This window comes from Marinobacter pelagius (genome assembly GCF_003315345.1).
GTDB lineage: Bacteria > Pseudomonadota > Gammaproteobacteria > Pseudomonadales > Oleiphilaceae > Marinobacter > Marinobacter pelagius_A.
The window spans coordinates 56,982-113,468 of record NZ_QNRO01000002.1; the positions used below are offsets into that span (position 1 = coordinate 56,982).

Annotated in this window: 53 protein-coding genes (2 of these 53 running past the window's edge); 25 read left to right on the forward strand and 28 right to left on the reverse strand. The window is 62.0% G+C overall.

All coding sequences use genetic code 11. From position 1 onward, the window contains the following. The 7 genes from coaBC to argA all read left to right on the forward strand — a co-directional run. Positions 1–871, forward strand: the 3' portion of a protein-coding gene (gene coaBC / locus DET50_RS02445; protein ID WP_113861305.1) for a bifunctional phosphopantothenoylcysteine decarboxylase/phosphopantothenate--cysteine ligase CoaBC. 326 nt of this gene lie to the left of the window's left edge; only the last 871 of its 1,197 coding nucleotides appear in the window; the start codon falls outside the window, past its left edge; its stop codon occupies positions 869–871. Then, on the forward strand, positions 868–1,329 hold the full coding sequence (dut, locus tag DET50_RS02450; RefSeq protein ID WP_113861306.1) for a dUTP diphosphatase: 462 nt from the start codon (positions 868–870) through the stop codon (positions 1,327–1,329). The genes coaBC and dut overlap by 4 nt, the downstream gene beginning before the upstream one ends. A gap of 92 nt (positions 1,330–1,421) precedes the next feature. Next, complete coding sequence (locus DET50_RS19700; RefSeq protein ID WP_113861307.1) at positions 1,422–4,052, forward strand: phosphomannomutase/phosphoglucomutase; 2,631 nt, start codon at positions 1,422–1,424, stop codon at positions 4,050–4,052. 61 nt (positions 4,053–4,113) lie between these two features. After that, positions 4,114–5,010, forward strand: a complete 897-nt coding sequence (gene argB / locus DET50_RS02460) for an acetylglutamate kinase (protein ID WP_113861308.1) — start codon at positions 4,114–4,116, stop codon at positions 5,008–5,010. 20 nt (positions 5,011–5,030) lie between these two features. After that, positions 5,031–6,281: an acetylornithine deacetylase gene (locus tag DET50_RS02465; RefSeq protein WP_113861309.1), complete on the forward strand. Its 1,251-nt coding sequence runs from the start codon at positions 5,031–5,033 to the stop codon at positions 6,279–6,281. 55 nt (positions 6,282–6,336) lie between these two features. Then, positions 6,337–7,506 carry an acetylornithine deacetylase gene (gene argE / locus DET50_RS02470; RefSeq protein WP_113861310.1) on the forward strand — a complete coding sequence of 390 codons (1,170 nt, stop codon included), beginning with the start codon at positions 6,337–6,339 and terminating at the stop codon, positions 7,504–7,506. Between the two features lie 13 nt (positions 7,507–7,519). Continuing rightward, positions 7,520–8,827, forward strand: coding sequence for an amino-acid N-acetyltransferase (gene argA, locus DET50_RS02475; RefSeq protein ID WP_113861311.1), 1,308 nt, complete (start codon positions 7,520–7,522; stop codon positions 8,825–8,827). Here the strand turns inward: argA and DET50_RS02480 are convergent. Then, complete coding sequence (locus DET50_RS02480) at positions 8,801–9,871, reverse strand: aminopeptidase (RefSeq protein WP_113861312.1); 1,071 nt, start codon at positions 9,869–9,871, stop codon at positions 8,801–8,803. The two genes, argA and DET50_RS02480, sit on opposite strands and share 27 nt — an antisense overlap. Positions 9,872–10,034: 163 nt before the next feature. Between DET50_RS02480 and DET50_RS02485 the strand changes: the two genes are divergently transcribed. Further along, complete coding sequence (locus DET50_RS02485; protein WP_113861568.1) at positions 10,035–13,790, forward strand: DUF1631 family protein; 3,756 nt, start codon at positions 10,035–10,037, stop codon at positions 13,788–13,790. 19 nt (positions 13,791–13,809) lie between these two features. Continuing rightward, complete coding sequence (locus tag DET50_RS02490) at positions 13,810–14,676, forward strand: phosphoribulokinase (RefSeq protein ID WP_113861313.1); 867 nt, start codon at positions 13,810–13,812, stop codon at positions 14,674–14,676. Between the two features lie 4 nt (positions 14,677–14,680). Here the strand turns inward: DET50_RS02490 and DET50_RS02495 are convergent, their stop codons facing one another. The 3 genes from DET50_RS02495 to DET50_RS02505 form a co-directional block, all read right to left on the reverse strand. Then, complete coding sequence (locus tag DET50_RS02495; protein WP_113861314.1) at positions 14,681–15,526, reverse strand: pirin family protein; 846 nt, start codon at positions 15,524–15,526, stop codon at positions 14,681–14,683. A gap of 134 nt (positions 15,527–15,660) precedes the next feature. Beyond that, positions 15,661–16,452 carry an adenosylmethionine decarboxylase gene (gene speD, locus DET50_RS02500; RefSeq protein ID WP_092003430.1) on the reverse strand — a complete coding sequence of 264 codons (792 nt, stop codon included), beginning with the start codon at positions 16,450–16,452 and terminating at the stop codon, positions 15,661–15,663. A 227-nt stretch (positions 16,453–16,679) separates the two neighbouring features. Beyond that, a complete protein-coding gene (locus DET50_RS02505; RefSeq protein WP_092003434.1) occupies positions 16,680–17,102 on the reverse strand; it encodes an OsmC family protein in 423 nt (140 codons plus the stop codon). 246 nt (positions 17,103–17,348) lie between these two features. On the opposite strand from DET50_RS02505, the gene crp reads away from it, so the two are divergent. Next, complete coding sequence (crp, locus tag DET50_RS02510; protein ID WP_007153756.1) at positions 17,349–17,990, forward strand: cAMP-activated global transcriptional regulator CRP; 642 nt, start codon at positions 17,349–17,351, stop codon at positions 17,988–17,990. Here the strand turns inward: crp and DET50_RS02515 are convergent. The 6 genes from DET50_RS02515 to DET50_RS02540 all read right to left on the reverse strand — a co-directional run bounded on the left by DET50_RS02515 (position 17,987) and on the right by DET50_RS02540 (position 23,524). Next, complete coding sequence (locus DET50_RS02515; protein WP_113861315.1) at positions 17,987–18,868, reverse strand: alpha/beta fold hydrolase; 882 nt, start codon at positions 18,866–18,868, stop codon at positions 17,987–17,989. The two genes, crp and DET50_RS02515, sit on opposite strands and share 4 nt — an antisense overlap. 104 nt (positions 18,869–18,972) lie before the next feature. After that, complete coding sequence (gene modC / locus DET50_RS02520; protein ID WP_113861316.1) at positions 18,973–20,055, reverse strand: molybdenum ABC transporter ATP-binding protein; 1,083 nt, start codon at positions 20,053–20,055, stop codon at positions 18,973–18,975. Next, the gene (gene modB / locus DET50_RS02525) at positions 20,052–20,729 is read right to left on the reverse strand and encodes a molybdate ABC transporter permease subunit (protein WP_113861317.1); all 678 of its coding nucleotides are present in this window, start codon (positions 20,727–20,729) and stop codon (positions 20,052–20,054) included. The genes modC and modB overlap by 4 nt, the downstream gene beginning before the upstream one ends. 29 nt (positions 20,730–20,758) lie before the next feature. Further along, positions 20,759–21,568: a molybdate ABC transporter substrate-binding protein gene (gene modA, locus DET50_RS02530; RefSeq protein WP_181799910.1), complete on the reverse strand. Its 810-nt coding sequence runs from the start codon at positions 21,566–21,568 to the stop codon at positions 20,759–20,761. Between the two features lie 115 nt (positions 21,569–21,683). After that, positions 21,684–22,634, reverse strand: coding sequence for a sterol desaturase family protein (locus tag DET50_RS02535; RefSeq protein ID WP_113861318.1), 951 nt, complete (start codon positions 22,632–22,634; stop codon positions 21,684–21,686). Between the two features lie 107 nt (positions 22,635–22,741). Continuing rightward, positions 22,742–23,524: a glutathione S-transferase family protein gene (locus DET50_RS02540; protein WP_258546033.1), complete on the reverse strand. Its 783-nt coding sequence runs from the start codon at positions 23,522–23,524 to the stop codon at positions 22,742–22,744. Between the two features lie 100 nt (positions 23,525–23,624). On the opposite strand from DET50_RS02540, the gene DET50_RS02545 reads away from it, so the two are divergent. Beyond that, positions 23,625–24,602 carry an META domain-containing protein gene (locus tag DET50_RS02545; RefSeq protein WP_113861571.1) on the forward strand — a complete coding sequence of 326 codons (978 nt, stop codon included), beginning with the start codon at positions 23,625–23,627 and terminating at the stop codon, positions 24,600–24,602. Here DET50_RS02545 and DET50_RS02550 read toward each other — a convergent pair. The 4 genes from DET50_RS02550 to DET50_RS02565 form a co-directional block, all read right to left on the reverse strand. Beyond that, complete coding sequence (locus DET50_RS02550) at positions 24,578–25,411, reverse strand: substrate-binding periplasmic protein (RefSeq protein WP_113861319.1); 834 nt, start codon at positions 25,409–25,411, stop codon at positions 24,578–24,580. The genes DET50_RS02545 and DET50_RS02550 overlap by 25 nt on opposite strands. Positions 25,412–25,492: 81 nt before the next feature. Continuing rightward, positions 25,493–26,548, reverse strand: coding sequence for a quaternary amine ABC transporter ATP-binding protein (locus DET50_RS02555; protein ID WP_113861320.1), 1,056 nt, complete (start codon positions 26,546–26,548; stop codon positions 25,493–25,495). A gap of 10 nt (positions 26,549–26,558) precedes the next feature. Then, positions 26,559–27,530 (reverse strand): ABC transporter permease, encoded by a 972-nt coding sequence (locus DET50_RS02560; protein ID WP_113861321.1) that lies wholly within the window; start codon positions 27,528–27,530, stop codon positions 26,559–26,561. 94 nt (positions 27,531–27,624) lie between these two features. Further along, positions 27,625–28,596, reverse strand: a complete 972-nt coding sequence (locus tag DET50_RS02565; RefSeq protein ID WP_113861322.1) for an ABC transporter substrate-binding protein — start codon at positions 28,594–28,596, stop codon at positions 27,625–27,627. A 282-nt stretch (positions 28,597–28,878) separates the two neighbouring features. Between DET50_RS02565 and DET50_RS02570 the strand changes: the two genes are divergently transcribed. The 3 genes from DET50_RS02570 to DET50_RS02580 all read left to right on the forward strand — a co-directional run bounded on the left by DET50_RS02570 (position 28,879) and on the right by DET50_RS02580 (position 31,446). After that, positions 28,879–29,979, forward strand: a complete 1,101-nt coding sequence (locus tag DET50_RS02570) for a M14 family zinc carboxypeptidase (protein ID WP_113861323.1) — start codon at positions 28,879–28,881, stop codon at positions 29,977–29,979. 1 nt (position 29,980) lies between these two features. Beyond that, a complete protein-coding gene (locus DET50_RS02575) occupies positions 29,981–30,718 on the forward strand; it encodes an alpha/beta fold hydrolase (RefSeq protein WP_113861324.1) in 738 nt (245 codons plus the stop codon). 110 nt (positions 30,719–30,828) lie between these two features. Beyond that, positions 30,829–31,446 (forward strand): glutathione S-transferase family protein, encoded by a 618-nt coding sequence (locus DET50_RS02580; RefSeq protein ID WP_113861325.1) that lies wholly within the window; start codon positions 30,829–30,831, stop codon positions 31,444–31,446. Here DET50_RS02580 and DET50_RS02585 read toward each other — a convergent pair. Then, on the reverse strand, positions 31,432–32,586 hold the full coding sequence (locus DET50_RS02585; protein ID WP_113861326.1) for a GGDEF domain-containing protein: 1,155 nt from the start codon (positions 32,584–32,586) through the stop codon (positions 31,432–31,434). The two genes, DET50_RS02580 and DET50_RS02585, sit on opposite strands and share 15 nt — an antisense overlap. A 143-nt stretch (positions 32,587–32,729) precedes the next feature. On the opposite strand from DET50_RS02585, the gene DET50_RS02590 reads away from it, so the two are divergent. Then, a complete protein-coding gene (locus tag DET50_RS02590) occupies positions 32,730–33,344 on the forward strand; it encodes a DUF4202 domain-containing protein (protein WP_113861327.1) in 615 nt (204 codons plus the stop codon). A 142-nt stretch (positions 33,345–33,486) separates the two neighbouring features. On the opposite strand, the gene trpC is transcribed toward DET50_RS02590, so the two are convergent. The 9 genes from trpC to DET50_RS02635 all read right to left on the reverse strand — a co-directional run bounded on the left by trpC (position 33,487) and on the right by DET50_RS02635 (position 41,877). Beyond that, the gene (trpC, locus tag DET50_RS02595; protein ID WP_113861328.1) at positions 33,487–34,299 is read right to left on the reverse strand and encodes an indole-3-glycerol phosphate synthase TrpC; all 813 of its coding nucleotides are present in this window, start codon (positions 34,297–34,299) and stop codon (positions 33,487–33,489) included. 164 nt (positions 34,300–34,463) lie between these two features. After that, positions 34,464–35,492 (reverse strand): anthranilate phosphoribosyltransferase, encoded by a 1,029-nt coding sequence (trpD, locus tag DET50_RS02600; RefSeq protein WP_113861329.1) that lies wholly within the window; start codon positions 35,490–35,492, stop codon positions 34,464–34,466. Between the two features lie 14 nt (positions 35,493–35,506). Then, positions 35,507–36,091 carry an anthranilate synthase component II gene (locus DET50_RS02605; RefSeq protein WP_113861330.1) on the reverse strand — a complete coding sequence of 195 codons (585 nt, stop codon included), beginning with the start codon at positions 36,089–36,091 and terminating at the stop codon, positions 35,507–35,509. 16 nt (positions 36,092–36,107) lie between these two features. Then, the gene (gene trpE / locus DET50_RS02610) at positions 36,108–37,595 is read right to left on the reverse strand and encodes an anthranilate synthase component I (RefSeq protein ID WP_113861331.1); all 1,488 of its coding nucleotides are present in this window, start codon (positions 37,593–37,595) and stop codon (positions 36,108–36,110) included. A 236-nt stretch (positions 37,596–37,831) separates the two neighbouring features. Continuing rightward, the gene (locus DET50_RS02615; protein ID WP_113861332.1) at positions 37,832–38,521 is read right to left on the reverse strand and encodes a phosphoglycolate phosphatase; all 690 of its coding nucleotides are present in this window, start codon (positions 38,519–38,521) and stop codon (positions 37,832–37,834) included. Continuing rightward, entirely contained in the window at positions 38,518–39,204 is a 687-nt protein-coding gene (gene rpe, locus DET50_RS02620) for a ribulose-phosphate 3-epimerase (RefSeq protein ID WP_113861333.1), read from the reverse strand. The genes DET50_RS02615 and rpe overlap by 4 nt, the downstream gene beginning before the upstream one ends. Positions 39,205–39,388: 184 nt before the next feature. Next, positions 39,389–40,147, reverse strand: a complete 759-nt coding sequence (locus DET50_RS02625; protein WP_113861334.1) for a co-chaperone DjlA — start codon at positions 40,145–40,147, stop codon at positions 39,389–39,391. Between the two features lie 6 nt (positions 40,148–40,153). Further along, complete coding sequence (murU, locus tag DET50_RS02630) at positions 40,154–40,834, reverse strand: N-acetylmuramate alpha-1-phosphate uridylyltransferase MurU (RefSeq protein ID WP_113861335.1); 681 nt, start codon at positions 40,832–40,834, stop codon at positions 40,154–40,156. Beyond that, complete coding sequence (locus DET50_RS02635; protein WP_113861336.1) at positions 40,831–41,877, reverse strand: aminoglycoside phosphotransferase family protein; 1,047 nt, start codon at positions 41,875–41,877, stop codon at positions 40,831–40,833. Before DET50_RS02635 ends, murU begins: the two co-directional genes overlap by 4 nt. A gap of 285 nt (positions 41,878–42,162) precedes the next feature. Between DET50_RS02635 and DET50_RS02640 the strand changes: the two genes are divergently transcribed. From DET50_RS02640 to slmA, 9 genes are all read left to right on the forward strand, one after another. Further along, positions 42,163–44,463 carry an LPS-assembly protein LptD gene (locus DET50_RS02640; RefSeq protein WP_181799923.1) on the forward strand — a complete coding sequence of 767 codons (2,301 nt, stop codon included), beginning with the start codon at positions 42,163–42,165 and terminating at the stop codon, positions 44,461–44,463. Between the two features lie 60 nt (positions 44,464–44,523). After that, on the forward strand, positions 44,524–45,870 hold the full coding sequence (locus DET50_RS02645) for a peptidylprolyl isomerase (protein WP_113861337.1): 1,347 nt from the start codon (positions 44,524–44,526) through the stop codon (positions 45,868–45,870). Beyond that, positions 45,867–46,877, forward strand: a complete 1,011-nt coding sequence (gene pdxA / locus DET50_RS02650; protein ID WP_113861338.1) for a 4-hydroxythreonine-4-phosphate dehydrogenase PdxA — start codon at positions 45,867–45,869, stop codon at positions 46,875–46,877. The genes DET50_RS02645 and pdxA overlap by 4 nt, the downstream gene beginning before the upstream one ends. Further along, complete coding sequence (rsmA, locus tag DET50_RS02655; RefSeq protein WP_113861339.1) at positions 46,874–47,698, forward strand: 16S rRNA (adenine(1518)-N(6)/adenine(1519)-N(6))-dimethyltransferase RsmA; 825 nt, start codon at positions 46,874–46,876, stop codon at positions 47,696–47,698. The genes pdxA and rsmA overlap by 4 nt, the downstream gene beginning before the upstream one ends. Beyond that, positions 47,691–48,491, forward strand: a complete 801-nt coding sequence (locus DET50_RS02660) for a symmetrical bis(5'-nucleosyl)-tetraphosphatase (RefSeq protein ID WP_113861340.1) — start codon at positions 47,691–47,693, stop codon at positions 48,489–48,491. Before rsmA ends, DET50_RS02660 begins: the two co-directional genes overlap by 8 nt. Positions 48,492–48,564: 73 nt before the next feature. Next, the gene (locus DET50_RS02665) at positions 48,565–48,891 is read left to right on the forward strand and encodes a DUF423 domain-containing protein (RefSeq protein ID WP_113861573.1); all 327 of its coding nucleotides are present in this window, start codon (positions 48,565–48,567) and stop codon (positions 48,889–48,891) included. 24 nt (positions 48,892–48,915) lie between these two features. After that, entirely contained in the window at positions 48,916–49,116 is a 201-nt protein-coding gene (gene thiS, locus DET50_RS02670; protein ID WP_113861341.1) for a sulfur carrier protein ThiS, read from the forward strand. Positions 49,117–49,189: 73 nt separating this feature from the next. Next, on the forward strand, positions 49,190–49,999 hold the full coding sequence (locus tag DET50_RS02675; protein ID WP_113861342.1) for a thiazole synthase: 810 nt from the start codon (positions 49,190–49,192) through the stop codon (positions 49,997–49,999). A gap of 170 nt (positions 50,000–50,169) precedes the next feature. Beyond that, positions 50,170–50,757, forward strand: a complete 588-nt coding sequence (slmA, locus tag DET50_RS02680; protein ID WP_113861343.1) for a nucleoid occlusion factor SlmA — start codon at positions 50,170–50,172, stop codon at positions 50,755–50,757. A gap of 404 nt (positions 50,758–51,161) precedes the next feature. Here slmA and DET50_RS02685 read toward each other — a convergent pair whose 3' ends face one another. From DET50_RS02685 to DET50_RS02700, 4 genes are all read right to left on the reverse strand, one after another. Next, entirely contained in the window at positions 51,162–51,986 is an 825-nt protein-coding gene (locus tag DET50_RS02685; protein WP_113861344.1) for an inositol monophosphatase family protein, read from the reverse strand. Between the two features lie 51 nt (positions 51,987–52,037). Next, positions 52,038–53,333, reverse strand: a complete 1,296-nt coding sequence (locus DET50_RS02690) for a pyridoxal phosphate-dependent aminotransferase (RefSeq protein WP_113861345.1) — start codon at positions 53,331–53,333, stop codon at positions 52,038–52,040. A 122-nt stretch (positions 53,334–53,455) separates the two neighbouring features. Further along, a complete protein-coding gene (locus DET50_RS02695; protein WP_113861346.1) occupies positions 53,456–54,775 on the reverse strand; it encodes a substrate-binding domain-containing protein in 1,320 nt (439 codons plus the stop codon). Positions 54,776–54,886: 111 nt separating this feature from the next. Next, complete coding sequence (locus DET50_RS02700) at positions 54,887–55,198, reverse strand: DUF3301 domain-containing protein (RefSeq protein ID WP_113861347.1); 312 nt, start codon at positions 55,196–55,198, stop codon at positions 54,887–54,889. 208 nt (positions 55,199–55,406) lie between these two features. Between DET50_RS02700 and DET50_RS02705 the strand changes: the two genes are divergently transcribed. Beyond that, positions 55,407–56,487 carry the 5' portion of a putative bifunctional diguanylate cyclase/phosphodiesterase gene (locus DET50_RS02705; RefSeq protein WP_113861348.1) on the forward strand. The gene runs 623 nt beyond the window's last position, so 1,081 of the gene's 1,704 nt are visible here — the first part of the coding sequence; it begins with the start codon at positions 55,407–55,409; its stop codon lies beyond the right edge, outside the window.

Below are 56,487 nucleotides of genomic sequence, written 5' to 3' on the forward strand. Positions count from 1 at the left end.
TTGTGCCACCGATGCGCCTATTGCCCTGGCACCGGCAATGAACCAGGCCATGTGGCGCAATTTCCGGACCCAACGCAACCTGGCGATGCTGAACGAAGATCCTCAGGTTACGGTCTGGGGCCCCGATCAGGGCGATCAGGCCTGTGGCGACACCGGTCCCGGCCGGATGCTGGAGCCGGAGGCGCTGGCGTCCCTGATTCTGGATGAGCGCCAGGGACCGCTGAGCGGCAAGCGGGTGGTGATTACCGCGGGCCCGACCCGGGAGCCGCTGGACCCGGTCCGGTACATCAGCAACCATAGCTCCGGCAAGATGGGCTATGCATTGGCCGGTGCCGCCCGGGCCGCTGGCGCCACGGTCACTCTGGTCAGTGGCCCGGTGACCATCGCGCCGCCGGTGGGCGTGGACGTGCGGCCGGTGATGACCGCCCAGGACATGCTCACCGAATCCATGGCCGCGGTGGATGAGGGCTGTGACGTTTTCATCGCGACCGCGGCGGTGGCCGACTATCGTCCGGAGACCTGTGCCGGTGACAAGATCAAGAAAGCCACCGAAGCCATGTCCCTGGCGCTGGTGCGGAACCCGGATACCCTGGCCACGGTGGCCGGGCGTGCCGACGCTCCGTTTACCGTGGGCTTCGCGGCAGAAACCACCGACGTGGCGCGCTACGCCACCGACAAGATGGCCCGCAAGAAGCTGGACATGATCGTTGCCAACGACGTTTCCGCGCCGGGGCTTGGTTTCAACAGCGACAACAATGCGGTCACCGTGTTCTGGCCCGGTGGGCAGGAGCAGATCGGGCCGGACAGCAAACAGACCATCGCCACCCGTCTGGTGGCCCTGATTGGCGAACACTTGGAAGCAACTTCATGACCAAAAAGACCCTGCAGGTCCGGATTCTCGATGACCGGATCGGTACCAGTATTCCTTTCCCCGAGTATGCCACCGAAGGTTCCGCCGGACTGGATCTCAGAGCCTGCCTGAAAGAGCCGCTGGTGCTGGAGCCCGGTCAGACCCAGCTGATTCCCACTGGGTTGTCGATCCATATTGCCGATCCCTCCCTGGCGGCAATGATTCTTCCCCGCAGCGGGCTGGGGCACAAGCACGGTATCGTGCTGGGCAACCTGGTCGGCCTGATCGATTCCGATTACCAGGGCGAACTGATGGTGTCCTGCTGGAACCGCGGCAATACCACTTTCACCGTCAAGGTGGGTGAGCGGATCGCACAGCTGGTCCTGGTGCCTGTGGTGCAGGCCGACTTTGAAGTGGTGGATGAATTTGATGCCAGTGCACGGGGCGAGGGTGGCTTCGGCTCCACCGGGAGCCATTGATTAATCCGGGTTCATGCCGGTCTATTCCCGGCCGGCTATACTTGGCGGGTAACTGCCTGTTCAGGACGAAAAATAACATCGCGGGATAGACTATGAAGTTCGGCTGGAAGAAGGCTTCAGAAGACACGTCAGATGACAAACCGGCGAAAAGCGGGAAGGCAAGCAAAGGCAGGGCCAAGGCTTCCGGGCCCCGTCTCAGGCGCCTGACTTCAGTCGCTGCCAGCCAGGCGCTGATTGTGGTGCTGGCGGGAATTGCCTCTGTCGTTTTGCTGCACTTCATGGTGGTTCAGCCATCGGGCAGCGAGCGCCTGTTGGTGCAGCAGAGCCATGAGGTGGAAGCGGCCGCCCAGCGACTGAACCGGTATCTCGAGCTGTTGCAGCAGAGTGTCGAGGGGCTGGCGACCCAGGCTTACGTCCGGCAGGCGCTCCAAAGCGGTGAATCCCTTGCGGCGGCCGAACAGCAGCTCGCCGGAGCCCTGCCCGGTATCCAGGCCGTGTACCTTTTTCCTTACGGAGCGATTCCCCGTTCGGCCGATGACGATGCCCTGCTCGGGTTCGCCGGCCTGGAACTGGCGCGGGCGGCGGAAGCCGGAGACAAACTCTACCCGGATGCCTTCCCGCGGGAGAACCGCTGGTTTGTGCAGATCGCCACTCCGGTCCGCAACCCCGGCGCCGACACCATCGCCGGCAGTCTGCTGATGGTGTTCGAAGCCTCGCGGCTGCAGCCGCTGCTGTCCGTGGTCAATCCGCAGTTGGGCGGACAGCTCGCCCTGGTACAGACCGTGTCCGGGACCGCCCGGACTGTTGTCAGCCAGGGCTCCGGTAACGGCGAGGCGGTCAGCCGTCCCCTGATCAATCCTGACTGGTCGGTGTCCTATCGGCCAGCAAGGGTGCCGGCACCCCCGGTGGACATGGTGGTCATCGCCCTGATGGTGGTTGTGCCGGTGCTGATCGCGGCCATTGCGGTGTGGCTCCTGCTCGGCAGCGCCCAGCGCAGTCTGCGGCAGGATGTTGCTGCCCTGGTCCAGTGGGCACAGAAGGTGTTCGGGGGCGAACGCTCGAGGCCTCCCGGTTTCCGATGGGACATGATTGCCTCCACCGGAGAGGTGCTTTACCGGTTATCCCAGGCTGTCGACAAGCGCCTTGCCCGCGCCTCCGCCCCGTCGCCCGCCGGGAAAGGGAGCGCTCAGGCCAGGACCGCAACGGAGGAGGAGCCACTGTTCCAGGACAAGGACGTGCTCGACATCGACATGATGGACGGGGATGAGGATGTACTGGGTTTCAGCGGTGATACCGGCCCCCTGCAGGATGAGCCGGCTCCGGACGCTGCGCCGGCTGCAGCTCCGGCCGTGCAGCTGTCTCCCGAGATCTTCCGGGCCTACGATATCCGGGGCATTGTCGGTGAGACCCTGTCCGAGGATGTGGTCCGGGTCATTGGCCAGGCCATCGGCTCCGAAGCGGTGGACAAGGGTATCGGCGCCCTGTGTGTCGGCTATGACGGCCGCCACTCCAGCCCCGGGCTGGCCGATGCCCTTACCCAGGGAGTAACGGCGGCCGGCTGCAACGTTATCCGCATCGGCGCGGTACCCACGCCGGTGCTTTATTTTGCCACCCATGAGTTGCAAACCGGCTCCGGGGTAATGGTCACCGGCAGTCATAACCCGGCCAACTACAACGGTCTGAAGATCATGCTCGGTGGCGAGACCCTTTCCGGGGAGGCCATTCAGCAGCTGTACCAGCGGGCCGAGTCGGGTGATCTGACGAGCGGGCAGGGTGAGGAGACCACCGAGGATGTGCGCCGGGCCTATCTGGATCGGATCGTGGGCGACATCGCCGTGGCTGCGCCCCTGAAAGTGGTGGTGGACGCCGGTAACGGCATCGCTGGCGAACTGGCGCCCCTGCTCATCGAGGAGCTGGGCTGTGAGGTGGTCCCCCTGTACTGCGAAGTGGACGGGGATTTCCCCAATCACCACCCGGATCCCGGCAAACCGGCGAACCTGGATGATCTGATCGCCCGGGTCCGGGCCGAGGGTGCCGATCTCGGTGTTGCCTTCGATGGCGACGGTGACCGGCTCGGCGTGGTGACCAATACCGGCAAGATCATCTGGCCCGACCGGCTGCTGATGCTGTTCGCCCGGGATGTGGTGTCCCGCAATCCCGGCGCCGACGTGCTCTACGACGTCAAGTGCAGCCGGCGTCTGGCCAATGTCATCTCCGAGGCCGGCGGCCGGCCGATCATGTGGAAAACCGGCCATTCCCTGATGAAGGCCAAGATGAAGGAAACCGGCGCCCTGCTGGCCGGTGAGATGAGCGGCCATATCTTCTTTGGCGAGCGCTGGTACGGCTTCGACGACGGCCTCTATTCTGCTGCCCGGTTGCTGGAAATTCTCGGTATTGAGGATCGCCACTGTGACGAAGTGTTCGAGGATTTTCCGGAGGATGTCAGTACCCCCGAGCTCAATGTCGAAGTGACTGAAAGCAGCAAGTTCGCCATCATTGAGCGCCTTGCTGCCGAGGGCGATTTTGGTGACGGCAACATCAGTACCATCGACGGTATTCGCGTAGACTACGCCGATGGCTGGGGGCTGTGCCGGGCCTCCAATACCACGCCGGTGCTGGTACTGAGGTTCGAGGGCGAGACCGAGGAAGCCCTGGACCGGATCAGGAATGTGTTCCGGGAGCAGCTGCAGCGGGTGGCTCCCGATATTGTGACCGATTTCTGACAATTTCCGATGTCCGCAAGCCCGGGCGGGTGATCAACATTTTGCAAAGGTAAGGAACAACATGGCGCTGGATCGTGAAACAGCAATGCAGGTGGCTTCAGTACTGAGCCGGGGCCTGCCCTATATCCAACGGTTCACCGGCAAGACGGTGGTGATCAAGTATGGCGGCAACGCCATGGAAAACGAGGAACTCAAGAGCAGTTTCGCCCGGGACGTTGTGCTGATGAAGCTGGTCGGCATCAACCCGATTGTGGTCCATGGTGGCGGCCCCCAGATCGGGGAACTGCTGGAGCGCCTGAACATCGAATCCCGGTTCGTCAATGGCATGCGGGTCACCGACTCCGAAACCATGGATGTGGTGGAGATGGTGCTTGGCGGCCAGGTGAACAAGGAAATCGTCTCCCTGATCAATGCCCATGGCGGCACTGCGGTCGGCCTGACCGGCAAGGATGCCAACCTGATCCGGGCCCGCAAGCTCGAAGTGGTCAACCGGTCCCCGGAGCTTGAGCGGCCGGAGATCATCGACATCGGCCACGTGGGTGAGGTTGCCAGTGTCAACGTGGATGTCATCGAGATGCTGACCCGCAGCAATGTCATCCCGGTGATTGCCCCGATCGGGGTAGGGCCCGACGGTGCCTCCTATAACATCAATGCCGACCTGGTGGCGGGCAAGGTGGCCGAAGCCATGAAAGCCGAGAAGCTGATCCTGCTGACCAATGTATCCGGCCTGAAGAGCAAGGACGGCAAGGTGCTTACCGGGTTGACCGCGCAACAGGTGAACGAGCTGATCGAGGACGGCACCATCCATGGTGGCATGCTGCCCAAGATCCGTTGCGCCCTCAGTGCCGTGGAGAACGGTGTGCGCACTTCCCATATCATTGATGGACGGGTTGCCCACGCCTGCCTGCTGGAAATCTTTACCGATGAGGGTGTTGGTACCTTGATTTCCCGCAACTGATCCACCCGAGGAGTTTCCGGATGAAGCGGCTGCTGACCCTGCTGATTGTGCTGGCCTTGTTGACCTTTGCGGCCTTCAAGGGCGCCGTCTGGTGGTTGACCGACCAGCGTATGGCGGAAGCCCGTCTGGCCCTGGACGATTACGGGGTGCTCGAGCGGGGTACCGTGGGCTCCGGCATGGACGGAAGGCTGGTACTGACCAATGCCCGGTGGCAGGACTTCCGTCTGACCCAGCCGCTGGAATCGGGCCGGGTCGAATTCGATGCCGGCTCGCCATTGGCCCTGCTCACGGCCCTGGCCGATCCGGACAACCTGCCGGCACAATGGTCACTCCGGGCCGAGGGCCTCGGGCTGGTACTGGACGCCAACATGTTTCGGAACTGGGTGACTGCCGAAGGCACCAGTGTTGAGGGTGATCCGGCGCTTCTGGTGCTGCCATGTGCGCCGGATCCGAGGCAGCAACTGGGTAGTGGCGATCTGATGCGCATGGGCATCACCGGCCTGGCAGGCGAGTTTCTGGTGCAGCAGACGACCGAAGGAATATCCGCCGAACTGAACACCGCCGGCACCGGAAGCCTGGAAGTGGACTGGCCCGGTGCCCGGATTGACCTGATGGCACCGGCAGACACCCTGGCCAGTTCCGATCAGCCGATGACGGTTATACTCAGGGATGGCGGCCTGATGCGCCGGATTGCAGCCTATTGTTCCCGGGAGGCGGGCCTGGATACCATGGAGTGGGCACGCCGTGCCACCGGAGCCCTGGAGCAGGGGCTGAACGCCCGGGGGTTGGCGCCCAGTGAACAGTTGCTTGCCCTTTACCGGCAGTGGCTGCTGGAGGGTGGCGAGCTGAATCTTGCTATTGAGCCATCGGAGTCGTGGCTGGGTATCCCGGTTCGGGATCCGGATGCCGAAGCTCAGGAGCCTGGCTGGCAAGTGGCATACAATGGAGCGAGTGTTCCGGATGTATACCTGGAGGCCTTGCCGCCGGAGCCCGCGCCGGTCGATGAAGCCGCCGAGCCGTCCGCCGACATTCGCGAGAATCCCGCGGTGGCGGGGTGGTATACCGAGCCTGTGGCAACAGCCGGCTCGTGGGTCGGTCGCCGGGTCCGGGTCACCCTCTCCAATGACAATGTGGTGGAAGGGCGCCTGGTGAGTGTCTCCGAGCGCGAGCTGGAAGTGGCCCGGGTGGTGGCCGGCGGCGAAGTGGCCTACCCGATGCTGCTAAGCGCTGTATCGGGCTTCGAGGTCTGGCGTCGTGGCCGCATTGAATGACACCTGACCTTCCTTGATCATTCTTGTTCACCCCGAACGGGGCTGAGAGGATACTATGGCACAGTCCGCAGACACCAAAGCGGCGGTTCCGGAGCTCAGGGACATGCTGGCCCGGCTGATTTCCCTGCCTTCAATCAGCAGCGCCTCGCCCGAGTGGGACCACAGTAATGAAGCTGTCGTTCGCACTCTCGCAGAATGGCTCGAACCCCTCGGCTTCGTGGTGGAAATTCTCGAAGTGCCCGGCATGCCCGGCAAGTTCAATCTCATCGCCACCCTGGGAAGGGGCTCCGGCGGGCTGGTGTTGTCCGGCCACACCGATACCGTGCCTTTTGATGACAAGCGCTGGCACAGTGACCCCTTCACCCTGACCGAGCGGGATAACCGCTGGTATGGCCTGGGTACCTGTGACATGAAGGGTTTCTTCCCACTGGCGATCGAAGCCGCCAAAGCCTATTCGGATGCGTCACTCAAACAGCCGCTGATCATTCTGGCAACGGCGGACGAGGAGAGCTCCATGAACGGCGCCCGGGCCCTGGCCGAGGCTGGCAAACCCAAGGCCCGATACGCGGTCATCGGCGAGCCCACGAGTCTCAGGCCGGTGCGGATGCACAAGGGCATCATGATGGAGCGGCTGAAGTTCGAGGGGCAGTCCGGCCATTCCTCGAATCCGGCCCTGGGCCGCAACGCCATGGAGGGTATGCATGAGGCCCTGACCGAACTGCTGACACTCCGGAGCCAGTGGCAGCAGCAGTACCGGAACCCCAACTTTGAAGTCCAGTTTCCCACCCTGAACCTGGGCTGCATCCACGGTGGTGATAATCCCAACCGGATCTGTGCCCAGTGCGAACTGCATTTCGACCTCCGGCCACTGCCGGGCATGGCCATGGAGGACCTGAGGCAGGCGATCCTGGCCCGGGTCCAGCCGGTTGCCGAGCGGCGGGAGTTGGGGCTGGTCTTTGAGCCCCTGTTTGACGGGGTGCCGCCATTCGAGACACCGGCTGATGCGGTACTGGTCCGGACCTGTGAAAAACTGACCGGCCACACCGCCCATGCGGTCGCCTTTGCCACCGAAGCACCCTGGCTCCAGAAGCTGGGTCTGGAAACCCTGGTGATGGGGCCTGGATCGATTGACCAGGCGCACCAACCGGATGAATACCTGGAGCTGACCCAGCTTGAGCCGACGGTGCGGATACTCCGGGGACTGATCGAGGAGTTTTGTCTGTGACGGAGAAGCGGAATTGAAATCGAACGAATGGTTGCACGGTTTCCGCCACTCATCGCCCTATATCAACGCCCATCGCGGCCGGACCGTGGTGCTGACCATTCCGGGCGATGCCATTGAACACGGCAACTTTATCAATATCATCCATGATATTGCCTTGCTGAGCAGCCTGGGTGTGCGCCTGGTGGTTGCTTTTGGCGCCCGACCACAGATCCAGGCCCGCCTGGACAGTGCCGGCGCCGAGTCCCGGTTTGACCGGGGGCTGCGGATCACCCCCGAACAGCATCTGCCGATGGTCATGGAGGCCATTGGTGGTCTACGTGCCTATCTCGAGAGCCAGTTGTCCATGGGGCTGGTCAATTCACCCATGCACAATGCCCGCATCCGGGTCAGCAGCGGCAATTTCGTCACCGCCCGCCCCGTGGGCGTGCTTGACGGTGTCGACTTCGGTTACACCGGCCGGGTCCGGCGGATCGATGCCAGTGGTATCGAGAAACTTCTGGAGCTGGGGCATATCGTGATCCTGCCGCCCATGGGCTATTCACCCACGGGGGATAGCTTCAACCTGTCCTATGAGGATGTCGGCAGCCAGGTTGCGGCCGCGGTGCAGGCCGAGAAGCTGATGGTATTCATCGACGATCAGGGATTGCTGGAGGAGGATGGCAGCCTGATCCGGGAGCTGTCGGTCCGGCAGGCCTCGGAGCGCCTGGCGGCAGGGACGGTTACCGGACACGATGCGGATCTGCTGAAGGCTGCATGCGATGCCTGCGTCAAAGGCGTGCGCCGGGCCCACATCATCAGTTACGAGGAAGACGGGGCGCTACTTGGTGAACTGTTCACCCTGGATGGTTCCGGCACCCTGGTCAGTGGTGACAATTACGAGAAGATTCGTCAGGCCAGGGTGGAAGACCTCGGTGGTATCCTCGAACTGATCCAGCCCCTGGAAGAGCAGGGGATCCTGGTGCGGCGCTCCCGGGAAATGCTGGAAACGGAGATTGACCGTTTCGTGGTGGTAGAGCGGGACGGAACCATTGTCGGTTGCGCCGCCCTGTATCCCTATCCTGAGGAAGGCGCCGGGGAGTTGTCCTGCTTTGCGGTCGATCCCTCCTATCGCCGGGCCGGCCGGGGGGATGAGTTGCTGGCGATGATCGAGAAACTGGCCCGGGGCCAGGGTATCCAGAAACTGTTTGTCCTCACGACCCAGACCGAACACTGGTTCCGGGAGCGAGGATTCCTGCCTTCCAGTGTCCAATCGCTGCCGGGCCCCAAGCTGGCGGCCTATAACAGCCAACGCAATTCAAAGGTTTTCTGCAAACCTCTGTGACAGCCGCTCCAGGGCGGCTGTGCGCTGATCCGGCGGACGCTGACCCAGCTCTTCCACCGCCTGGTAGAAGGCCGGGAAGTCGTGATCATGGTCTGATAGCAGCTGGCGGAAGCCGGGTACGAACTGGTTGTACTGCCGGAACAGGGCCAGGTTGGCGTTGTTGAGGGTGACCGGGGCCGGGCCGAATGGACCGGGCTCGGACCAGGTGTCTGACAGTTCTGCGTAATCGTCAGCAAGCCGCGTGAGGATTTCCTGCTTTCGTGTCCGCAGGTTGTCCGGAACCAGGGTGTCCGCCTGCCTGTAGAGTCTCTCCAGACTGCCGGTGGCTTCGCGAACCAGCGCCAGGGTCTGGTTCCGGCGTTCCAGTCGGGCCAGGGCCTGCTCGAACCGGTCCGCCTCGCCCCGCTGGCTCAGCCACAGCCGGAGCCCCTCCAGTTCCATCGCGGTGGCAAAGCTTTCGTTGAAGGTGGTGTCCTCGGCAATGTAGACCACCCGGTGGGCCAGTTCGTGGAACATCAGGGCGACCATGCGATCCTCACTGAGGCGGGTAAATCCGCTGTGCAGGGGATCGTCGAACCAGCCCAGGGTGGAGTAGGCGGTGACACCTCCGATGAAGGTGTCATAACCGTCCGCCCGGAACCGTGTCTGCTCCTCTCTGGCATCCTCCAGGCTGAAATAACCCCGGTAGGCCTGGCACCCGACAAACGGGTAGCACCAGCGGTGCGGTTCCAGGGAGAATTCAGGGACCGCCACCAGATTCACCACCACCCAGGGGCGCTCCAGCTGCACGTATTCCAAAAAGGCATCCCCCACTGGCAACGCCAGTTGCTCACGGGCAAACTGCCTTGCCTCAAGTGCCAATGCCAGTTTATCCCGGATATCGGCCGGTGTTTCTGCGTTACCGATAACCTTCGGCACCGGTTCGGCACGGGTCATCAGGCCGAAGTGACCGGTAATTGCCTGGGTGTAGTAGCCAATGGTCGTACATCCGGTCAGGCCGGTTATCAGTAGCAAAAGAAGATAGATCTGACTAAGCTGTTTCATGGATCTGGGTGTTATACTCTGGCCGGTTTCCATTCGGGATCCCGCCACTATATTACAGCCATAATGCCCATAGTAGCCGGTGGCTTTATCCACCGTTTCAGGGACCCAAACCGGGCTCGGGTTGCTCCAGGGTCGGCTGGTGGTACGAAAAATCAGGTTGTTCATGGAATCAAGAGAACGTCGTAGAAGTCCCCGCCAACCCATCAAGCTGGCTGCCCAGATCGATCTGGGCGCCGGTGAATCCTGGCCTTGCCAGATTGCGGACTTTTGTGCTGAAGGTCTGTTTGTCCGCTATTCCGGCGACACCTCCCGAAAGCTGGACCAGATCCTCGCCCGTGGTTCAAAGCCGGAACTGATCGTGCGTTTCCGGAGTGCCGATGGCCTGCGTGCCCATGAGCTGCACGTCAGCATCGTGCGCCGCATTGATGGTGCCATGGGGGTGAACTTCACGCGCTCCAATCCTGAGGCGCTCGACGCCATGATTGCCCAGTGCGGTGGCTCCCGGCATCAGGAACGCTCCTCCCTGCAAGCGCCCAATGACCGCATCCAGTTTGTCCTGCACCAGTGTGCCAGGGCCGTCACCCAGTTCATCGAACCGCTCATGGATGCCTGCTTCGTCCAGATGGTTGCAGGCCTGAAACAGGCCGCCCAGAAAGCCGCCAATGACCAGATGGCCAACGAATTCATGGATGCCTCGGGCCAGATTCAGGCCCGGCAGCGGGTGATCTGGCACCACATGTCGAGAAGCCTGGAATCGCCGCTGAAGCCGGCCCCCAAGGGTTTCCCGGGCTCGGAACTCTCCATCGTAGACAAGGGCGAATTCGAGGACTGGCTGACCATCCGGGTGATGGTGACCAAGGCCGATACCCAATACCGCGGGGACCTGCTGCAGTTGAAGCTGCGCCTGGACAAGCTGGGCATCGCCAATGCCACCGGACATCACAATCCACTGGGGCCGGCACTGGTGTGCGAGGCCTTCCATGCCGGCCTCAGCCAACTGAAGCTGTCCCGGGACGTGGAGAAGGTCAGTCTCAAGGTGTTCGAGCAGACGGTGTTGCAACAGCTGGGTCCGCTGTATGAGGAGCTCAACAACATCCTCATCCGCCACGGGGTGTTGCCGGACCTGGACCTGAGCAAGTACCTCAGCGAGAAGACCGTCACCAAAGCAGAACCCAGAAAAGCGAAACAGCCGGAAGTGCGCACCGAGGAACCAAAACCGGACAGCAACCGGGTACAGCCTATCCGGGAACCGGCGACCAGCCGGAGCGGGGCTTACGCCGGGCGCGCCGGCCAGGAGTTCCGCGGCTATTCCCAGGCGGCCCAGACTGCCTTCGCCACGGTTCGCAACCTGATTTCCACCCTGTCCGCAAGCCGGCTTGCGGGCGGTGATGCCGAACCCATGCCGTTCCCTCCCAATGCCCAGCCGTTGTCAGCGGGTGAATTACAGCGAGAGCTGCAGCAGCTTCAGCTCCAGGCCCGGGAAGCCGTGGCGGAGGATCTGCCCCTGAAGCAACGGGTGGTGGAGCGGGTTCGCGAGAGTGGCGACCACCGGTTGAACGAGGAACAGCAGGAGACCCTGGATGTGGTCGACCGCTTCTTCCGCAGTGTAGTGGAGAGCCCCAAGCTCAGTGACTATGCCCAGAGCCGGCTCCGGCAGCTGGAGGTGCCGGTCCTCAAGGTGGTCATGCGTGATCCGGCCTTCTTCGATGATCAGGATAGCCCGGTGCGCGGTGTCATGAACCGCCTCGCCCAGCTTGGTGTTAAAGGTGGCCGGGTGAATCCGGTGGTGCAGCGCCGGGTGGATGAACTGATCCGGAAGATCAACACCGACTTCGAGCAGGACACCGGAGTCTTCGAGCAGACCGTCCGGGAGCTCGATACCCTGATCGACCGTCAGAACCTGGTTTACCGTCGCAACGTCGAGCGGGTCACCGCCGCTGCCGAAGGTGCCCAGAAAGTGGCGGAATCCAAGAAGGCGGTGGCCGAGGTTCTCAACCAGCGGTTGGCGGGCCGCAAGGTACCGAAGGCGGTCCTGAGCCTGCTTGACGGCGGCTGGCGGGACCTGCTGTCGCTGACCTGGATCCGCCAGGGTCCGGACAGCCAGTTGTGGCAGGATTACCTGGCGGTGATCGATTCGCTGTTGGCCTTTGCCGACGATCCGGGCAGCAGCATCAATCTGCCGGAGTTGCTCAGGGTGATCCAGGATGGCCTGGCGTCGATTTCCAGCAACCACATGCCCTCGTCCCAGATCCGCAATGAACTCAAGCAGTTCCTGGTGCGCCGCCCTGATCAGCAGCCGGAGCTGGTAGAAGTACCGCCGGCCCGCACGGCCGAAGAGGAGCAGCGGGAACTTTCAGACCGTGAGCAGCGCAGTCTCCAGCGCTGGATCAACCGTGCCCAGCAACTGCGGACCGGAGACTGGTTGCGGGATCAGGAGAATCCCGACAAGCCCCAGTACATCCGGCTGGTCTGGGTTGCCCGGGGCTTCAGTCGCTTCGTGTTTGTGAACCACCAGGGGATGCGGGTGGTGGAACTGGAGCTGGAGGCGCTGGCCCGGCAGATGCGCAAGGGCATCATCGTGCCGGATAACCAGTACGAACGCCCGCTGGTGGATGAGAGTATCGATCGCATGGTGCGCAAGGTCTATGATCAGCTGTCCTGGGCGTCCACCCACGACGAGCTGACCGGTCTGCTGGGGCGGCGGGAATTCGAGCGCATGCTGGACCAGCAACTGGCCCGGCGGGAAGACGAGCGGACATTGGTGCGGCTGGATCTCCGGCGCTTCCGGATTCTCAATGATACCGCCGGTTACCAGGCCGGGGACGATGCCCTGAAGCAGGCGGCCGATCTTCTGTGCAGCCATGTGGGCGACGGCATGCCGGTGGCTCGCCTGGCCGGCAACGAGTTTGCGATGCTGGTGCCGGGAGAGGATGCCCGGGAAACCGCCGGCAACCTGATCAAGGCGATCGAGGCCGCCGAGTTCAGTTTCAGTGGTCGCAGCTACCGGTTGTCTGCCAGTGCCGGTATCGTCCCGACCCTGCCGGGCCTGGTGAACGCCGAGCGCTGGCTGCGGGCGTCGGAACAGGCACTGGCTGCGGCCAAACAGCAGGGCCATGGCCAGGCGGTGGAATACGTGCCGGACGAGCATGATCAGTCCCGTCAGGAACAGATCGCCGCCAAGGTCGCCAGCCTCGGAGACCTGAACGAGGAGCGCATGCTGCTGCGGTGCCAGAAGATCATTCCTCTGCACGGCCGGACCTCCATGTCGCCCCAGTATGAAATCCTGATCAGCATGTATGACGACGCCGGCACCCTGATCACGGGTCGGGATTTCGTCCGCATGGCCGAGCGTTATGACCGCATGCAGGCGGTGGATCGCTGGGTGGTCGGGCAAATGCTCGACTGGCTGCGGGAGCGACAGCCGGATCCCCGCCACCTCGGTGGTGTGTGTATCAACCTGTCCGGTTTCAGTCTGAATGACCAGTCCCTGCTGGAATTCATCTACGAGAAGCTGAGCCAGAAGGACGCACCTATCGAGCGCATCTGGTTCGAGCTCACCGAGGCGTCCGCCATCAACGATATCGACGCGGTGGCGGAGTTCATCCGCGAGATGAAGGAACTGGGCTGCCGGTTCTGCCTGGGCAATTTTGGCAGTGGCCCCAGCTCGTTCAATTTCATGCGCTCCCTGCCGGTGGACCTGATCAAGATCGACAGTGCCTTCACCAGCCAGCTCACCACCAGCGAGACGGACCGGGCCATGGTGAGGTCCATGGTGGAGATGGCGCACTACATGAAGCGGGAGGTGATCGCCTCCCGGGTTGAATCCCGCGAGGTTCTGGATATGCTGAGGCAATTGGGCGTGGATTACGCCCAGGGATTCGTGGTGGAGAAGCCCCGTTCCCTCGACAGCCTTCTGTAAACCGGAACAGGCGGAGCCCATGTCAAAGCGTCATCCGATCATTGCCGTGACCGGCTCCAGCGGTGCCGGCACCACGACCACCGGACAGATCTTCAGCCGGATGTTCGCCAGTGAGGGGCTGCGCCCGGCCATGGTCAGTGGTGACAGCTTCCATCGCTACAACCGGGAGCAGATGGCGCGGCTGGCCGCGAAAGGCCAGTTCGGTGAGCGCAACCACTTTGCCCTGGCCGCCAATCATATCGACAAGCTCGAGGCGCTGTTCTACGACTATGGCCACACTGGTAATGGCCGTTACCGCCGGTATGTCCATGACGAGGACCACAGCCTGATTGCCGCCGGCCACAAGGCCGGGACGTTTACGCCCTGGGGGCCGGTGCCGGCAGACACCGACCTGCTGTTCTACGAGGGGTTACACGGCGGGGTGGTGAGCGACAACTACAACATCGCCCAGTATGTGGACCTGTTGATCGGGGTGGTCCCCATCGTGAATCTGGAGTGGATCCAGAAGATCCATCGGGATACCCACAAACGGGGATACAGCCAGGAGGCGGTGGTCCAGACCATCATCAATCGCATGGACGACTACGTCCACGATATCGTGCCCCAGTTCTCCCATACCCACATCAACTTCCAGCGGGTGCCATTGGTAGACACCTCCAATCCGTTCGTGGTCCGGGATGTGCCCACCGAGGACGAGAGCATGGTGGTGATCCGGTTCCGGGATCCCTCGGAAGTGAAATTCACCCAGCTGCTGCAACTGATCGCCGGCAGCAGCGTGTCTCGCCACGATACCCTGGTGGTGCCGGGACCGAAGATGGCGCTGGCCATGGACCTGGTGCTTCGGCCCATGGTCCAGCGCCTGATGAGCCGACGCACCTACGGCTGAAGCCTCAGGCGGTCAGCCTGCCGTCCCGGTAGTCCCTCAGTGCCTGCTCGATTTCCTCGCGGGTGTTCATCACGAACGGACCATACTGCACGATCGGTTCACCAATGGGCTTGCCGGCGATCAGCAGCAGGCGGGCGCCGCTGGCCCCGGCAGTGACGGTAATCCGGTCACCCTCACCAAGCACGCTGGCGGCACTGCGCCGCAGGGCCTGATCGCCAAGGCGGGCTTCCCCTTCGTACAGGTACAGCATGGCGTTGTGGCCCGCGGCTACCGGAAGCGTTACCTGACCTTCTGCGTCCAGGTGAATGTCGGCGTACAGCGGCTCGGTGCTGCCACCGGTCACCGCACCCTGATGGCGGGTACCGTCCAGGGTCAGCTCTCCGGCAATCAGTTTGACTCGAGCGCCAGTGATGGGGATCTCGGGAATGTCCTCGGGCTGGATGTCCCGGTAACCGGCATCGGTCATCTTTTCTGCCGCCGGCAGGTTCAGCCAGAGCTGGAAGCCCCGCATCACGCCCTGTTCCTGCTGGGGCATTTCCGAATGGATGATGCCCCTGCCTGCGGTCATCCACTGGACACCTCCATTGCGCAGATCCCCCTGGTTCCCCAGGTGATCCTCATGGAGCATATGGCCCTCGATCATGTAGGTGACCGTCTCGAAGCCACGGTGGGGGTGGGAAGGAAAACCGGCAATGTAGTCGGCCGCCTCGGCGGAGCCGAATTCATCCAGCATCAGGAACGGATCCATCCGCACCGACTGGTGTTGGCCCAGGGAGCGCTTGATGCGGACACCGGCACCATCAGAGGTTTCCAGTGCGGGAATGGTCTGTTTAACGGAGCGAAGCGTCATCTCGTCCTCCTTGCGTTCACATATGTCTGTATTAGACACGGGAGTCCGAAGAGATGAAAACGCAGAATTCTGGCGGGGCAGATCAAAAAAACTGAAGAAGCGGCGGCGGCCCGGAAAGACCACCGCCGGAGGGATTATTCCACGTTCCGGGAATAGAAAATTTCCAGCATTTCCCGCCGCAGGCGATCCTCGATGGACTGGGCTTCGGCCGGATCCAGGTCACTGGCATTGACGCCGAACACGTAGTTATCCAGGTTGAAGTTCTTCAGCATCATCTTGGTGTGGAAGAGGTTCTCCTGGTACACGTTTACATCGATCATCTGATACGCGTTCTGGGTATCCTCGGTCAGGTAGTTCTGGATCGAGTTGATGTCGTGATCGATGTAGTGCTTGGTGCCGTCCACGTCCCGGGTGAAGCCGCGCACGCGATAGTCCACGGTGACCACGTCGGAATCGAAGCTGTGGATCAGGTAGTTCAGCACCTTCAGCGGCGAAATCAGGCCGCAGGTGGACACGTCGATATCCGCCCGGAAGGTACTGACGCCATCGTGGGGATGGCTCTCCGGGTAGGTGTGCACGGTCACGTGGCTCTTGTCCAGATGCGCTACGATGGTGTCCGGCAGCGGGCCCGGGGATTCCTCGTTGTTGGCTTCGCCATCGGTAAGCTCATGCTCGGCAATGAGCATGGTGACGGACGCCCCGTGGGGCTCGTAGTCCTGGCGGGCGATATTCAGGATGTTGGCGCCGATGATCTTGACCACATCGGTCAGGATCTGGGTCAGACGCTCAGCGTTGTACATCTCGTCGATGTAATCAATATAGGCTTCGCGTTGTTCTTCGGTCTGCGCGTAACAGATGTCGTAGATGTTGAAGCTCAGGGATTTGGTCAGGTTGTTGAAACCGTGCAGCTGGAGTTTGGTTTCCATGCTCAGCCCCTCCGGACATTGGAGATGAATGACTGCAGGGCACTATCTTGAAGTGTCAGCCCTGCCGAGGCCGCCACCGACTACTGACCGGGTGACTCATTGTTCACCTTTTGCGCAGACCGGCGGAGAAGGCGCGTATTATGCACACCGCGAGTGACGTTGAATAGTATCTGCAATGACATTTTAGCATCCGTAATTGCCGCCGGTTCCGGCTGGCTGGACAGGCCTTACTCCGCTTCGCGGATTTCGTGGCTGTGGGTGATCTCCACTCCGGCCTTTTCCAGCATGATCGAAGCGGAACAGTACTTCTCCGCTGACAGGCTCACAGCCCGCTGGACCTGTTTTTCCTTGAGGTTGTGCCCGGTCACCACAAAGTGCAGATGGATTCTGGTGAACACCGCCGGCACGGCGTCGGCACGTTCTGCCTCGAGTTCCGCATGACAGGCCGTCACATCCTGGCGACTCTTCTTGAGGATACTCATCACATCAAACGCGGAACACCCGCCCAGTCCCATCAGCAGCATCTCCATGGGGCGGGGGCCCAGGTTCTCGCCGCCATGGTCGGGGGGACCATCAATCTGTACGCTGTGGCCGCTGCCACTGGTAGCCCTGAAGCTGGCATTGCCGGTCCAGTCGATGGTTGCTTTCATGTCGTGATGGTCTCCGTTGGTCAGAACTGGATGTGATAAGGCCGGATGCTAGCACAGTCGGAATCCCCGGGCAGCCGCCGAAAACGGTATCGAGGTCAAGGAGTGCGCTCTTTCCGGTTGCCCGCCATTGGCCTTCTTGTTATAAGTTGGCGTGTTTTTGAAGAAAAATTAACGAACCCGCAGGGAAAGCCGGGTGAAGAATAACCATCGGGACCCGCCAGTATCTGAGGAGGCATGACTCGCACTATGGCTACTATCGTCAAGCCGGTTGAGCAGAAAACCAAGCACCTGGACTATTTCCTGTCCCAGTGCCACCGCCGTCGCTACCCCGCCAAGAGCACCATCATCTACGCCGGTGACAAGAGCGATTCCCTGTTCTACATCGTCAAGGGTTCCGTCACCGTGATCATCGAGGATGACGACGGCCGCGAAATGATCATGGCGTACCTGAATGCCGGGGATTTCTTCGGTGAGATGGGCCTGTTCGACAACATGGATTCCCGCAGTGCCTGGGTGAAGGCCAAGACCGAGTGCGAAGTGGCCGAGATCAGCTACACCAAGTTCCGCGAGATCGCCCAGCAGGATCCGAGGGTGTTGTACTTCATCGGCGAACAGATGGCCTCCCGCCTGCGTCAGACCACCCGCAAAGTGGGCGACCTGGCGTTCCTGGATGTCACCGGCCGGGTCGCGCGCACCCTGCTGGACCTGTGCAAGGAGCCGGATGCCATGACCCACCCCGATGGCATGCAGATCAAGATCACCCGCCAGGAGATCGGCCGGATCGTCGGCTGCTCCCGGGAAATGGTCGGCCGGGTGCTCAAGACTCTGGAGGATCAGGGCCTGGTGCGGGTCAAGGGCAAGACCATGGTGGTGTACGGCACCCGTTAACCTGCCTGGCTCACTGCGAATTCCCTGATTGCGTCCGCCACCGGGCCGGGCGCAGTCAGTGGCGCCCAGTGCGGCGCGTCCACTTCCTTCCTTGTCAGCTTTCCTGTCCACCGCACCTGCTGGTCAAACAGTTGCTCCCCCACATAGTTATCCCCTTTGGGAATGATCAGCTGCACCGGGCACCGGGCGTGGCGCAGTGCCGGGCGCCACAGCCGGGGCAGGAAATTGGCACGATAGAGTTTGACGCCGAACATGCCATCACCCTGCTGCAGTTCGCTGAAGCGGGCATCGGCAATGCCTTCGTATTTCTGCAGAATGCCCGGCCAGACCCGATCCAGTCCTAGCCGCCAGAGGGTTTCGGGCACCACCGGTAACTGGAACAGGAACACATACCAGGAACTGGCCAGTTGCCGGAGCACTCTGGCAGTGCCCCCGCCCCGCAGGTGCGTCGCCTGCTCCCTCAGCCAGTAGCCGACATGATCCAGGCAGGGGCCGGAGATCGAGGAGTAGGAGCGGATCCGATCCATGAGCGGTCCGGCCGTCACCGATTCCCAACTCTGGATCGACCCCCAGTCGTGAGCCGCCAGGTGAAAGGTGCGGCCGGGCAGCAGCTGATCGACAACGGCCTCAAGATCCCCCGCCAGTTGCTGGAGCCGGTAGTCCCGGGTCTTGCCGGGTTTGTCGGAAAGTCCGGCGCCCCGGACGTCATAGCGCACCAGGTAAAAATCCGGAACCAGTTGCTCGACGACCCGGTCCCAGACGTGGTGATTGTCCGGGTAGCCATGAACCAGTACCAGGGCTTCGTTGCCGGGGTCGCCCTCGGTGACGGCATGGAGCGTGATAGTGCCTCTTTGCACGCGATGGTGGACCCGGTTCATGACGTCTCCTGTCGGTGGGCTTCGGATGGATTCAGTGCTTACAGGTTAAACGCTGGGGTTGTTACCGGCTGCGGCCAAAGAGGCCATAGCTCGTGCCCGGGGTGTCAGTCGACGATGGCAACCGACTTCACCTGCATCCAGACCCGCTGGCCGGGTTGCAGTGACAGGGTGTGAACCGACCGGCTGGTGAGTCGGGCCAGGAAGGGGGTATTGCCCGCCATGAGCCGGACCATTGACGTGCCCGGGCTCAGGTCCGCGGCAATTTCATCGATGGTGGCCGGCACCAGGTTCTGGGTGCTCTGTTCGGTGAGCTGGCTGAGGGCAATACTGATGTCCCTTGCCAGTACCTGCACGCGGATCCGTTGGCCGGTGGCGAGTGTGTCGTCATCGCGCAACCACAGGTGGCCACCGTCGAAATCTGCCCGGCATAGATGCCATTGCTCATCCCGCTGGCCGATGACGGCATCCATGATCACGCCGGCGTCCTCCTCGAGGCCGAACGGCTGGTCGGTGCGGGCGAGGGTCTGTTGCAACGGTCCCTCGGCAACCACCTGGCCGTTATCCATCATCACGATGTGATCGGCAAGCCGGGCGACCTCCGCAGTGGAGTGGGACACATAGAGAATTGGAATGGCCAGGGAATCCCTGAGGGTTTCCAGGTAGGGCATGATGTCCTGCTTGCTGCGCGCATCCAGGGCCGAGAGCGGCTCGTCCATCAATAGCAGGTCCGGACTGGTCAGCAGCGCCCGGGCAATGGCAACCCGCTGGCGTTCACCGCCGGACAGGCGCTCGGGCATGCGGTCCAGCAGGTGGTCAAGCCCAAGCCAGCTCACCGCTTGGTCGAAGCCTACCTGGCGCCGGGCCTCCGGAATGCGACGGAAGCCGTAATTGAGGTTCCGGCGCACGCTCAGGTGCGGGAACAGGCTGGTTTCCTGGAACACATAGGCCAGGGAGCGCTGGTGCACCGGCAGGCTCCGGGAACCGTCCTGCCAGGTTTCACCGTTGACGGCCAGGGCGCCCTCGGCGGGCTGGAGCCCGGCGATGCACCGCAGCAGGGTGGTCTTGCCGCAGCCTGAGTGCCCGAACAGCGCGGTGACGCCACTGCCCGGCAGATCGAGGTCGACGTCGAGCCGGAACGGCCCGAAACTGCACCGGAAACGAGCCTGTACTCCCCGGGAAACGGTCATTTCATCACCCCGGGCTGAAGGCGGCCGTTGAGACTGTACAGGCTCAACAGGACGATAAAGGAAAACGCCAACATGCCGGCGGCCAACCAGTGAGCCGAACCATAATCCAGGGCCTCGACGTGATCATAGATGGCCACTGACAACACCTTGGTTTCACCCGGAATATTGCCCCCGATCATCAGCACCACGCCGAATTCACCCACGGTATGGGCAAAGGTCAGCACCGCCGCGCTCAGGAAGCCTGGGCGCGCCAGCGGCAGGACCACAGTGAAGAAACGGTCCCGTGGCGACGCCCGGAGCGTGGCGGCCACTTCCAGCAAGCGCTGGTCAATGGTCATGAAGCTGTTCTGCAGCGGTTGCACGGTAAAGGGCAGGGAGTAGATGATCGAGGCAACCACCAGGCCCTCGAAGGTAAACGGCAGCAGGCCAAGGCCAAGCTGTTCGGTCAGTCGTCCCACCAGGCCATCGGGCCCCATCACGATGAGCAGGTAAAAGCCCAGCACGGTGGGCGGCAACACCAGGGGCAGGGCGATGAGGGCGGATACCGGTTGCCGCGACCAGTGCTGGCTGCGGGCCAGCCACCAGGCCAGAGGGGTGCCGATGATCAGTAACAGTAGTGTGGTGATGCCTGCCAGTTTCAGTGTCAGCCAGACGGCCTGCCATTCCGGGCCCATGAAATCTCCGTAGCCTTTGTCAGCCGGGGTCAGGGCTCCGGCGTGTCACCGGTATCGTAGCCGTCTTTTTCGATGATTGCCCGCGCTTCTTCGCTGCCGAGAAATTCCAGCCAGGCCCTGGCGGCTTCCGGGAACTTGCTGCGGGCCAGGAGGATGGCCTGCTGGTCGATGGGCTGGTGTAGTGAGGCCGGGACCACCCAGTTGGCACCGCTCGCGCCGTCCCAGGCCCGAAGCTGGGCGAGGGCGACAAAGCCCGCCTCGGCATTGCCGGTGGCCACGAACTGGAAGGTCTGGGCGATGGAATCACCGCGGACCAGGCGCGGCAGGACCGTGTCTTTCAGATCCAGGGCGTCGAGCACTTCCATGGCAGCGACGCCATAGGGTGCCGTGCGGGGGTTGCCAATGGCCAGGCGGGGGCCCGTGCTGGCGGCGAGATAGGCCTCGGGGTCCTGGAAGGCGTCTTCGGACCGGCTCCAGAGCACCAATCGACCACGGGCGTAAGTGAAGCGGCTACCGGCGACCCCCAGTTCCTGCTTTTCCAGCAATTCCGGGCGTTCCCGGTCCGCTGCCAGAAATACGTCGAAGGGGGCGCCCTGGCGAATCTGGGCATAGAGCTTACCCGTTGAGCCGTAGCTGGCCCGGATCTGGTGGCCGGTATTCTGCTCGAACACGGGTATCAGCTTTTCCATGGTGCCGGTGAAGTTCGCGGCGACCGCTGCGGTCAGCATCTCGGCACTGGTGGATACGGCAAGTGTTGCCAATAACAGCCCCGCCAGGCCGGTACGGAATCTCCGCCAGGTCCGGTGCCGGCGGGAATACGCATTAATAGGTGCAGCCATGGGTCCTCGGCGTTCAGTTCAGTGCGGTAGTACTGGGACAGGATCATGCCACAGGCCGGAGACGTATTCGAACCCGGATCACTCGACGTGGACAACAGGCCAAGCCTGTCCGGGGTCAGTCCCGGATCTCTCGGGACTCCAGGGAGGCATCCGGCCGTTGCCATTCCGGGGCATGCCAAAGGTGGCTCAGCCGTGACCAGATGCCGCCGGGGCGCGCCATGTCCCGGAACAGGTCCACGTACTCGTGGGTCCAGAGTGCCAGCAGGTTGTTCGAGGGCACCGGCCGGGTGATGCCATAGTCGGGCGGTTCCTTGGCGTCCTCGTCAACAAAGGTTCCGAACAGCCGGTCCCAGACAATCAGGGTGCCGCCATAATTGCGGTCAATGTAGCCGGGGTTGCGGCCGTGGTGGACCCGGTGATGGCTGGGGGTATTGAACACCCGTTCGATCCAGCCGGGCAGCCGGCCCACCAGGGTAGTGTGGATAAAGAACTGGTACACCAGGGAAAAAGCATAGGCGACCCCGATCCAGACCGGATTGAAGCCAATCAGGGCCAGGGGCAGGTAGAAGATCCACATGCCGTTGAAGATGTTGGTGGCATTCTGGCGCATGGCGGTTGAGAAGTTCATCCGCTCGGAGGAGTGATGCACCACATGGGCGGCCCAGAACCAGCGCATCCGGTGGCTGGCCCGGTGCATCCAGTAAAAGCAGAAATCCACGCCAAGGAAAGTCAAAAAGCCGGTGAACCAGTTGAGTTCAAGATCGAAAAGCCGGTAGTGATAGCACAGGGCGTAAACCGGGAAGGCAATCACACCGGCAAACAACAGCTCGGTGAGCTGGTAACCGGCACCGAGCGCAAAGTTGCGAACCGCTTCCCGGGCATCCATCAGCCGGGTATCGTGGCGGATTTTCAGGTATTCCCAGACAGTCACCGCGATGAAGACCGGCGTGGCAAACACGAAGATCAGCTGGCGCTCATCCAGGGCCAGCCAGGGCGCAACCTGCTGCCAGAGTGCCATCAGGCCGCTGTCTTCGAACACGGCCTGCATCATGTCCATCAAAGCCATAACCTGCCCCGATCCAGTCATTACCTGGCCTCTATATTGGCACAGGCGGGCAGGATTGCATTGTCGGTTTGCGTCAGGCCCATTGACGTTTTACGCCAGTTTCCGGATTAGCGCTGGCGGTGTTCCCGGTACAGGCGGGCCAGTGGCTCGATCTGTTCCTGCCATTTGTCGAGCGTGTTTCTCATGTCCGGCAGCAGCCGCTGCCGCTTTGGCCAGGGCACCGGGTATTGCGGTGGCTGGAACAGCGGCGCGAACAGGGCGCCGGCGGCGAGGTCGGCGCGGGAGAAATGGTCGCCGGCCAGGTAAGGCTGGCGCTGGTAGGTATCTGCCAGTTCGGTGAGCAGGGTTTCCAGAACCAGCTGTGAGGCATCCGCCGTTTTCTGGTTGATCTTCATCCAGTCACGCATGATCTCATCGACCCGGCTGAAGGCGAGACTCAGCAGAATACGGTTATAGAAGGGCGTGCCGGAGGCCAGCATGGGAACTGCCAGCTTGGGGCGCTGCAACAGGTAATGATAGGCCCAGCAACGTACTGCCGGGCCAGCCTCGTCATCCAGGCGTTGTTCCCAGGCGAGGGCCTGCTGCCGTATAGCCGGATCGGACGGCGTCAGCGGGTGCTCCGGAAAGGTCTCGTCCAGGTAGTCGATGATTGCGGAAGAGCCCTGGATGATCTCGCCATCGTGGTCCAGGACCGGGACCGAGGAGGCCTTGCCGGTGAGCGCTCGGATGGTCTTGACGTGCTGGCCGGGCAGCAGGCTCACTGGCTGGTAGCGGATACCTTTGTAGTCCAGGGCCCAGCGGGCCTTCTCGCTGTAATGGGAAATGGCGAACTGGTAGAGCCGGACGGTCATGGCAGCAACCTCAGAGGTATGAATCAGGTCAACTACCATACCGCCGAATCCGGAGCTCGGCCAGCAGACCTGCGTCATGGCGGTGCCGGTGCGACCGGCTTACAATACCCTTCTTGTCATCGGGATCAACGGAGAGATCATGTTTGTACGATACCGCACAGGGACAGCTGTTCTGATCATCGCCGGACTGCTCGGGGGCTGTGCCGCCAGCGGGCCGTCCGGGGCCGGACCGGAGCCGCAATCGGTCTATCACTGTGGCCAGATGGAAATCCGGGTCACCCCCGGGGAAGACCAGGATTTGCTGGGAATCGATTTCCTGGATCGTCGGTTGCTGCTCAAGCCCGCCAAGAGCGCCTCCGGTGCCCTGTACGTGGCGCCGGGTGAGGATCAGACCCGGTTCTGGAGCAAGGGTGAGCGGGCAACGTTGACCATCCGGGGCGAAACCTACCCGGAGTGCCTGGTGCCCGGGGCGGTGGAGATGCCGTTCGAGGCCAGGGGCAATGAGCCGTTCTGGCGAGCCGTGGTTTCCGGTACTGAACTCCGACTTGAGCGCCCTTTCGAAAAGGATGGCGTGAAGCGGCTGGAAGTGGAAAAGGTAGTGGCTGACCGCCATGGCCGGGAATTCCTGGCCAGAGGCGACGATCTCAATGTCCGCCTTACGGTGGCCCGCCAGCTATGCCAGGACAGCATGTCCGGCGCCCAGTATCCGGCCCAGACCCGGCTGACGGTGAACGGTCAAACCTACAACGGCTGCGGCGGTGATCCCCAGCGGTTGCTCCGGGGTGCGGAGTGGGTGGTGGAGGACATTGCCGGGGCCGGTATTATCGACAGTTCCCGGGTTACCATCCGGTTCCTCCCGGACAACCGGGTAGCGGGGCGCGGATCCTGCAACCGCTATAGCGGAAGCTACCGGCTGACCGGCGAAGGTATCGGGATCGGTGCCATTGCCTCAACCCGGATGGCCTGCGCAGCGGCACTGATGAATCAGGAGGCCCGCTTCCTGGAGATACTCGGTGAGGTTTCCCGGGTACAGATCGGGCGCGAGGGGCAACTTCGGCTGAGTACACCCTCCGGTGCAACCGTTACCGCGTTTCAGTCCACCGCAGGCACGCCATAGCTTGCAAGGATCTCCGTCAGGCGGCCTGATGCCCGGAGCTCCCGGATACCACGGCTGAGCGCGTCGGCCAGTTCTGCCGAGCGGGGGCTGGCGGGGGAAAAAGCGATGTAAACCGGCGTATCGTAAAGGGCGCCCGCCATGCGCAGTTGGACACCCGGCAGCTGGTGCTTGAGCGTCCATGCCATGACGTCCCGGTCTTCCGGGAGAACATCGGAACGGTCCTCCAGAATCAGTTTGATGGCGCGCTCCAGGGGCGCCGGCCCCGAGAGAATCCATACCCGTTTCTGGTTGTCGCGGTTACGCTGGATGTAGTCATCCAGTTCGGGGGAATAGGAGTAGCCGTTGAGGGCAACCAGAGTCTGGTTCTGCAGCGAATCAATGCCCCGGTATTGCCAGTCCTGTGCGGGCTGGGTGTACAGTTCGATATGGGAGATGCCCAGGGACTCTTCCGGGAAGATGAAGCCCGGAGCGTCTGACGTGAACGCACCGATGACGCCATCGATATAGCCGGCTTCGGCCTGCTCCAGTGCCCGCGCCCAGCTCATATTGACATACTTTAACTCGAGTCCGGCCAGCCCCAGGGCTTCCCGGGCAAGGTCCACCATGTAACCCTCGGACGCAGACCCGGAAACGCAGTTGTGGGGGCACCAGGGATCGGCGGCCAGCACGACGATCGGGCTTGTCGGCTTCGGGGTGTCTGTGCCGGGTAAGGCGGTGGACTGGATCTGTTCGGTCGGGGAACGGGATGGCTCTTCCGGTGAGCAGGCGGAGAGAAACAACGTCAGCAGGAGAAGGAAAGCCTTGGGCATTGGTCGGGACCGGTTAACCGCAGGTGAGCGGCGACTGCCTTCATCATAGCCCCTCGCCCGCGGTTTGTAACCATCCCTTTGCTAGGCCCGTTGGCGTGACTCTGTTGCAGCCGCCGTCGGTACCAGGGCTTTGGTCAGATCCTTCATGTGCAGGGATCCGACCTGTTGGCCATCCCGGACCACGCGGAATGCCAGTTCGGTATCGCCACCGGAGCGTTCCAGCACGGTTTCGAGGTTGTCCCGTTCGGAGATGTCGCCCGCGTAGTTGTCTTCGGCCTCCGTGCCCGGCTTCATGACCGAACGCACCCGCAATACCCGGGCCCGGTTGATGTCGGAAATGAAGTCAACGATGTACGGATCGCCCGGATTGAGGAGAATCTCCTGGGGGTCGCCCTGTTGCACCACTTCACCATCCTTGAGGATGACCAGGTGGTCGGCCAGCTTGAGTGCCTCGTCCAGGTCGTGGGTGATGAACACGATGGTTTTGTGCAGCTCCTCCTGCAGTTCCAGCAGCAGGTCCTGCATGTCCGAGCGGATCAGCGGGTCGAGCGCTGAAAACGCCTCGTCCATCAGCATGATCGGAGCGTCAGAGACCAGCGCCCGTGCAATTCCGACCCGTTGTTGCATGCCGCCAGACAACTGGTGGGGGTACTGGTTCTCGTTGCCCTCCAGGCCGACCCGAGCCAGCCATTTGCGGGCGTCAGCCTCGAAATCCGAGGTGGTGTAACCCCGGATGGCCTTGGCCATACCGGCATTCTCCAGCACCGTTTTGTGGGGGAGCAGGGCGAACTTCTGGAACACCATCGACATGCGCTCCCGCCTGAGCTTGCGCAGCTGCTCCTCGCTGTAGCTGAGCACGTCTTCGCCATCCATCCGGATCTCCCCGGCCGTCGGCTCGATCAGGCGGTTGAGGTGGCGGATCAGCGTCGATTTTCCGGAACCGGACAAGCCCATGATCACGGTGATTTCACCGTCCCGCATATCCACATTGATGTCCCGCAGGCCGAGGACATGATTCTGCTGTTCCAGCAGGTCGGCCTTGTTCATGCCCCGGCGTACATACTCCAGGGCCACGTCGGGATCCGGGCCGAAGATCTTGAACAGTTTTCTGATCGAAATCTTGATGTCGTTTGCCACGAGCGTGTCCTCACTGCTTCTGGGATGCGTTGATGCGTGCGAGCGATGCCTTGGTGACCCGGTCGAGGATCACCGCCAGGATGACGATGCCCAGGCCGGGCGCAGACACCAGAGAGGCAATCACGACCATGGCAAGGCTCATCATGATGGTCTGGTTCACACCGGCCATGATGTTCGGCAACGCCAGCGGGATCTGCACCTTGTAGAGCTTTTGCCGTGGCGTCATGCCGAAGGCATCGGCCGCCTCGATCACATCCTTGTCCACCAGCCGGATCCCCAGGTTGGTCAGGCGGATAACCGGGACAATGGCGTAGAGGATAATGGCGATGCCATAAAGCTTGGACTCGGTCACGCTGAACAGGAAGATCAGCGGAATCAGGTACACGAACGGCGGCAGCGTCTGCAGCATGTCCAGCACCGGGATAATGAGCCGTTGCAGGGTGTTGCTCCGGGCCATGGCGATCCCGATCGGCACGCCAAGCAGGACGCACAAGAAGGCGCAAACGAAGATAATGGCCAGGGTCTGCATGGCGTAGTCATAGTGATCGATGAACGCCAGCAGTACGATGCTGCCGCCAACGAACGCCATCAGCTTCCACGATTTGGTGACCAAGTAAACCACCGCGAGCAACAGCGGTATGACGATCCACCAGGGGGTGTTGAGCATGGCGTACAGGGCGCCATCCAGGAACCAGCTCAGTGGCTGCGTCAGTGGGTCAAGCACCAGGCTGAGGCTGTCCTTGATGGCCAGAAACCCCTGCTCCAGCCCTTTCGTCAGCTCCCGCGACTGGGGAAAGGCTGCGCAGGATTCGTTGAGTGCATCCATCGAGGGGAACGGCGCGTCCCAGATCGATTCCGGTTCGGTGTTTTCGCCCTTGGTCTTGGCCAACAGGTCGGCCATAGACATCGGGGCATCGCTCTGGCCTTGCGAGCACCACTCCTCGAGCCCGAGTGATGAGAATAACGAATCGTAGGTTGCCATCAGGGGTCAGCCTCTCCTGGGTATCTGGAGTCGGTTGGATTACAAAGAGAGCCCGGGACGGGCCGGAAAGGGCGCCCCGGGCGGGGTGGGTCGATCAGTTATCGAGAATGGCTGCCAGGTTTTTCCGGGCCGAGTCGTTCAGCCAGGTGGACCACTCGTCGCTGTTGTTGCTCAGATAGTACACAGCTGCTTCCTCGCCGGACGCGTTATTCGCGTCCATCCAGGCCAGGATTGAACTCATGGTTGAGGTCTGGAATGTCAGCTGGCTGAGCATCTCGGCCACTTCCGGTTCACGCTCCTGAAAGTCCGTAGTCACCGAAGTCAGGATGGTGGCCGCCGGGAAGTCCGAGACACCGGGGTTATCGGCATCAGGCGTCTGGTTCTTCTGGTGCACTTCCGGCTTGACTTCGCCGAGGTCAACCCGGGTCATGTCGTACTTGCCCAGTGGCACGGTCGGGCCCCAGTAATAACCGAACCAGGGTTCTTCGTTCTGGACTGCGGAGGCCATGGAAGAGGCCAGGGTTTCACCTGAGCCGTGGTTGAATACTTCGATACCGGACTCTTCAAGATCCAGGGCGCGAAGCAGGTTGTCATTGACCACGCGGCAGCCCCAGCCATCGGGACAGTTGTTGAAACGACCGCCCACCAGTTCCGGGTTGGCCATTACACCCTCGATGGTTTTGAGCTCGGGATGTTTCTCTGCCAGATAGGTGGGGATCCACCAGCCTTCAACACCACCCGGCTTCAGCACCTTGGCCAGGCGCTCAATCTTGCCCTGTTCCTCCAGGCGCAGGTACGCCTCGCCGGCAGAGTTCAGCCATAACTCGGTGACGATATCCGGCTCACCGTTTTCGGCGACCGAGGTAACGGCCGGAACGGTATCGGAGGGAACAATGGTGACGTCGCAGCCATAACCTTGCTCCATGATGAATTTGGCGACGTTGGTAACCACCGTGTTGGACGCCCAGTTCATCTCGGTGATGGATACTTCACCACACTCATTGGCCTGGGCGATGCCGGGAATTGCCGCCGCACACAGGAGCGCGGCAGAAGTAAACTTCTTCATGGTTACTTCTCCTTTGGGGTTGGTAACGCAGTAGAGCGCTTACAGGAATGACCAAACTGCGATCGCACGGGATCGGAGGGAGGGGTTGTTTCTGGAACTGTTACTGCGTTCTTCAAAACAAGATTTCTCGACAGAATTCCCTTCCCAGCATAAGGAAATTGAATCGAGATTCAAGGAAATGGCCAAAAAGCGTCGCGTTTGCCGTCACATTTATGGCGTCACTGTCAACATTCTGTAGCTTCAGGTGGTTATCTTGAAAGGTTGTTGGCTGGAGGTGTGTGCATGACCGAATTGCGTGATCTGACCCCCCACACGGCAATTGCCGATGAGCAATCGCAGCGGGGGCAGCGACAGCGAAAGCAGTTGAGAACCTTCCTGCCTGAGATGACGGCACTGGAACGGATGCTGGCCGAAGCACCGACGCAGGTGGAGAGCCGTGTGGTTGATCATGTCGACCTGGACGATCTGCAGTTGCCGATCTACCGGGTTGATATCGGTTCGCCGCGGCCGGAGGCCCCGGCGGTATTGCTGGTCGGGGGCGTCCACGGGCTGGAGCGGATCGGTTCCCAGGTGGTCATGGCCTGGCTGGATGGCGTGCTGAAAAGGCTGGCCTGGGATGAACAGCTGGCGGCGCTGTTGGAACGGGTTCACGTGACGGTACTGCCGATTCTCAACCCCGGCGGGATGTACCTGAATCAGCGCAGTAACCCCAGCGGTGTGGACCTGATGCGTAACGCGCCGATCACCGCCCAGGACCGCAGCGCCTTCCTGCTGGGCGGGCAGCGATTATCCGGGAGACTGCCCTGGTATATCGGCGATCCCGAGCAGGGCATGGAGGTGGAGAATCAGGCCCTGGAAACCGTCATCCGGGAACTGTTGCCGGGACGATCGTTCAGTGTTGCCCTGGATTGCCACAGTGGCTTTGGGTGGCAGGACCAGATCTGGTTTCCCTACGCCTACCGGCGGCGACCCATGCGGCGGATAGCTGCGGTGATGGCCCTGAAGCTGATCTGGGAGCAGGCCTACCCGAACCACGATTACAAATTCGAACCCCAGTCACGGCATTACCTGACCCATGGCGATCTCTGGGACTACTTCTACAAACAGATTAACCGGGATAATCCGGGCGTGTTTCTGCCCCTGACCCTGGAGATGGGGTCCTGGCGCTGGATCCGTAAGCGCCCGCGGCAACTGTTCCGGCTCGATGGCCTGTTCAACCCACTTGTGCCCCATCGCCACAAGCGGGTGCTACGCACACACCTCACCTGGATCGACTTTCTGCTCAATGCCGCGGCCAGCCACCGGAACTGGTTGCCGGAGCGGGAACAGGAGGCCATGCTGAGGGAAGCGGCGATCATGCATTGGTACCGGGATTCGATCTGACATGCACTGGATACTGTTGCGGGGACTGACACGGGAGCAGGCGCACTGGGGGGATTTCCCGGCGGCGTTGCAGTCCGCGTTTCCTTCGCACCGGTTCCATGCCGTTGACCTCCCGGGGACCGGTATCCATTACCGGCAGGACAGCCCCGATACCATCGAAGGTATCCGCCGGCAGGTTTGCCGGCAGGTGAGCCACATTCCCCGGCCTATCGGCATCATCGCGCTTTCCATGGGCGGGATGGTGGCACTGGACTGGGCTCAGAACGCGGAACTCGGGGAAATCCAGCAGCTGGTGATGATCAACACCAGTTCCGGGTTCAGTCCGCCCTGGCAACGGATGCGGCCGGTGGCCTGGCCCCGGGTGCTTCGGTTGCTCTCGCGGCGGGAGCTGTTTGACCGGGAGCGGGATCTGTTGCACCTGACCTCCAACCGGACGGTGCCCCTGTCATTGGCCAAACGCTGGTACAGTATCCAGCGCCAGCGGCCGGTCAGCCTGGCCAACGCCTTCAATCAGCTGCGGGCCGCGGCCCGCTTTACCCCGGCGCCCCATCGACCATTACCGGATGCCCTGCTGCTGGCCAGTCGGGGGGATCGCATCGTGCATTTCAAATGTAGCGAAGCCCTGGAATCCCGCTGGCAATGGACCCTCAGGCTGCATCCCGACGCCGGGCATGATCTTCCTCTGGACGAACCCGGGTGGATACTGGAGCAGATCCGGACCTGGCTGCCACGGAGTTAGTTCGGGGCTACTTAACAGTTGCTTGACGCAACTGTTTTTTGCGGTCAGTCTCTGTGCTGTTCTCAACAATCACGTTCATCCATCCAACACCCGGAACGGAGCCGATCCTGATGAAAATCTTTGAAACAAAAACTGCCCCGAATCCCCGCCGAGTGCGCATGTTCATGGCCGAGAAGGGCCTGCTGGACGAGGCCGAATTCGTGGAGATCGACCTGCAGAAGGGCGAGAACCTGACACCGGAATTCGTTGCTCGTAATCCGATGAAGAAAGTGCCGGTGATGGAGCTGGATGACGGCGCCTGCATTGCCGAGACCATGGCCATCTGCCGCTACTTCGAAGAGGCCTACCCCGATGCGCCGAAGCTGCTTGGTGAAACGCCCCTGGAAAAGGCCCATCTGGAGCAATGGCTGCGCTGGATCGATTTCTACTTCTTCATGCCCACTGGCATGTGCTTCCAGCACACCACCGGGTATTTCAAGGACCGGATGAACCCGATCAAGGAATGGGGTGAGGAGTGCGGCCAGGGTGTGGAGAAATTCATGCACTTCCTGAACAAGCATCTGGAAGGCAAGGACTACATCTGCTGCGACCGGTTCACCGCCGCCGACATCAACGCCTTCACCACCGTGGCCTTTGCCCGGGTAGTGAACATCCGCATCAAGCCTGAGCAGACCAACCTCCAGGCCTGGTACGACCGTATCAAGGCCCGGCCGTCAGCCCAGGCCTGAGTGGCCTGAGCCGGGAGTGGTCCCGGTTTCTTTGCCCGGGGCCATTTCGACCCGGTTGCGGCCGGCGGCCTTGGCACCGTACAAGGCGTTGTCGGCCCGGGTGATCAGCTGTTCCGGCGACCGCTCGCCGTCGAAGCAGGCCACACCCAGACTGATGGTTTGCCGGATCCGGGTGCCGTTCAGCTGCATCGGTTGATCGGCCATGGCCGCCCGGATCTTGCGGGCCACTTCCCGGCCACCGGTCGGCCCGGTTTCCGGAAGCAGAACCAGCAGCTCCTCGCCGCCCCAGCGGCAAAGGACATCTTGCTGGCGCAGGCAGGCGCTCATCCGAACCGCGGTTTCCCGTAGTACCAGATCACCCACTTCGTGGCCGTGGCTGTCATTAACCCGTTTGAAATTGTCCAGATCGCCCATGATCAGGCAGAAGGGTCTTTCGTCGCTGCGCCGGGCCCGATCCATCTCGTGACGGATCACGGGCAGGAAGGCATGGCGGTTGAGCAGTCCGGTAAGCTGGTCGGTGGTTGCGAGCTGTTTTACTTCCTGTTCATTGAGGAACTGATGGTTACCCAACCGGCGCAGGGCTTCGGAGGTGACCAGGCCCACCGCCAGCATGGCCGTCGGGCCAAACAGGTGCGGGATCAGACGGACCGGATGAATGCTAAGCATGGCTGCGGCCAGAACAAACAGCGCCAGCGGAAGCAGGAACTGCAAAAGCCAGTCCCGCAGCCCCCGGGTGGCCATCATGGTGACGCCAAAAAAGCTGATCATCAGGCCCGCGCTGACCTGGGACAGGTCTTGGGGTTTGTTCTGGAAATAGACCAGGAACAGGCCGAGCATCATCAGCATCAGCGACGTCGACATCATTCTGAGGAATACTTTCGGATGCCAGTTCGGCACGCCGGTATAGTGGGACAGCAGCGCCAGCCCGATGCTGGCGTAAACCGGCAGTCGTAAGAGATGCTCGAGCGACCACGGCCCAGGCGGCCGGACGCCCCGAAGCTCGTGGCTTAGGTGGTACGCAACCATGATGGCCAGCAACAGCCAGGAGCCAATGATGGCAAACAGCCGCTCCCTTTGGCGCTGAAAGTCACGGTAAGCAGATTGCCACTCGGCAGGAATGTCCGGATTGGTCAGTCGCACGGGATGGTGGGGCTCCGGATAATGTTCGGGTCAATTATCAATATTCATTCACGGAGTACCCCCGGGACAAGTTCCAATAAGAGATATACCCTTCAGGGTATTCACCTACGCTGACCCTGATTCAAGTAACGATGGAGTGACAGATGACCGTATCCGCCCGTCTCGATTGTGCCCTGGGCAAGATTGACGAAGCCAATCGTGCTGACCCGAACCGGGAAGTGGTAGGCGGCGAAAGCCTGCCCCGGGAGCTCGCCTACAGCCAGCACATGACCCGGTGGCTGTTCGAGCTGGAGCCGGAACCCTCCGAGCGCATGCAGATCGCCTGCCGGGCGCAGCATATCGAACGCTGGACCATGCCCCGGAGCGAGTTCGGCGAGGGCCGGAAGAATTACTACCAGTGGCGTCAGGCCTGCGGTCGCATGCACGGTCGGCGGGCGGCGGAAATCATGGCCGAATGCGGTTATCCCGAGGAGGAGTGCCTGCGGGTGGAGACCATCCTGACCAAGCGGGAGCTGCGCCAGGATCCGGACACCCAGTTGCTGGAGGATGTGGCCTGCATGGTATTCCTGGAGCGCTATTTTGCGCCGTTCTACGAGGAAAAGCCGGAGTATGACCGGGAAAAGTGGCTTCGGATTGTGCGCCGGACCTGGGGCAAGATGTCGCCCCGGGGGCATGAGGCGGCTCTGAAGCTTGCCAGCGGGATGCCGGCTCATTTACTGGAGCTCTTGAAGGAAGCTTTGAATGATTCAGTAGGCTGATCTTGGTGCACAGGCCGGTGGGTAGGGCCGGCCAAAATACGCTGTAAATACGTCCCTGTACGCTCGGCTCCGCCATCCATGGCTCCGCACGATTTTGGCCGGCCCTACCCACCGGCCTGTATAGGCATCGGAGTTGGCGTTCTCAGAAGAAAAGTTCTCGTAGCTTATTCCCGGGCTCTTCGGCCCTCATGAACGATTCCCCTACCAGGAAACCGTAAATACCACGGCTGGTCATGGCTTCCACATCGTCCCGCGTCATGATCCCGCTCTCGGTGATCGTCAGCCGGTCCTGACCAATCCGCTCGTGCAGTTCGAATGTGGTGTCCAGTGACACCTCAAAAGTATGCAGGTTCCGGTTGTTGATGCCGACCAGGGGCGTTTCCAGGGTCAGTGCGTCGTCCATCTCTTCCGGATCGTGCACTTCCACCAGCACATCCAGCCCGATTTCCCGGGCGATGCCTTCCAGTTCCTGCATCTGGTAACGGGTCAGGCAGGCGGCAATCAGCAGGATGCAGTCGGCGCCAATGGCACGGCTTTCGTAGACCTGGTAGGGCGCCACCATGAAATCCTTGCGGATGACCGGCAGGCTGCAGGCAACCCGGGCGGCTTTCAGGTAGTCCTCGTGGCCCTGGAAGAAGTCACGGTCGGTCAGCACGGAAAGGCAGGCCGCGCCGCCTTTCTCATAACTCTCGGCGATCTCGGCCGGCACGAACGGATCCCGCAGGATGCCCTTGCTGGGAGACGCCTTCTTGATCTCGGCAATCACGGCAGGGGTCTGTTGCTCGATGCGTGATCGCATGGCGTCGGCAAAACCCCGGGCAGGTGCCTGGTCTCCCGCCATGGCCTTCAAATCGTCAACGGTGACGCGGCGTTTGCGTTCGTCGATCTCCTGCCATTTCCGGTCAACGATTTTTCGAAGGATGGTAGGAGTCTTATTCAGATGTCTGTCTGTCATATCAGGCCCGTAAATAGTCTGCGAGAGCGGAAGGGGAGGAGCTTTCCAAAACTGTCTGCAGCCAGGGATGGCTGCAGTCAAGCCCTACAGGGACGTACTTGCGGGCGTGTTTTGGAAAGCTCCTCCCCTTCCGATCGACCTGCTGCGAAGTTAGCAGGCCGGTATTAAAAACACTGGGAAAAATCAGCCAGTTCGGACATCTTGCCCGCAGCCAGCCCCGATCCCATGGCATCCAGCGCCATCTCTACGCCGGCCTTCGGGGTATCCGCCAGGCCGGCAATGTAGATGGCCGCACCGGCGTTCAGGGCGATCAGGTCCCGCGCCTTCTCGGTGATCTCATCGTGCTCCCGGCCAAATGCGGCCTTGATCAGGTTCAGAGACTCCTCGGAAGAACCCACATCGAGACCCACCAGCGACTGGCTCTTGATGCCGAGATCTTCCGGAGTGATGTCATACTCGGTGATATCCCCGTCCTTCAGTTCCGCCACATGAGTAATGGTGGCCAGACTGATCTCATCCAGACCGTCCTTGGAATGCACCACCATGATGTGCTCGGCACCCAGGCGCTTCATCACCTCCGCCATCGGACGGCACAGCTCCTTGGTGAACACACCCAGCAGCTGGCGCTTGACCCCGGCCGGGTTGGTCATCGGGCCGAGGATGTTGAAGATGGTCCGGCAGCCCAGCTCCTTGCGTGGACCGATGGCGTGCTTCATGGCGCCGTGGTGGGCCGGAGCGAACATGAAGCCGACGCCGATCTGCTCCACGCAACGGGCCACCTGCTCCGGAGTCATGTCCAGGTTGATACCAGCCTTCTCGATGAGATCCGCGCTGCCGCTCCTGGATGAAACGCCCCGGTTGCCGTGCTTGGCGACATAGCCGCCGGCTGCGGCTACCACGAAGGAAGCGGCGGAGGAAACGTTGAACAGATTGGCGCCGTCGCCGCCTGTACCGACGATGTCCACCAGTGGTTCCGCGTTGACCGTTACCCCGGTGGCCAGCTCGCGCATGACTTCGGTGGCGCCGGTGATCTCGTCAATGGTCTCGCTCTTGAGGCGCAACCCCATCAGGAAAGCCCCGATCTGCGCATCGGTGGCCTCGCCGTTCATGACGATGCGCATGACCTCTTTCATTTCCTCCCGGGAAAGATCCAGGTTGGAGGCGATCCGGTTCAGAGCTTCTTTCATGTCCATGGAGAGTTGGCCTCTTATTTGTTTGTTCTCAGGAAGTTGCGCAGCAGTTCATGGCCCTGTTCGGTCATGATCGACTCCGGGTGGAACTGCACGCCTTCGATGGGCAGAGTCTTGTGGCGCACACCCATGATTTCCTCGATGGAACCGTCATCATTGCGGGTCCAGGCGGTGACTTCCAGGCAATCCGGCAGGGTGCCCTGGTCAATGACCAGGCTGTGGTAACGGGTGGCCTGTAACGGATTGCTCAGCCCCCGGAACACGCCACTGTCCTTGTGATAGACCGGCGAGACCTTGCCATGCATGACCCGGCCGGCCCGGACGATATCGGCACCGTACACCTGGCCGATGGCCTGATGCCCGAGGCAGATGCCGAGGATGGGCAGCTTGCCGGCAAAATGGCGGATGGCCTCCATAGAGATGCCGGCTTCGTTCGGCGTGCAGGGGCCCGGTGAGATCACCAGTCGTTCGGGCTTGAGGGCCTCGATCTGCTCGATGGTGATTTCGTCGTTGCGGTACACCTGCACATCGGCACCCAGCTCCGCCAGGTACTGCACCACGTTGTAGGTGAAGGAGTCGTAGTTATCGATCATCAGCAACATAATCCGTTCCTCCGCCTCAGTGGTCGTAATTGTTGTAGGTCATGGCCACGGCACGGAATATCGCGCGGCCCTTGTTCATGGTTTCTTTCCACTCGAGGCGGGGAACCGAGTCCGCCACCACCCCGGCACCAGCCTGGATGTGCAGGGTGTTGTCCTTGATCACCGCGGTGCGGATGGCAATGGCGGTATCCATGTTGCCGTTGAACGAGAGATAGCCGACTGCGCCGCCGTAGACGCCGCGCTTGACCGGCTCCAGTTCGTCGATGATTTCCATGGCCCGGATCTTCGGGGCGCCGCTGAGGGTGCCGGCGGGCAGGGTGGCCCGCAGTACGTCCAGGCAGCTGGTGCCGTCTTTCAGTCGGCCGGTCACGTTGGAGACGATGTGCATGACGTGGGAGTAGCGCTCCACGATCATCTTGTCGGTGACCTTGACGGTACCGGTTTCCGAGACCCGGCCGGCGTCGTTGCGCCCCAGGTCGATCAGCATCAGGTGTTCGGCAATTTCCTTCGGATCGGCCAGCAGTTCGTTTTCCAGCGCCTTGTCTTCAGCATCGGTGGCGCCGCGCTTGCGGGTGCCGGCGATGGGCCGCACAGTCACCTCTTCATCCTCCACCCGGGCCAGGATTTCCGGGGACGAACCGACAATGTGGAAGTCGTCCAGATCCAGGAAGTACATGTACGGCGAGGGATTGAGGACCCGCAGCGACCGGTACAGGTTCAACGGCGGTGCCTCGAACGGGATGGACATCCGCTGGGAGATGACCGTCTGCATCACATCGCCGTCCAGCACGTATTCCTTGATCCGGTCGACGGCGGCCTCGAAACGGTCCTGGGTGAAGCCGGAGATGAAATCACCCTCATCCACGGTCTTGCCGCGCAGGTGTTCCGGAGTGCGGGGGGCATTGGCGTTCTGCCGGTGCAGCCGTGCTTCCAGCTCGTCAATGCGGGCCTGGGCCTGATCGTAGGCGCCTTCGGTGGCCGGATCAACGTGGACAATCAGGTGCAGTTTGCCGCGCAGGTTGTCGAACACCACGATCTCGTCGGAAACCATCAGCAGGATGTCCGGGGTTCCGATCTTGTCCGGCGGGCAGGAATGGCGCAGTCGCTTTTCGATGTAGCGCACGGTGTCATAGCCGAAATAGCCCACCAGCCCGCCATTGAATCGCGGCAGTTCCGGCAGGTCCGGGGCGTTGAAGCGCTTCTGGTACTGGTCGACGAAGTCCAGTGGGTCGTCCACCTCGGACTGCTCGATCACCTCGCCGTTGCGGCTGACTTCAATGCGGTGGTCATAGACCTTGAGGATTTCCCGGCTGGGCAGGCCGATGATGGAATAGCGGCCCCACTTCTCGCCACCCTGGACGGATTCGAACAGGTAGGAATAGGGGCCACTGGCGAGCTTCAGATAGGTGCTCAAGGGCGTATCCAGGTCCGCCAGGACCTCGCGATACACGGGGATACGGTTAAAGCCGGCGTGGGCGAGCTCGGAGAACTGCTCGGGTGTCATGTGTCGGTTTCCTGAATTCTGATCTGCATTTGCACGGAAGGGCCGGATGCCATTCCGTCGGGTGGTACGGTCTCGACAGGCGCGCGCCCGTCAGCCGCAGGGCCTGTTCAGCCGGTGCGCCATCGCCACCATCGTGTTGCGCGGGTTGTGAGGATGCCTCGCGCTGCAGTCAGATTCAGTCCCTGCACGGCAGGAATCTCCCGATACCAAGTGTTCAATGAAACGTCCTTGTGAGATTACAAAAGCTCGGCCAGTGAATCAACAATCGCGTCGGCCCCCAGAGTTTCCACCGATCCCCCGAAGTTGTAACCATAACGGACGGCCACGCAGGGAACGCCGGCAGCAATGGCGGCGTTCACATCGGCCGCGGAATCGCCGACCATGACTGTAGTGCCGCGGGTGCCGCCGAGCTGCTCCATGGCATGCAGCAGCGGGCCCGGGTCCGGCTTCTTGACCGGCAGTGTGTCGCCGCCGATGCTCAGGTCAAACCAGTGGTCCAGGTCCAGTTGCTTGAGCAGGGGCGCCACGAACTGTTCCGGTTTGTTGGTGACTACCGCCAGTCGGCAGCCACTGTTTTTCAGGTGCGCCAGACAGGCTTCCACCCCCGGGTAGACCCTGGAATGCTGGCCGTTGATCCGGCCGTAGTGATGGAAAAAGATCGCCAGGGCGTCCTTGAACAGCGCGTCGTCCTTCGGCTGCGCCGGTTCCCAGTCGGTCTTGCCGGCCAGGGCTCGGCGCACCAGAACCGCGGCGCCGTTACCCACCCAGTCCCGGACCTTGTCGATGCCCGCGGGGGTCCGGCCCAGGTGCTCGAGCATCTGGTCCACTGCGGCGGCCAGGTCCGGCGCGCTGTCTACCAGGGTGCCGTCCAGGTCGAACAGGGCCACGCCCGGCCAGCGGGCGTTGAACAGGCCTTTGAGACTCATCCGCCGATCACCTTGCGGGCCTGCTCCAGTTCTGCCCGCATGTCGTCGATGGTGGCCTTGTAGTCCGGAGTGTTGAAAATGGCAGAACCGGCGACAAAGGTGTCGGCACCGGCTTCGGCAATTTCACGGATGTTATCGGTTTTTACGCCGCCGTCGATTTCCAGGCGGATGTTGAAGTTGCTGGCGTCGATTTTCTTGCGGGCTTCCCGCAGCTTGTCCAGGGTGCCGGGGATGAACTTCTGGCCACCAAAGCCCGGGTTGACCGACATCAGCAGCACCATGTCGAGTTTGTCCATGACATAGTCCATGTAGCTCAGCGGCGTGGCCGGGTTGAACACCAGGCCGGCCTTGCAGCCGCCGTCCCGGATCAGTTGCAGGGAACGGTCGATGTGGTTGGACGCCTCCGGGTGGAAGGTGATGTAGCTGGCGCCGGCATCAATGAACATGCGGATCAGATCATCCACCGGAGACACCATCAGGTGAACGTCGATGGGCGCGGTGACGCCATGCTTGCGAAGGGCCTCGCAGACCATGGGGCCGATGGTCAGGTTTGGCACGTAGTGATTGTCCATCACGTCGAAGTGCACCACATCGGCACCGGCGGCCAGCACATTGTCGACTTCCTCGCCCAGGCGGGCAAAATCGGCGGAGAGGATGGATGGGGCAATCAGATACGGATTCATGATGTCTCTCTCAGTGGTGTTCGATAGCAGTTCGGGGTTGTACGGAATCCGGAAGCTCCGGTTCCGTCCGTGCCGTTCAGTCGCTGGCCAGTTTACCAGTTTGGGCCGGTGTTTTCGCCGCCAGAAGATCCGCACCTGTGCGTAGTCGCGCCGGCCATCGGTACGCCCCGTCGCGGGGTAAGGCTCATACCTGGTGGTTCCGTTGCTTGATCAGCTCCCAGGCTTGCTGGTAGCGCAACAGCTGCTCCTTGGCGATGGTCAGCTCCCGGGGTGACAGGCCCTTCTGGGACAGTTTGTCCGGGTGGCATTCCGAAACCTTGCGACGGTAGGCCCGCTTGATCAGGGCCAGTGAGTCCCGGCGGGTTACGCCCAGTAACTGGCAGGCCTGGTCATAGGTTTTCGGGCGGGAAGGTGTGTCTGCAGCGCGCACCCAGACCTTGCTGGCATAACTCTCCAGGATGTGGTCGCCGACGCCCACCGGTAGGCCCATCTGATCGATGGCGTCTTCGCAGCGGTAACGGCGGGGCTTGCCGGGCGGCCCCTGGATCTGCGCCGCATGACACAGGCAGATGGCCACGGTCAGCGCCGGGGCGGGCCATAGCCGGCGGGTGAGGCGCAGTGACAGCCCGCGCAGCGGCGGCAGATCCTCGGCTTTCTTGCCATGCTGGAACCACTGGATCGCCCGCTGGCGCTGGCGCCCGGACAGGTTCAGGGCCCGGATCAGTCCCTCGGCGTAGTTGATGTCGGCTTCGGTCACCCGGCCATCGGACCGGGCGATATAGCCGAGAAAATAGAACAGCGGGCGGCGGCACCACCTGGGCAGCCGGACCCGTTCAATAAAGGTAGCCGCCTGGTGTCCGCAGGCTGACAGTTCCCGGAGCAGGCTGCTGAATTCGGCCTGGAGGTGGGACGGGAGTGTCGGGCTGCCGGTGTTCTTTGGCATGTTGTGTCAGGCCTCTTGCGCAGACAGCCGGCGGTCCAGCTCCCGAAGGCGCTCCGGCGTTCCCACATCGACCCAGCCGCCTCCGTGGTAGCGTCCGGCAACCCGCCCCCGGGCCATGGCCCGGCGCAGAATTGGCCCCAGTTTTCCGGCGTTATCGTCGAAGCCGGAAAACAGGCGGCGATGCAGCAGGCTGATGCCGGTGAAGGTCAATTTGTGGGGGCCGTCACTAGCCAGTTCGCCGGATTCCTGCAAGTGAAAATCACCCTCGGGATGGTGAGGACGGTTATCGGTGACCACCAGCACCGCATCCCGGTTGGGGTCCGGCTCCAGCTGGGCGAGGGGAAAGTCGGTCCAGATATCGCCATTGATGACCAGGAACCAGTCCGAACCGGAGGCCGTGAGCAAGGGCAGGGCCCGGACAATGCCGCCGGCGGTTTCCAGGGGTTCACCCTCGCGGGAGTATTCCAGGGACAGCCCGAAACGCTCACCCGTACCCAGGGTGTATTCGATCTGGTCGCCGAGCCAGGCATGGTTGATCACCACTTCCCGGAAACCGGCCCGCTTCAGGTGTTCCAGATGATGCACGATCAGCGGCTTGCCGCCGGCGCTGAGCAGGGGTTTGGGGGTGGTCAGGGTCAGCGGGCGCATACGTTCACCCTTGCCGGCGGCCAGGATCATCGCTTTCACAGCGGGGTGTCCTCCAGTGCCGGGGCCGGGCCGATCTTCTCCTCGATCAGCGGCATCACCGTATCTGTCAGCCACTCATGGAAATGGCGCAGGGCCGGCTGGCGGGCGCTGGCCCGGATCAGGTAGTTGACGGTGCGGGGGATGTCACCCAGATAGCCATCCTTGCCGTCGCGGATGGCCAGCCTGGCAAAGATTCCGGCGGCCTTCAGGTGCCGCTGCATGCCCATCAGCTCGAACCATTGCCGGAAGGTGTCCGGGTCGGCGTGGTGCAACCCTTTCTCAAGGGTGGCCTGCCGGAAGGTCTCAAGCCACCGGCTCACGTGCTCTTCCGGCCAGGACACGTAACAGTCCTTGAGCAGGGAAACCGCATCGTAGGTGACCGGGCCGTGGACAGCATCCTGGAAATCAATGACGCCCGGCCGGCCGGTTCCCGGGCGGATCAGCAGGTTCCGGGAATGGTAATCCCGGTGTACCGTCACCTCCGGCTGCGCCAAGGCGCTTTCCCGCAGGAAGGCAAAGGTGGTATCGAGCAGGCATCGGTCGCCGTTGTCCAGCGCCATGCCCAAGTGGCGCTCGAGCAGCCAGTCCGGGAACAGGGCCATCTCCCGGTCCAGCAGCGCGGTATCGTAGGGCGGCAACGGGTAGTCCGGGGGTGAGGGCAGTTGCTGGATCGCAACCAGCTCATTCAGGGCTTCCCGGTAGAGTGCATCGGCGTTGTCTTCGGTCAGTCCGGCCAGCATCAGCTGGTTGCCAAAGTCCTCCAGTAGCAGGAAGCCCTGTTCGAGGTCCTCCGCTTCAATGGCCGGTACCGCCACGCCATGACTGTACCAGTGCCGGGCAATCGCCAGGAACGGAACGCAATCTTCATGTTCGGGGGGCGCATCCATGATTATGAACGGAGTCTGCTCGCCGTTCTGCTGCCGGCGCCATACCCGGAAATAACGGCGGAAGCTGGCATCCCCGGAGACGGGTTCCGCCTCGGCATGCTCGAAACCGGAAAATTGCCTGACCCAACGGGTCATTGACTGCTGGCGCGTGTCCATAGGGCTGGTTGTTTGTCCCGACATATTTGTTGGCATTGATTTCAAAAGTTAGCAGAGGAGTATAAAGGGGGTAAAACGGTTTTACAGCGGAGTTTCCGTTAACAAGCTGCAAGGGCCCGTGTAAACTAGGCGGCTCGAATTCAGGCCCCGAAATCCATTTTCCGGAACAGGAATCCTGCCACCGTGCAATCCGCCATCTGCTGTCCGAAGCGACCGGCCCGCCGGTTGTCTGGCCGGATCCGTCGGATTTCCGGCGCAGCCCTGGCTACCCTGTCGGGGCTGGCCCTGACGGCGCCGGCTACCGCTCAGGGCACTGCATCGCCGTCGGCTGCGGAAATCGACTGGCGTCCCCGGTCCGAGCTGCCCGCCGAGGTTCGGGACCGGTTGCCGGTGTTCTGTGAGGGTGGCTACCTTCCCTCTGGCACCGGAAATGTGGATTCTTCCTTCAGCGGTCCGGGCGCCGACGCCGGAGAACCGCTGGAAGCCAGTGGCCTGAGCGCTCGCTACGAGATTGACCGTGAGCTTTACCTGCAGGGTGATGTCCGCCTTCGCCAGGGCGCCTTCGAGGTCACCGGCTCGGAGGCCCGCTACGACCAGCAGGCCGGAGCGGTTTCGGTCAGTGGTCCACTGGTAAGCCGGGGCAACGGATTCCTGCTCACGGGTGAGTCCGCGGACTACAGCCTCGAGAGCGGGCGCTTTGACATCAACACTGCGACCTTCCTGCTGCACGGTCCGGAAATGCGGGGCAATGCCTCCAGTCTGTCGCGAATCTCCGAAAACCAGGTGCAGATCCGCGATGGCCGGCTGACCACCTGTGGCCCCGGACAGAATGACTGGGCGATCGTGGCGTCGGACATCAAGCTGGACCGGGCCGAAGGCTTCGGCACCGCCAGGCATGTTCGCCTGGAAGTGCTGGATGTTCCGGTGTTCTACTGGCCCTGGGCGAGTTTTCCCATCGATGACCGCCGCAAGACAGGCTTTCTCTACCCGCAGTTCGGATCCTCCAGTGCCGGCAGCGGTGCGTTCCTGGCGGTGCCCTATTACCTGAACCTGGCGCCCCACTACGATGCCACCCTGACGCCCCAGTACATCCATGGCCGGGGTCTATTCAACGAAGCGGAAGGGCGATACCTGAGCCGGTTTGGCGAGAGCGTGCTGCAGGTGGGCTACATCAACGATGATTCCGCCTTCGCGGAAGAGAATCCGGGCGAGAGCGGCGAGCGCTGGGCACTGGATGCCAGCACCCGGGCAAACTTTGGTCAGGGCTGGACCGGCTACGGGGATTATTCGGTGGTCAGCGACAATGACTACCTTTCGGATCTCAACCGCTCCCTGGAAATCAACCAGACAACCCATCTCCGGCGCCGGGGCGGCGTGCGTTATCGCAGTGCCAACCAGTACTTCGAGACCTATCTGAACGATTACCAGACCATCAGCGAATTTATCGCGGATGAAGACAAGCCCTACGCCCAGCTGCCGGAAGTGTTGTATGGAGGAACGGTCGAGGCCGGCTGGCTGGAAGCCGGGCTTGAGAGCCAGTACACCTGGTTCTACCGGGACAACGATAACCTGACCGGCCTTGATCGGGCCAACGGGCAGCGTTTCCGCGCGGTGCCGGAGCTGGCAGTGCCGTTGCGTTCACTCTGGGGCTTCAGCCGTCCCTCCATGAGCGTTGATTACACCCGGTACGAACTTGAAGATTACAGCCTCGGCGATGGCAGCTTCGATCGGTCTGTCCCGATAGCCGAATGGGATAATGGCCTTTATTTTGACCGGCGCTCGGAGTTGTTCGGGGTACCCTACAACCAGAGCCTGGAGCCGCGTCTGTATTACGCCTGGGCCGATGCCGAGGCGGATCAGAACGATATCCCCGATTTCGATACATCGATCAAGAGTTTCCGGTTCGACCAGCTGTTCGAACCGGACCGTTTCAGTGGCGGTGACCGGGTGGGCGATACCAACCAGTTGACCGTGGCCCTGACCAGTCGCTTCAATGACCTGGTTACCGGGGCGGAAAGGGCGCGGATCAGTATCGGCCAGGTTCAATACTTTGAGGACCGGGATGTAACGCTGTTCGGTGCCGGCGGCAGTACCCGGAGCCGGTCGCCGCTGGCGGGAGAGCTGGTGCTCAGTCCGCTGGACACCCTGGAGATCCGCTCCTCCGGCCTGTGGGATCCGGATACCGGCGAGACCGAGGAAGGTCGCAGTCAGCTGACCTTCCACTCGGAAGATTACCGATACCTGGCCAGCCTCGGGCATACCTATAGCAAGGATGAACTGGAACAGTCGGATATTGCGGCGGTTGTTCCGGTCTCAGACCGTGTTAGCCTGATCGGCCGGTGGGTTTACGATTCCGGGCTGGACCGGACGGTGGGATCGCTAGCCGGGCTTGAATACAACAACTGCTGCTGGAGCGTCCAGGTAGTGCATCAGAACTATCTGACCGACGACCAGCAACTGGATACCCGCCTCCTGTTCCAGATCCAGCTCAAGGGGCTTGGTGGCAGTGGCGGTGCCTCGGCCCGGATCTCCGAGGCAATTTACGGGTTTGACGAAAGGGAGCGCCGGCGTTTCGGAACTCCCTGAGCCTTGGCCGGACCAAGACCGCAGGCCAACGGTATAGACCATTTTTGATACGAGGTGATTATGAAGGCGACCTTTCGCCAGGGTGTGACAACCTTTCTGATGTTCCTGATGCTGACGCTCTCCGTGTCGGCCCAGGCCGAGCGCAAACTGCTGGATCAGGTTGTTGCCATTGTCGACGATGACGCAATCCTGCAGACCGAGCTGGAAGCCCGGATCAATACCATCATCAGCCGTCTGCAGGCCCAGGGTACCGGCCTGCCGCCCCGGGATGTGCTGGAACAACGGGTGCTCGATCAGCTGATCACCGAGTCCATCCAGCTGCAGATGGCCGACAAGATGGGCATGCGCATCAGCGACAACGAGCTGAACGAAACCATGGACAACATTGCCAGGCAGAACAACATGACCCGTGCCGAGTTCGAGCAGCAGCTGGCCGCGGAAGGCGTGAGTTACCGCCAGGCCCGGGAGCAGATCCGCAACGAGATGCTCACCAGTCGCGTCCAGCAGCGGCAGGTGGGTAACCGGGTGCGGGTGACCGATCGGGAAGTGGAGAACTATCTTGAGGCCCAGGAAGCCCAGGGGGCCAACTCCGCCGAGTATCGACTTGCCTACATATTTATTGAAGTTGACGATCCGGGCAGCGAGGCCTCGGTGGAAGCCGCTCGCAAGAAAGCGCAGAACCTGCGTCAGCAAATTGTTGACGGTCGCGATTTCCGGGAGGTGGCCGTTGCCGAATCCGATGCCAGTAACGCCCTGGAGGGCGGAGACATGGGGTGGCGTACCGAGAATCAGCTGCCTTCGCTGGTCGCGCCGGTGGTGCCCGAATTGGCGCCCGGTGAGCCGTCGCCAGTGCTGGAGAACAACAGCGGTTTCCACATAGTGATGGTCATGGACAAGCGGGGTGGCGACCAGAAGCAGCTGGTTCGCCAACACAAGGTCCGCCACATCCTGGTGCGGCCATCCGAAGCGCTTACCGATGCCGAGGCCGAGGCGAGAGTTCGTGATCTGTACCGGCAGCTTGAGAACGGCGCCGATTTCGCCGAACTGGCCAGAGAGTACTCGGACGATCCGGTGTCCGGCTCCGACGGCGGGAACCTGGGCTGGGTGAGCCGGGGGCAGATGGTACCGGCGTTTGAGCAGGCGATGCTGGAGGCCGACATCGGCGAACTCAAGGGGCCGTTCCGTTCCCGGTTTGGCTGGCATATCCTGCAGGTACAAGAGCGCCGCGAGAAAGACGTGACCGGTGAGGCACGGGAATCCGATGCCCGGCAGGCGATTTATCGCCGCAAGTTCGAGGCCGAATTGCAGAACTGGCTCCGGGAGATCCGGGACGAAGCCTTTGTGGAGTTCAAGGGCGAGTATGCGGATGAAAGCCCGGCCGATGAGGCGGCAGGCGCGTCATCATGACTGATTCGGTGATCCTGGCACTGACCGCGGGTGAACCCGCCGGCATCGGTCCCGAGCTGTGTCTCCAGCTGGCACTGGAGCCGCGCCAGGCCGGAATTGTGGTGGTCGCCAGTGAGGCGTTGTTGGCCGAGCGTGCACGGATGCTTGGTATTGAGGTGCAGCTCCACGTCTGGCAGCCGGGAACACCGCCGCAGATGGAGCCGGGGCACCTGTCGGTGTGGCCGGTGGAGGGCTGCCAGAACCTGGCCGCCGGCAAGACCGACCCCGCCAACAGCCGCTACGTGCTCACGACCCTGGAAATTGCTACCCGCGCCTGCCTGAACGGTGACGTGGATGGCATGGTCACCGCCCCGGTCCACAAGGGGGTGATCAACGAGGCCGGTATCGCGTTCAGTGGTCATACCGAATTCCTGCAGGAGCTGTGCGGCGTCGAGCGGGTAGTGATGATGCTGGCCACCGACGAGTTGCGGGTGGCCCTGGTTACCACCCATCTGCCACTCCGGGACGTGGCCGATGCCATCACTCCGGAGCGGCTGAGCCAGGTGACCCGCATCCTGGATGCGGACCTCAGGACCTTCTTCGGCATCAGCGAGCCCCGAATTCTGGTGGCCGGGCTCAATCCCCACGCCGGCGAAGGCGGGCATCTGGGCCGGGAAGAAATCGAGGTGATAGAGCCCAACCTTGAGAAATTGCGGGGCGAGGGTATCAACCTGACCGGTCCACTGCCGGCGGACACCCTGTTCACACCGCATTGGCTGGATAACGCCGATGCAGTGCTGGCCATGTACCATGACCAGGGCTTGCCGGTGCTCAAGTTCCAGGGCTTCGGCCGGGCGGTGAACATTACCCTGGGTCTGCCCATTGTCCGCACCTCGGTCGACCATGGCACGGCGCTGGACTTGGCGGGAACCGGCAAGGCCGATGCCGGTAGCCTGCATACCGCGATTCGCGTGGGTGAACACATGGCACGGTGCCGGAAGGTGGCCAAACAAGAGAGCAAGTTGTGAGTCAGAAAGGCGGCCATCAGGCCAGAAAACGTTTTGGGCAGAACTTCCTGCACGATCCGGGCGTGATCGAGCGCATTGTGCGCGCCATCAATCCCAAGCCGGAAGATGCCATCGTCGAGATCGGCCCCGGTCTGGGCGCCCTGACCGAGGAAATCCTGGCGATCAATCCGCGTCTCCAGGTGGTGGAGCTGGACCGGGACCTGATCCCGGTGCTGCGCACCAAGTTTTTCAACTACCCGGAATTCCGGATCCACGAGGCGGATGCGCTGAAATTCGATTTCAGCCAGCTGGTGGAGGACCGGCCGCTGAGAATCATCGGCAACCTGCCGTACAATATTTCCACGCCGCTGATCTTCCACCTGCTCGGACAGGCCGGTGTGGTCCAGGACATGCATTTCATGCTGCAGAAGGAAGTGGTGCAGCGGCTGGCGGCGGTGCCCGGCGACAACAACTACGGCCGGCTGGGCATCATGGCCCAGTACTTCTGCAAGGTGCAGCCGCTGTTCGAGGTGGGCCCGGGCGCGTTCAAGCCGGCGCCGAAAGTGGATTCTGCCATTGTTCGCCTCGTGCCCCACGAAACGTTGCCACACCCGGCCAAAGATTTGGCGACTCTGCAGGCCGTGGTCCGCACCGCGTTCAATGCCCGGCGCAAGACTCTTCGCAAGGCCCTCGGTGGCATGATCAGCGCCGGGCAACTGCAGAGCCTGGGTATCGATGACGGTCTGCGCCCGGAAAACCTCAGCCTGGCGGACTACGTACACATTGCCGACTTTCTCTATGACCAGAAATCCGGAACCGGCGATGAGGTAAGTAATGACTGATTACGCCATCGGCGACATCCAGGGCTGCTATGAACGTTTGCGGGATGTCCTGGACAAGGTGGATTTCTCGCCCTCCCGCGACCGTCTGTGGGTCGCCGGCGACCTGATCAACCGGGGGCCGTCCTCGCTCGAGACCTTGCGGTATATCGAGAGCCTGGGCGACAGTGCGGTGGTGGTTCTGGGTAACCACGACCTGCATCTGCTGGCCGTGGCCCTGGGCGGCCATGCGCCGAAACGCAAGGACACCCTGCAGGATATCCTGGATGCCCCGGACTGTGACCGGTTGCTGCAATGGCTGCGCCGGCAGAATTTCTGCGTTCACGACCAGAGGCGCAATTTTGTCATGGCTCACGCCGGCCTGCCCCATATCTGGAGTGTGGCGGACGCCGTCAGCTATGCCCGGGAGGTCGAGGCAGTGATCCGCAGTGACCAGGCGGAGTATTACTTTACCCACATGTACGGCAATGAACCCGAGCGCTGGGATCCCGGTCTGACCGGTATGAATCGCTGGCGGATGATCACCAACTATTTCACCCGGATGCGTTTCATCGCCGGGGACGGCACCCTGGAGCTGGCGACCAAGGAGTCGGCAGGCAATGCCCCCGAGGGTTTTGAGCCCTGGTTCCGGTTCCCCAGGCAGGACGATGTCCGGGTCATCTTCGGCCACTGGGCTGCGCTCGAGGGTAATACCGGCAGTGACCGGTTCATCGGCCTGGACACCGGCTGTGTCTGGGGTGGTGTGCTGACGGTGATGAATCTGGATACCGGAGAGAAAATCCACTGTGACTGCTGAAGCATCCCGAACGACGGGGCCTGTATTGCGCTGGCCGCTGGTTGCTGGCGCCCTGTTTGGTCTGCTGGCGGTCATGGCCGGCGCCTTTGGCGCCCACGGCTTGCGCCAGATGGTGAGCGAGCGGGCCCTGGAGGTGTTCCAGACCGCCGTCACCTACCAGATGTACCACGCCTTGGCACTGGTACTGGTTGCCGTGCTGGCGGGCCTCGGCGTGTCCCGCCGATTGCTGGGAATTGCAGCCGGGTTTTACCTGGCCGGCATCCTGCTGTTCAGCGGCAGTCTGTACCTTCTGGTGTTCACCGGTTATCACTGGCTGGGACCGGTGACCCCGTTGGGTGGTGTATGCTTCATTATTGGCTGGGGGCTGCTGGTTACCGCAGGCCTCCGGCGCCAAGGCTGAATCAATGCGAGGTTTGACAGCGACATGCAGGTAGAAGTAAACGGCGATGCGATGGAACTCCCGGACGGCGCCACCGTCGAGGTCCTGATTGAATCCCTGGCCCTGACCGGCAAGCGACTGGCAGTGGAAGTCAACGAGGATATCGTGCCCCGCAGCCAGCACCCCGAATTCACCCTGAACCCCGGCGACCGCGTCGAAGTGGTTCATGCCATTGGCGGTGGCTGACCCGATTCCCTGCACGCTTTACAGGCGGCCACGGCCGCATCCTGATTGTAAATCCAGACTACCCGGAAAGGTTATGACCGATACTCCCGAAGTTCAGCTCCCCGAAGACAAGCCCCTGGAAATTGCCGGCCGCGTCTACCAGTCCCGATTGCTGGTAGGCACCGGCAAGTACCGGGACATGATGGAAACCGGCCACGCCATCGAGGCCAGCGGCGCCGAGATTGTCACCGTTGCCGTGCGCCGCACCAACCTGGGCCAGAACCCGGACGAGCCCAACCTGCTGGATGTGATTTCCCCGGAGAGTTACACCATCCTGCCCAACACGGCCGGTTGTTACACGGCAAAAGATGCGGTGCGCACCTGCAAGCTGGCGCGGGAACTGCTGGACGGCCACGACCTGGTCAAGCTGGAAGTGCTCGGTGAGGAAAAGACCCTGTACCCGAACATGACCGAAACCCTGGTGGCTGCCGAGGAGCTGATCAAGGACGGCTTCAAGGTCATGGTCTACTGCTCCGACGACCCGCTGCTGGCCAAGCGCCTCGAAGAGATGGGCTGCGTGGCCATCATGCCCCTGGGTGCACCCATCGGCTCCGGTCTGGGCATCCAGAACCGCTACAACATCAAGCTGATCGTTGAGAACGCCAGCGTGCCGGTGCTGGTGGACGCCGGCGTCGGCACCGCTTCCGACGCCACCATCGCCATGGAGCTCGGTTGCGACGGCGTACTGATGAACACCGCCATTGCCCAGGCCCGGGACCCCATCAAGATGGCCAACGCGATGCGCCTGGCCATCGAAGCGGGCCGCGAAGCCTACCTGGCCGGGCGCATGCCGAAGAAGATGTATGCCAGTGCGTCCTCGCCGATTGATGGTACGTTTTTCTGAGATTAGGTGTGAAAGTGGGGTCAGATGAAGGCTTTCATCTGACCCCGGGGTACGACATTAACTCCGAGCCCGGAATGTGAAAAAGGGGGCTGATGAAGTCCTTCATCTGACCCCCTGTTCAACAAAACGTCGATCATAAAAACCAAAACTCAGAGCGCTGTAGTCCTGTCATGACCGATCAAAAACCCAGTCGCCGCGAGGCGATCCTTCACGCCCTGGTGGAACTGCTGGAAAACGACCCGGGCGCCCGCATCACCACCGCCGGCCTGGCCCGCACCGTGGGTGTGACCGAAGCGGCCCTCTACCGCCATTTCCCCAGCAAGCGGAAAATGTTCGAAGCCCTCATTGAGTTTGCCGAGGAGGCGGTGTTCTCCCGCTGCCAGGTGATCCTGCAGGAGCAGGAGGATGTGCGGGCGCGTCTGCAACAGCTGGTACACCTGGTGCTGGTGTTCGCCGAGCGCAATCCGGGTCTGTGCTGTGTGCTCACGGGTGATGCCCTGATGGGGGAGAACGAGTCGTTGCGCAAGCGTGCCTCCCAGTTCTTCGAGCGTCTGGAGACCCAGGTCCGGCAGGCCCTGAAGGAAGGCGAAATCCGCCAGGGGCTCCGGCCACGGACCAGTGCCGCCCGGGGTGCGGATTTTGTCATGGTGTTCGTGGAAGGCCGCATTCAGCGGTTTGTCCGATCTTCGTTTTCCCGGTTGCCGTCTACTGATTTCGAGGAGAGCTGGGGGCTGGTTTCCCAAGGTGTTTGGGGCTGAGTTCGGGGGTATCTGTTACCCGTAGCCTGATAGTTTCGGTGGTAGGGCGAAGGCGGGAAGGGCTTTCCCGGAACCGCTACAAGCACGTCCCTGTGCGCTTGACTCCGGCCATCCATGGCCTCCGACATTCCGGGAAAGCCCTTCCCGCCTTCACCTCCAGAGCTTCCGAGATATCGCTACTTCGTTAGCTGGCTCGAGTTAGTTGTTCCTCTATTCTTGCGATCCCCCTGTTGTACGACCGGCCCGGGTGGGGCTTCCCTTCACAGAATGTTGAAGGCCAGGGATGGCCTGAAACAAGCGCACATGGACGTGCTCGTAGCGGTTCTGTGAAGGGAAGCCCCACCCGGGCCGAACACCCAACTGGCAGGCTAGGAAACGAAGCCAAAAGGCCGAACTCCCAAGCGTCAGTCATACCCCGAGGCAGACCGGAGAATGGAGCGAACCGGCTCCCAGACCGCAGGCGCCGAAATCAGGATGTCGCGGCCCCAGAGATCGGCCGGATAACCCGCCGGTACCTCGCCGAAGTGGCCGGCCGTGGCGCCGGCTTCCTTGGCGATCAGTCGGGCTGCGGCAAAGTCCCAGGGGCTGACGTTTTCGTAGTAGATGTCCAGACGGCCACAGGCCACCCAGCAGATATCCAGGGCCGCCGAGCCGATGCGGCGGAGGTCCCGGCACTGGTGGATCATGGCATCGAGGCGGCGGACCAGGGGTTCCAGGTTGTCCTTGGTGTAGGGGAAACCGGTGGCGAACAGGGATTGCCGGGGCTCGGTGGCGCCGCTGTGTTTGATTGGTTTGCCGTTGAGGGTAGCACCTTCGCCCTTGGTGGCCCGGAAGGTTTCGCCGGGGAAGGGGGCATGGACCACGCCGGCCTGGACTTCGCCTTTTTCGGCATAGGCAATGGAGACAGCCACCTGGGGGTGACCGTAGGCATAGTTTACCGTGCCATCGATCGGATCCACGATCCACAGGGGCGTGTCCAGTTCTTCCGCCTGGGACAGGTCTGGCATGGTTTCTTCCGACAGGATGCGGTGGTTGGGAAAGCGCTTGCGGATGGCGCCGGTGATGAACTCGTCGGCCATTACGTCCGCGTGAGTGACCAGTTCGGTCTGGTGCTTGTAGTCGGTGCGGAGGGTGTTGTCTTCCCGCTCACGGCGGATCAGTTCCCCCGCTTCACGGGCCAGGGTTTCGGCAAAATCGGTGATATCGCGAAGGGAAACGGAAGCAGACATGGCGCCCTCATTGATCTTGAAGAGTGAGGGCGCCAGTCTAACACGATGGTGTTACAGGCTCTGCAGCCAGCGCTCCATCTTGTCCATGGCCAGGACCAGGCGCGGGCAGGCCTGTTTGACGAAGGTGTCGTCCAGTTCCTGCTCGGCGTAATCGCCACCAGCCAGTGCCAGGGCGTCACCACCATCGAAGTCGACGAAGGCCAGGCGCGCGCCCAGGTGATCCGGCACGAAGCCGAAGTCGCTGGAGGGCAGAATGGCCACGCCGGTGTTTTCCAGCAGGGCGGTGCAGAAGGCCTGGGAGGTCTTGATGTCCTTGCGGGCCAGTTGCTCGCGGAAGTTGGAGAAGTCCGGGAACAGGTAGAACGCACCCTCCGGCTTCTGCACCACGGCGCCCATTTCGCTCAGGCGGCGGTGCATGTATTCGCCCACGACCTTCAGTACGCGACGGGACTGTTTCAGATACTCGTCGATATCCTCACCCCCCTGGAACGCGGCAATGGCGGCGTGCTGGATTGGCGCGCTGGTGGCGGTGTAGGTCTCACTGGCAATGATCGCCATGGCATCCTGCAGCGGGCGCAGCTCGGGCGGGAAGATGAAGGTACCCAGGCGCCAGCCGCCGGCGCCGGCCCACTTGGACAGGCCGGTGCTGATGATGGTGCCTTCCGGATAGTAGCGGGCAATGGACTTGTGCTTGCCTTCGAAGTGCACTTCCCCGTAAATCTCGTCCGAGAGCAGGATCAGCTTGTACTTGCGGGCGACGTTGGCGATCGCCAGCAGCTGGTCGTCGGTGTAGGTGCAACCGGTCGGGTTGGACGGGTAGTTGAGGATCAGGATACGCGGGCGCGACGGGTCGTCCCGGCAGATGATGTCCAGTTCCCCGGCGGTCAGCTGCCAGTTGTTCTCAGCGTGGGTCGGTAGCCAATGTACCGAGCGGCCGATGATCCGGGCCTGGGGCGCGTAGGAAACCCAGCTCGGACGCGGGATCAGCAGGTCGCCGTAGTAGGCCAGCTGCAGCATGAACAGCAGTTCCTTGGAGCCCGGGCCGATCAGGACATCTTCCCAGGTGCAGCGCATGCGCTCATTGCGGTTGATGTAGCCGGCGATGGCTTCACGCAGGCCCTTGAGGCCTTTTACCGGCAGGTAGTCTTTCTCGTGAGCGTGGGCCTTCAGTGCATCCACCACGCGATCGGGAACCGGGAACGGCGATTGCCCCAGGCCGAGCTTGATGATGTCTTTTCCTTCGGAACGCAGCTGGTTGCTCAGCTCGTTGATGCGGAGGGTGGCGGAGGGCTGGATGCCCCGGACGTTCAGGTTAATCGCGTATCGGTGGTCTGTTTGGATGTCCATTGTTCCGGTCTGTTGGTTGGAAATGACCCGCACAGTATAGGAAACCCAAACATATCTGTGACATCCACGCGGATAGGTGATTGCCGAAAACCCGGGGCCTACTTTGGTCTTGTCCGGTCTGGCTAGCGTGCCCGGACCCAGACCTCAACCCGGCCGTTGCGCTGGCTGCCCCGACCGCCAACCGGCATGTAATGGCCATAGCCGGTGTAGGCCACGTCGGGGATTTGCTCGGCGGCCAGTGCCTTGCGCACCGACAGTGCGCGCAACTCGGAAATCATCTGGGCCCGCAGTTCGTTGCTCTGCTGGTCGGCAAAGCCGATCAGCATCAGGTCGTCGGCGGTTCTGCCGGTGTCGTCGAGATATTGCCGGACCCGTTGCAGATCGCGAAGTGCCTTGTTGTCCAGTTTCGTGCGCCCCTCGGCAAAACGGAAGTTCACGGTCAACCGGTCATAGCGCTCGGTCAGCCGGCGGAAGGACTCGGGAACGGAATCATCAAATTCAGGCCGGACCGCAATCGGGTTCTGGGAAATGAAGCCGGATTTTGCCACCAGCTCCTGCCCCGGGCCGGCCAGGGCGAAGTCGATCAGTTCGGAGACCAGTTCGTTGTCAGGACTGCCAGGCGTGTACATGAACAGGCGGCGGGCCAGAGGGTAGTCCTCGCTGGCCACGGTCAGCTGGTTGGGCCTGAGGGCCGGGGCGTCGCCCTCGGAGATGGCCAGCACCTTGCTGTTGCGAACCGATGCCAGGCCGGCAAAGCCGATACCGGATGGGTCCCGGCTGACGTCATCGGACAGCTGGTCGTTGGACTCATAGCGAACGGCCGAGGGGGCCAGGGCGTATTTCTTGCCAAGCACCAGGGACTTGAACGTGTCCCAGGTACCGGAACGGTCGTCCCGGGCATACAGTTTGATCGGCCGGTCCGGGCCACCGACTTCGGACCAGTTGAGAATGTCACCGGCATAGATCCGGCCCAGGGTATCGATACTGAGCTGATCCACGGGGTTGGACGGGTGCACGAGAATGGCCAGGCCATCAATGGCGATGACGTGTTCGCTTTCCAGCGATGTCAGGTCCGCCCGACTGCGAAATTCCTCGACCTCCCGGGCCTTCACCGGTCGTGAGGACGCCCAGACATCGGCCTCACCAGAGGCCAGTGCCTTGTAACCGGTACTCGAGCCGTGGGCGGCCACCAGAACCTCAATGGCCTTGCCGTTGCCCCGGGCCACAATGCGCTGCTCGTTCTCACGCCCCGTGGCTTCGGTCCGGACCGCTTCACCGGTGTGTTGTTTCAGGTATCCGCTGACCAGCATCGGGGCCAGGGTGGCGCCGACGGTGTTGGAACCGTGAATTTCCAGCTCGTTTGCGTGAGCGGTTGCGCCATGGAGGGCCAGGGTCAGGACGGCCAGGGTTGCCAGGGCCTTGGGGGAGAGCAGTCTTCGCATTCTGATGGTGCCTTGTGGAGGTTAATACTCGAGGTCGGCAGGAAGAATGCGACAGAAATATGACAGTCAGGTTTCAGTGCTGTAACCGTTTGTTGCCGAAGGGGGAAATGGTCAAAAACGGTGGGGTTCGAGCTCCATATTGAGTATCGTCGAGCCCAGCATGATTACCCGCCCGGTGTACCGTTCCTCCCCGGTGGAGGTGAAGTCGAACAGGAAGCGCCGCCACACTCTCAGCCTGCCCTGGTCGTCCCGCTTGAACCAGAGGCCGCGCAGGTATACCGCATCGTCCAGCAGTTCGACATCCATGGTTTTGCAGTAACGGCGCGCCGCCTGAAGCACGAAATCTTTGATGGCCTTGGCACGCCACCAGTACCAGGCGGCAAAGCCGGCCAGAAAGAGCCAGAACAGATTTCCCAGAGTCACAGCCAGTTATATTCCCAGAAAGCAGGTCGGAAGGGGCTTCAGGTTACATGATTGCGTGCCGGCTTGAAATTGTCGGGCCCTGTTAGGCTTTGGTCGTAAATGCCGGTGGTTCTGCAAAATATGGCTTGGCAGACGACAGGTGGGCGATATGCTTATCCTCCCAACCGATTGGCCACGGCCACGGATATAACAAGAAAGAGAGTCCGCCATGCAAGCAGTAGAACCGCAGGACTTCAGGGCGCTGGTGGAACATCATCCCCGAGCGATCATGTTGTCTACCACCGAGCCGCGCATTGCCTACGTCAATCGCAGCTTCCAGGCGGTCACCGGTTATTGCCAGGATGAGGTCCTCGGAGAGCCACCTTCGGTGCTGAGTTCCGGACTGCATTCCTGGGACTTCTACCGGGGCATGTGGGAGAGCATCCACACCAACGGACGCTGGGAAGGGCTGATCTGGAACCGTCGCAAGAACGGCGAAACCTACCCGCAATGGCTGTCCATCTATCCCGTGGTCCAGGGCGCCCGGAAGTTCTACGCCGGCGTTTTCATGGATGTGGGGGATCCGGCGGCCGGGGACGAGCGTCTGGCCTCCCTGGCCTATTACGATCCTTTGACGGAGCTGCCCAACCGGTCCTTGTTCCAGGAATTCCTGAGAGCCCGGGTGGACCGCCGTCAGGGTGCGGTTGCCTGCTTCGGGGTGCTGTTTATTGATCTTGATTTCTTCAAGTCGATCAACGATCTCCACGGACATGACTGCGGCGACCAGGTGCTCAAGGCAGCGGCCCGCTGTATCCGGAGTGCCCTGAGGCGCAACGACGTGCTGGCCCGCCTGTCGGGGGATGAGTTTGCCGCGATTGTCGAGGTGGAGAACGACCTGGAACTGGAGAACATCGGCGAGCGACTGAACCGGGCGTTCCAGGATCCGGTCCGGGTGGATGGCCGTGAGTATTTTCTCTCTGCCTCGGTGGGCGGGGCGATGTTTCCGGACCACGGGCGAACCAGTGCCGACCTGCTGCAGAACGCCGACCGGGCCATGTACACCGCCAAGGTCGCCGGCCGAGCCTGCTTCCGACTATACAGTGCCGTGGAGAGTGAGCAGGGGCGACGGGAACAGCGCTTGTCCGAGGCCCTGATCGCCGCCCTCAAGACCGCCCCGGAACAGTTCCGGGTGGTCTACCAGCCCCAGTTTGACCTGGCCACGGGGCGTGTTGTCGGTTTAGAGGCGCTTTTCCGGTGGTTGCATCCGGAGTTCGGCGAGATCTCGCCGGCGGATTTTATCCCCATCGCGG

What these genes read in the sequence shown, in the direction of transcription:
- dut (WP_113861306.1), top strand. Translation starts at nt 868, where the DNA reads ATGACCAAAAAGACCCTGCAGGTCCGGATTCTCGATGACCGGATCGGT.
- DET50_RS19700 (WP_113861307.1), top strand. Translation starts at nt 1,422, where the DNA reads ATGAAGTTCGGCTGGAAGAAGGCTTCAGAAGACACGTCAGATGACAAA.
- argB (WP_113861308.1), top strand. Translation starts at nt 4,114, where the DNA reads ATGGCGCTGGATCGTGAAACAGCAATGCAGGTGGCTTCAGTACTGAGC.
- DET50_RS02465 (WP_113861309.1), top strand. Translation starts at nt 5,031, where the DNA reads ATGAAGCGGCTGCTGACCCTGCTGATTGTGCTGGCCTTGTTGACCTTT.
- argE (WP_113861310.1), top strand. Translation starts at nt 6,337, where the DNA reads ATGGCACAGTCCGCAGACACCAAAGCGGCGGTTCCGGAGCTCAGGGAC.
- DET50_RS02480 (WP_113861312.1), bottom strand. Translation starts at nt 9,871, where the DNA reads ATGAAACAGCTTAGTCAGATCTATCTTCTTTTGCTACTGATAACCGGC.
- DET50_RS02485 (WP_113861568.1), top strand. Translation starts at nt 10,035, where the DNA reads ATGGAATCAAGAGAACGTCGTAGAAGTCCCCGCCAACCCATCAAGCTG.
- DET50_RS02490 (WP_113861313.1), top strand. Translation starts at nt 13,810, where the DNA reads ATGTCAAAGCGTCATCCGATCATTGCCGTGACCGGCTCCAGCGGTGCC.
- DET50_RS02495 (WP_113861314.1), bottom strand. Translation starts at nt 15,526, where the DNA reads ATGACGCTTCGCTCCGTTAAACAGACCATTCCCGCACTGGAAACCTCT.
- speD (WP_092003430.1), bottom strand. Translation starts at nt 16,452, where the DNA reads ATGGAAACCAAACTCCAGCTGCACGGTTTCAACAACCTGACCAAATCC.
- DET50_RS02505 (WP_092003434.1), bottom strand. Translation starts at nt 17,102, where the DNA reads ATGAAAGCAACCATCGACTGGACCGGCAATGCCAGCTTCAGGGCTACC.
- crp (WP_007153756.1), top strand. Translation starts at nt 17,349, where the DNA reads ATGGCTACTATCGTCAAGCCGGTTGAGCAGAAAACCAAGCACCTGGAC.
- DET50_RS02515 (WP_113861315.1), bottom strand. Translation starts at nt 18,868, where the DNA reads ATGAACCGGGTCCACCATCGCGTGCAAAGAGGCACTATCACGCTCCAT.
- modC (WP_113861316.1), bottom strand. Translation starts at nt 20,055, where the DNA reads ATGACCGTTTCCCGGGGAGTACAGGCTCGTTTCCGGTGCAGTTTCGGG.
- modB (WP_113861317.1), bottom strand. Translation starts at nt 20,729, where the DNA reads ATGGGCCCGGAATGGCAGGCCGTCTGGCTGACACTGAAACTGGCAGGC.
- modA (WP_181799910.1), bottom strand. Translation starts at nt 21,568, where the DNA reads ATGGCTGCACCTATTAATGCGTATTCCCGCCGGCACCGGACCTGGCGG.
- DET50_RS02535 (WP_113861318.1), bottom strand. Translation starts at nt 22,634, where the DNA reads ATGGCTTTGATGGACATGATGCAGGCCGTGTTCGAAGACAGCGGCCTG.
- DET50_RS02540 (WP_258546033.1), bottom strand. Translation starts at nt 23,524, where the DNA reads ATGGTAGTTGACCTGATTCATACCTCTGAGGTTGCTGCCATGACCGTC.
- DET50_RS02545 (WP_113861571.1), top strand. Translation starts at nt 23,625, where the DNA reads ATGTTTGTACGATACCGCACAGGGACAGCTGTTCTGATCATCGCCGGA.
- DET50_RS02550 (WP_113861319.1), bottom strand. Translation starts at nt 25,411, where the DNA reads ATGCCCAAGGCTTTCCTTCTCCTGCTGACGTTGTTTCTCTCCGCCTGC.
- DET50_RS02560 (WP_113861321.1), bottom strand. Translation starts at nt 27,530, where the DNA reads ATGGCAACCTACGATTCGTTATTCTCATCACTCGGGCTCGAGGAGTGG.
- DET50_RS02565 (WP_113861322.1), bottom strand. Translation starts at nt 28,596, where the DNA reads ATGAAGAAGTTTACTTCTGCCGCGCTCCTGTGTGCGGCGGCAATTCCC.
- DET50_RS02570 (WP_113861323.1), top strand. Translation starts at nt 28,879, where the DNA reads ATGACCGAATTGCGTGATCTGACCCCCCACACGGCAATTGCCGATGAG.
- DET50_RS02575 (WP_113861324.1), top strand. Translation starts at nt 29,981, where the DNA reads ATGCACTGGATACTGTTGCGGGGACTGACACGGGAGCAGGCGCACTGG.
- DET50_RS02580 (WP_113861325.1), top strand. Translation starts at nt 30,829, where the DNA reads ATGAAAATCTTTGAAACAAAAACTGCCCCGAATCCCCGCCGAGTGCGC.
- DET50_RS02590 (WP_113861327.1), top strand. Translation starts at nt 32,730, where the DNA reads ATGACCGTATCCGCCCGTCTCGATTGTGCCCTGGGCAAGATTGACGAA.
- trpC (WP_113861328.1), bottom strand. Translation starts at nt 34,299, where the DNA reads ATGACAGACAGACATCTGAATAAGACTCCTACCATCCTTCGAAAAATC.
- trpD (WP_113861329.1), bottom strand. Translation starts at nt 35,492, where the DNA reads ATGGACATGAAAGAAGCTCTGAACCGGATCGCCTCCAACCTGGATCTT.
- DET50_RS02605 (WP_113861330.1), bottom strand. Translation starts at nt 36,091, where the DNA reads ATGTTGCTGATGATCGATAACTACGACTCCTTCACCTACAACGTGGTG.
- trpE (WP_113861331.1), bottom strand. Translation starts at nt 37,595, where the DNA reads ATGACACCCGAGCAGTTCTCCGAGCTCGCCCACGCCGGCTTTAACCGT.
- DET50_RS02615 (WP_113861332.1), bottom strand. Translation starts at nt 38,521, where the DNA reads ATGAGTCTCAAAGGCCTGTTCAACGCCCGCTGGCCGGGCGTGGCCCTG.
- rpe (WP_113861333.1), bottom strand. Translation starts at nt 39,204, where the DNA reads ATGAATCCGTATCTGATTGCCCCATCCATCCTCTCCGCCGATTTTGCC.
- DET50_RS02625 (WP_113861334.1), bottom strand. Translation starts at nt 40,147, where the DNA reads ATGCCAAAGAACACCGGCAGCCCGACACTCCCGTCCCACCTCCAGGCC.
- DET50_RS02635 (WP_113861336.1), bottom strand. Translation starts at nt 41,877, where the DNA reads ATGGACACGCGCCAGCAGTCAATGACCCGTTGGGTCAGGCAATTTTCC.
- DET50_RS02645 (WP_113861337.1), top strand. Translation starts at nt 44,524, where the DNA reads ATGAAGGCGACCTTTCGCCAGGGTGTGACAACCTTTCTGATGTTCCTG.
- pdxA (WP_113861338.1), top strand. Translation starts at nt 45,867, where the DNA reads ATGACTGATTCGGTGATCCTGGCACTGACCGCGGGTGAACCCGCCGGC.
- DET50_RS02660 (WP_113861340.1), top strand. Translation starts at nt 47,691, where the DNA reads ATGACTGATTACGCCATCGGCGACATCCAGGGCTGCTATGAACGTTTG.
- DET50_RS02665 (WP_113861573.1), top strand. Translation starts at nt 48,565, where the DNA reads ATGGCCGGCGCCTTTGGCGCCCACGGCTTGCGCCAGATGGTGAGCGAG.
- thiS (WP_113861341.1), top strand. Translation starts at nt 48,916, where the DNA reads ATGCAGGTAGAAGTAAACGGCGATGCGATGGAACTCCCGGACGGCGCC.
- DET50_RS02675 (WP_113861342.1), top strand. Translation starts at nt 49,190, where the DNA reads ATGACCGATACTCCCGAAGTTCAGCTCCCCGAAGACAAGCCCCTGGAA.
- slmA (WP_113861343.1), top strand. Translation starts at nt 50,170, where the DNA reads ATGACCGATCAAAAACCCAGTCGCCGCGAGGCGATCCTTCACGCCCTG.
- DET50_RS02685 (WP_113861344.1), bottom strand. Translation starts at nt 51,986, where the DNA reads ATGTCTGCTTCCGTTTCCCTTCGCGATATCACCGATTTTGCCGAAACC.
- DET50_RS02690 (WP_113861345.1), bottom strand. Translation starts at nt 53,333, where the DNA reads ATGGACATCCAAACAGACCACCGATACGCGATTAACCTGAACGTCCGG.
- DET50_RS02695 (WP_113861346.1), bottom strand. Translation starts at nt 54,775, where the DNA reads ATGCGAAGACTGCTCTCCCCCAAGGCCCTGGCAACCCTGGCCGTCCTG.